At 68.6% G+C, this 55,589-nt stretch carries 55 protein-coding genes (2 of these 55 cut by a window edge); 25 read left to right on the top strand and 30 right to left on the bottom strand.

Annotated features, from left to right (window positions below; translation table 11 throughout):
- The 4 genes from FSB78_RS13495 to hppD form a co-directional block, all read right to left on the bottom strand.
- A protein-coding gene (locus tag FSB78_RS13495; RefSeq protein WP_147083128.1) for a Rieske (2Fe-2S) protein crosses the window boundary here: on the bottom strand, positions 1-33 show its 5' portion. Its footprint begins 324 nt before the window's first position; 33 of the gene's 357 nt are visible here — the first part of the coding sequence; its start codon is at positions 31-33; its stop codon lies off the left edge, out of view.
- A complete protein-coding gene (maiA, locus tag FSB78_RS13490; RefSeq protein ID WP_147083127.1) occupies positions 30-662 on the bottom strand; it encodes a maleylacetoacetate isomerase in 633 nt (210 codons plus the stop codon). The genes FSB78_RS13495 and maiA overlap by 4 nt, the downstream gene beginning before the upstream one ends.
- Complete coding sequence (hmgA, locus tag FSB78_RS13485; protein WP_242008278.1) at positions 662-1,972, bottom strand: homogentisate 1,2-dioxygenase; 1,311 nt, start codon at positions 1,970-1,972, stop codon at positions 662-664. The genes maiA and hmgA overlap by 1 nt, the downstream gene beginning before the upstream one ends.
- Positions 1,973-2,124: 152 nt before the next feature.
- Entirely contained in the window at positions 2,125-3,192 is a 1,068-nt protein-coding gene (hppD, locus tag FSB78_RS13480) for a 4-hydroxyphenylpyruvate dioxygenase (RefSeq protein WP_147083126.1), read from the bottom strand.
- 85 nt (positions 3,193-3,277) lie between these two features.
- Here hppD and FSB78_RS13475 point away from each other — a divergent pair, with 85 nt between their 5' ends.
- Positions 3,278-3,736, top strand: a complete 459-nt coding sequence (locus FSB78_RS13475) for a MarR family winged helix-turn-helix transcriptional regulator (protein ID WP_147083125.1) — start codon at positions 3,278-3,280, stop codon at positions 3,734-3,736.
- 23 nt (positions 3,737-3,759) lie between these two features.
- Here the strand turns inward: FSB78_RS13475 and FSB78_RS13470 are convergent, their stop codons facing one another.
- Together FSB78_RS13470 and FSB78_RS13465 are read right to left on the bottom strand one after the other, a co-directional pair.
- Positions 3,760-5,367, bottom strand: a complete 1,608-nt coding sequence (locus tag FSB78_RS13470) for an MFS transporter (protein WP_147084203.1) — start codon at positions 5,365-5,367, stop codon at positions 3,760-3,762.
- Between the two features lie 116 nt (positions 5,368-5,483).
- Entirely contained in the window at positions 5,484-6,539 is a 1,056-nt protein-coding gene (locus FSB78_RS13465) for a COG1361 family protein (protein WP_147083124.1), read from the bottom strand.
- A gap of 222 nt (positions 6,540-6,761) precedes the next feature.
- Here FSB78_RS13465 and FSB78_RS13460 point away from each other — a divergent pair, with 222 nt between their 5' ends.
- The gene (locus FSB78_RS13460; protein ID WP_147083123.1) at positions 6,762-9,347 is read left to right on the top strand and encodes a porin family protein; all 2,586 of its coding nucleotides are present in this window, start codon (positions 6,762-6,764) and stop codon (positions 9,345-9,347) included.
- A gap of 94 nt (positions 9,348-9,441) precedes the next feature.
- Here the strand turns inward: FSB78_RS13460 and FSB78_RS13455 are convergent, their stop codons facing one another.
- Positions 9,442-10,980: an ABC transporter permease/substrate-binding protein gene (locus FSB78_RS13455; RefSeq protein WP_147083122.1), complete on the bottom strand. Its 1,539-nt coding sequence runs from the start codon at positions 10,978-10,980 to the stop codon at positions 9,442-9,444.
- Positions 10,977-11,738: an ATP-binding cassette domain-containing protein gene (locus FSB78_RS13450; RefSeq protein ID WP_147083121.1), complete on the bottom strand. Its 762-nt coding sequence runs from the start codon at positions 11,736-11,738 to the stop codon at positions 10,977-10,979. The genes FSB78_RS13455 and FSB78_RS13450 overlap by 4 nt, the downstream gene beginning before the upstream one ends.
- A gap of 50 nt (positions 11,739-11,788) precedes the next feature.
- On the opposite strand from FSB78_RS13450, the gene FSB78_RS13445 reads away from it, so the two are divergent.
- Positions 11,789-12,568 carry an SDR family oxidoreductase gene (locus FSB78_RS13445; protein ID WP_147083120.1) on the top strand — a complete coding sequence of 260 codons (780 nt, stop codon included), beginning with the start codon at positions 11,789-11,791 and terminating at the stop codon, positions 12,566-12,568.
- Between the two features lie 94 nt (positions 12,569-12,662).
- Here FSB78_RS13445 and FSB78_RS13440 read toward each other — a convergent pair whose 3' ends face one another.
- Positions 12,663-12,959 (bottom strand): 4a-hydroxytetrahydrobiopterin dehydratase, encoded by a 297-nt coding sequence (locus FSB78_RS13440; RefSeq protein ID WP_147083119.1) that lies wholly within the window; start codon positions 12,957-12,959, stop codon positions 12,663-12,665.
- 46 nt (positions 12,960-13,005) lie between these two features.
- Between FSB78_RS13440 and FSB78_RS13435 the strand changes: the two genes are divergently transcribed.
- From FSB78_RS13435 to FSB78_RS13425, 3 genes are read left to right on the top strand one after another with little or no spacing between them, the layout of a single operon-like run.
- Positions 13,006-13,416, top strand: a complete 411-nt coding sequence (locus FSB78_RS13435; RefSeq protein ID WP_147083118.1) for a metallopeptidase family protein — start codon at positions 13,006-13,008, stop codon at positions 13,414-13,416.
- Entirely contained in the window at positions 13,413-13,985 is a 573-nt protein-coding gene (gene ccmA, locus FSB78_RS13430; protein WP_147083117.1) for a heme ABC exporter ATP-binding protein CcmA, read from the top strand. Before FSB78_RS13435 ends, ccmA begins: the two co-directional genes overlap by 4 nt.
- Before the next feature lie 11 nt (positions 13,986-13,996).
- Complete coding sequence (locus tag FSB78_RS13425) at positions 13,997-14,617, top strand: heme exporter protein CcmB (protein ID WP_147083116.1); 621 nt, start codon at positions 13,997-13,999, stop codon at positions 14,615-14,617.
- Here the strand turns inward: FSB78_RS13425 and FSB78_RS13420 are convergent.
- Entirely contained in the window at positions 14,614-15,975 is a 1,362-nt protein-coding gene (locus FSB78_RS13420; protein WP_147083115.1) for a sensor histidine kinase, read from the bottom strand. The genes FSB78_RS13425 and FSB78_RS13420 overlap by 4 nt on opposite strands.
- Positions 15,972-16,634, bottom strand: coding sequence for a response regulator (locus tag FSB78_RS13415; RefSeq protein ID WP_147083114.1), 663 nt, complete (start codon positions 16,632-16,634; stop codon positions 15,972-15,974). The genes FSB78_RS13420 and FSB78_RS13415 overlap by 4 nt, the downstream gene beginning before the upstream one ends.
- A gap of 110 nt (positions 16,635-16,744) precedes the next feature.
- Between FSB78_RS13415 and FSB78_RS13410 the strand changes: the two genes are divergently transcribed.
- Positions 16,745-17,344 carry a hypothetical protein gene (locus FSB78_RS13410; protein ID WP_147083113.1) on the top strand — a complete coding sequence of 200 codons (600 nt, stop codon included), beginning with the start codon at positions 16,745-16,747 and terminating at the stop codon, positions 17,342-17,344.
- 307 nt (positions 17,345-17,651) lie between these two features.
- Complete coding sequence (locus FSB78_RS13405) at positions 17,652-19,154, top strand: DHA2 family efflux MFS transporter permease subunit (protein WP_147083112.1); 1,503 nt, start codon at positions 17,652-17,654, stop codon at positions 19,152-19,154.
- 1 nt (position 19,155) lies between these two features.
- Here the strand turns inward: FSB78_RS13405 and zwf are convergent, their stop codons facing one another.
- From zwf to FSB78_RS13380, 5 genes are all read right to left on the bottom strand, one after another.
- Entirely contained in the window at positions 19,156-20,658 is a 1,503-nt protein-coding gene (gene zwf, locus FSB78_RS13400) for a glucose-6-phosphate dehydrogenase (RefSeq protein WP_147083111.1), read from the bottom strand.
- A 150-nt stretch (positions 20,659-20,808) separates the two neighbouring features.
- Positions 20,809-21,081, bottom strand: coding sequence for a CsbD family protein (locus FSB78_RS13395; RefSeq protein WP_147083110.1), 273 nt, complete (start codon positions 21,079-21,081; stop codon positions 20,809-20,811).
- Positions 21,082-21,144: 63 nt separating this feature from the next.
- Positions 21,145-21,960, bottom strand: coding sequence for a transglutaminase-like domain-containing protein (locus FSB78_RS13390; protein ID WP_147083109.1), 816 nt, complete (start codon positions 21,958-21,960; stop codon positions 21,145-21,147).
- Positions 21,961-22,023: 63 nt separating this feature from the next.
- Positions 22,024-23,661 carry a Na+/H+ antiporter gene (locus FSB78_RS13385; protein WP_147083108.1) on the bottom strand — a complete coding sequence of 546 codons (1,638 nt, stop codon included), beginning with the start codon at positions 23,659-23,661 and terminating at the stop codon, positions 22,024-22,026.
- 332 nt (positions 23,662-23,993) lie between these two features.
- Positions 23,994-25,202, bottom strand: a complete 1,209-nt coding sequence (locus tag FSB78_RS13380) for an LL-diaminopimelate aminotransferase (protein WP_147083107.1) — start codon at positions 25,200-25,202, stop codon at positions 23,994-23,996.
- A 280-nt stretch (positions 25,203-25,482) separates the two neighbouring features.
- Here FSB78_RS13380 and FSB78_RS13375 point away from each other — a divergent pair, with 280 nt between their 5' ends.
- The 3 genes from FSB78_RS13375 (at position 25,483) to clpS (ending at position 28,408) form a co-directional block, all read left to right on the top strand.
- On the top strand, positions 25,483-27,183 hold the full coding sequence (locus tag FSB78_RS13375; protein WP_147083106.1) for a PHA/PHB synthase family protein: 1,701 nt from the start codon (positions 25,483-25,485) through the stop codon (positions 27,181-27,183).
- A 325-nt stretch (positions 27,184-27,508) separates the two neighbouring features.
- Entirely contained in the window at positions 27,509-27,940 is a 432-nt protein-coding gene (locus tag FSB78_RS13370; RefSeq protein WP_242008276.1) for a phasin family protein, read from the top strand.
- A gap of 126 nt (positions 27,941-28,066) precedes the next feature.
- The gene (gene clpS / locus FSB78_RS13365) at positions 28,067-28,408 is read left to right on the top strand and encodes an ATP-dependent Clp protease adapter ClpS (RefSeq protein ID WP_147084202.1); all 342 of its coding nucleotides are present in this window, start codon (positions 28,067-28,069) and stop codon (positions 28,406-28,408) included.
- A gap of 2 nt (positions 28,409-28,410) precedes the next feature.
- On the opposite strand, the gene FSB78_RS13360 is transcribed toward clpS, so the two are convergent.
- Entirely contained in the window at positions 28,411-29,145 is a 735-nt protein-coding gene (locus FSB78_RS13360; protein ID WP_242008274.1) for a Crp/Fnr family transcriptional regulator, read from the bottom strand.
- A gap of 123 nt (positions 29,146-29,268) precedes the next feature.
- On the opposite strand from FSB78_RS13360, the gene murA reads away from it, so the two are divergent.
- Positions 29,269-30,552, top strand: a complete 1,284-nt coding sequence (gene murA, locus FSB78_RS13355; protein WP_147083104.1) for a UDP-N-acetylglucosamine 1-carboxyvinyltransferase — start codon at positions 29,269-29,271, stop codon at positions 30,550-30,552.
- A gap of 51 nt (positions 30,553-30,603) precedes the next feature.
- Here the strand turns inward: murA and FSB78_RS19665 are convergent, their stop codons facing one another.
- The gene (locus FSB78_RS19665) at positions 30,604-30,732 is read right to left on the bottom strand and encodes a hypothetical protein (RefSeq protein ID WP_277872718.1); all 129 of its coding nucleotides are present in this window, start codon (positions 30,730-30,732) and stop codon (positions 30,604-30,606) included.
- Positions 30,733-30,978: 246 nt separating this feature from the next.
- Between FSB78_RS19665 and FSB78_RS13350 the strand changes: the two genes are divergently transcribed.
- Positions 30,979-31,674 (top strand): PAS domain-containing protein, encoded by a 696-nt coding sequence (locus FSB78_RS13350; RefSeq protein WP_158638010.1) that lies wholly within the window; start codon positions 30,979-30,981, stop codon positions 31,672-31,674.
- On the opposite strand, the gene FSB78_RS13345 is transcribed toward FSB78_RS13350, so the two are convergent.
- The 6 genes from FSB78_RS13345 to lgt all read right to left on the bottom strand — a co-directional run bounded on the left by FSB78_RS13345 (position 31,671) and on the right by lgt (position 37,172).
- Positions 31,671-32,189, bottom strand: a complete 519-nt coding sequence (locus FSB78_RS13345; RefSeq protein ID WP_147083102.1) for a phosphoribosyltransferase — start codon at positions 32,187-32,189, stop codon at positions 31,671-31,673. The two genes, FSB78_RS13350 and FSB78_RS13345, sit on opposite strands and share 4 nt — an antisense overlap.
- 112 nt (positions 32,190-32,301) lie before the next feature.
- Positions 32,302-33,624, bottom strand: coding sequence for a cystathionine gamma-synthase family protein (locus tag FSB78_RS13340; RefSeq protein WP_147083101.1), 1,323 nt, complete (start codon positions 33,622-33,624; stop codon positions 32,302-32,304).
- Positions 33,625-33,795: 171 nt separating this feature from the next.
- Positions 33,796-34,575, bottom strand: a complete 780-nt coding sequence (pgeF, locus tag FSB78_RS13335) for a peptidoglycan editing factor PgeF (RefSeq protein ID WP_242008273.1) — start codon at positions 34,573-34,575, stop codon at positions 33,796-33,798.
- On the bottom strand, positions 34,572-35,087 hold the full coding sequence (locus tag FSB78_RS13330; protein ID WP_147083100.1) for a GNAT family N-acetyltransferase: 516 nt from the start codon (positions 35,085-35,087) through the stop codon (positions 34,572-34,574). The genes pgeF and FSB78_RS13330 overlap by 4 nt, the downstream gene beginning before the upstream one ends.
- Positions 35,084-36,208 (bottom strand): class I SAM-dependent methyltransferase, encoded by a 1,125-nt coding sequence (locus FSB78_RS13325; protein WP_242008272.1) that lies wholly within the window; start codon positions 36,206-36,208, stop codon positions 35,084-35,086. Before FSB78_RS13325 ends, FSB78_RS13330 begins: the two co-directional genes overlap by 4 nt.
- Positions 36,209-36,278: 70 nt before the next feature.
- Positions 36,279-37,172 carry a prolipoprotein diacylglyceryl transferase gene (lgt, locus tag FSB78_RS13320; protein WP_338419977.1) on the bottom strand — a complete coding sequence of 298 codons (894 nt, stop codon included), beginning with the start codon at positions 37,170-37,172 and terminating at the stop codon, positions 36,279-36,281.
- A 66-nt stretch (positions 37,173-37,238) separates the two neighbouring features.
- On the opposite strand from lgt, the gene FSB78_RS13315 reads away from it, so the two are divergent.
- The 4 genes from FSB78_RS13315 to phbB all read left to right on the top strand — a co-directional run bounded on the left by FSB78_RS13315 (position 37,239) and on the right by phbB (position 43,058).
- The gene (locus tag FSB78_RS13315; RefSeq protein ID WP_199743181.1) at positions 37,239-38,942 is read left to right on the top strand and encodes a class I adenylate-forming enzyme family protein; all 1,704 of its coding nucleotides are present in this window, start codon (positions 37,239-37,241) and stop codon (positions 38,940-38,942) included.
- A 176-nt stretch (positions 38,943-39,118) separates the two neighbouring features.
- On the top strand, positions 39,119-41,302 hold the full coding sequence (locus FSB78_RS13310; RefSeq protein WP_147083098.1) for a xanthine dehydrogenase family protein molybdopterin-binding subunit: 2,184 nt from the start codon (positions 39,119-39,121) through the stop codon (positions 41,300-41,302).
- Positions 41,299-42,306: a ferrochelatase gene (hemH, locus tag FSB78_RS13305; RefSeq protein ID WP_147083097.1), complete on the top strand. Its 1,008-nt coding sequence runs from the start codon at positions 41,299-41,301 to the stop codon at positions 42,304-42,306. The genes FSB78_RS13310 and hemH overlap by 4 nt, the downstream gene beginning before the upstream one ends.
- A 29-nt stretch (positions 42,307-42,335) precedes the next feature.
- On the top strand, positions 42,336-43,058 hold the full coding sequence (gene phbB / locus FSB78_RS13300; protein ID WP_147083096.1) for an acetoacetyl-CoA reductase: 723 nt from the start codon (positions 42,336-42,338) through the stop codon (positions 43,056-43,058).
- 60 nt (positions 43,059-43,118) lie between these two features.
- Here the strand turns inward: phbB and FSB78_RS13295 are convergent, their stop codons facing one another.
- Together FSB78_RS13295 and FSB78_RS13290 are read right to left on the bottom strand one after the other, a co-directional pair.
- Entirely contained in the window at positions 43,119-44,123 is a 1,005-nt protein-coding gene (locus FSB78_RS13295) for an acyltransferase family protein (RefSeq protein WP_147083095.1), read from the bottom strand.
- Positions 44,124-44,364: 241 nt separating this feature from the next.
- Positions 44,365-44,742 carry a glycine zipper 2TM domain-containing protein gene (locus FSB78_RS13290; RefSeq protein WP_147083094.1) on the bottom strand — a complete coding sequence of 126 codons (378 nt, stop codon included), beginning with the start codon at positions 44,740-44,742 and terminating at the stop codon, positions 44,365-44,367.
- A gap of 145 nt (positions 44,743-44,887) precedes the next feature.
- On the opposite strand from FSB78_RS13290, the gene FSB78_RS13285 reads away from it, so the two are divergent.
- Positions 44,888-45,904 carry an esterase-like activity of phytase family protein gene (locus tag FSB78_RS13285; RefSeq protein ID WP_147083093.1) on the top strand — a complete coding sequence of 339 codons (1,017 nt, stop codon included), beginning with the start codon at positions 44,888-44,890 and terminating at the stop codon, positions 45,902-45,904.
- Between the two features lie 68 nt (positions 45,905-45,972).
- Here the strand turns inward: FSB78_RS13285 and rpmB are convergent, their stop codons facing one another.
- Positions 45,973-46,263, bottom strand: a complete 291-nt coding sequence (gene rpmB, locus FSB78_RS13280) for a 50S ribosomal protein L28 (RefSeq protein WP_147083092.1) — start codon at positions 46,261-46,263, stop codon at positions 45,973-45,975.
- 191 nt (positions 46,264-46,454) lie between these two features.
- Here rpmB and FSB78_RS13275 point away from each other — a divergent pair, with 191 nt between their 5' ends.
- Complete coding sequence (locus FSB78_RS13275; RefSeq protein ID WP_147083091.1) at positions 46,455-46,685, top strand: hypothetical protein; 231 nt, start codon at positions 46,455-46,457, stop codon at positions 46,683-46,685.
- A gap of 208 nt (positions 46,686-46,893) precedes the next feature.
- Complete coding sequence (locus FSB78_RS13270) at positions 46,894-47,322, top strand: nucleoside deaminase (RefSeq protein ID WP_147084194.1); 429 nt, start codon at positions 46,894-46,896, stop codon at positions 47,320-47,322.
- A gap of 151 nt (positions 47,323-47,473) precedes the next feature.
- On the opposite strand, the gene FSB78_RS13265 is transcribed toward FSB78_RS13270, so the two are convergent.
- Positions 47,474-48,142 carry a YiaD family glycine zipper/OmpA-like lipoprotein gene (locus tag FSB78_RS13265; protein ID WP_147083090.1) on the bottom strand — a complete coding sequence of 223 codons (669 nt, stop codon included), beginning with the start codon at positions 48,140-48,142 and terminating at the stop codon, positions 47,474-47,476.
- Between the two features lie 129 nt (positions 48,143-48,271).
- Here FSB78_RS13265 and FSB78_RS13260 point away from each other — a divergent pair, with 129 nt between their 5' ends.
- Positions 48,272-49,573 (top strand): hemolysin family protein, encoded by a 1,302-nt coding sequence (locus tag FSB78_RS13260; protein WP_147083089.1) that lies wholly within the window; start codon positions 48,272-48,274, stop codon positions 49,571-49,573.
- Positions 49,574-49,749: 176 nt separating this feature from the next.
- Here FSB78_RS13260 and FSB78_RS19660 read toward each other — a convergent pair whose 3' ends face one another.
- Together FSB78_RS19660 and purD are read right to left on the bottom strand one after the other, a co-directional pair.
- Entirely contained in the window at positions 49,750-50,508 is a 759-nt protein-coding gene (locus tag FSB78_RS19660; protein WP_147083088.1) for a hypothetical protein, read from the bottom strand.
- Between the two features lie 38 nt (positions 50,509-50,546).
- Positions 50,547-51,815 (bottom strand): phosphoribosylamine--glycine ligase, encoded by a 1,269-nt coding sequence (purD, locus tag FSB78_RS13250; protein WP_147083087.1) that lies wholly within the window; start codon positions 51,813-51,815, stop codon positions 50,547-50,549.
- On the opposite strand from purD, the gene xseA reads away from it, so the two are divergent.
- The 4 genes from xseA to FSB78_RS13230 all read left to right on the top strand — a co-directional run.
- Positions 51,814-53,187, top strand: coding sequence for an exodeoxyribonuclease VII large subunit (xseA, locus tag FSB78_RS13245; protein WP_147083086.1), 1,374 nt, complete (start codon positions 51,814-51,816; stop codon positions 53,185-53,187). The genes purD and xseA overlap by 2 nt on opposite strands.
- 10 nt (positions 53,188-53,197) lie before the next feature.
- Entirely contained in the window at positions 53,198-53,398 is a 201-nt protein-coding gene (locus FSB78_RS13240) for a DUF2093 domain-containing protein (protein WP_147083085.1), read from the top strand.
- Positions 53,395-54,234, top strand: coding sequence for a M23 family metallopeptidase (locus FSB78_RS13235; protein ID WP_147083084.1), 840 nt, complete (start codon positions 53,395-53,397; stop codon positions 54,232-54,234). The genes FSB78_RS13240 and FSB78_RS13235 overlap by 4 nt, the downstream gene beginning before the upstream one ends.
- Before the next feature lie 262 nt (positions 54,235-54,496).
- Positions 54,497-55,589 carry the beginning of a TonB-dependent receptor domain-containing protein gene (locus FSB78_RS13230; RefSeq protein WP_147083083.1) on the top strand. 1,940 nt of this gene lie beyond the right edge of the window, so only the first 1,093 of its 3,033 coding nucleotides appear in the window; its start codon is at positions 54,497-54,499; its stop codon lies beyond the right edge, outside the window.

The following is a 55,589-nucleotide window of genomic DNA, read 5'->3' as shown; positions in this document are numbered from 1 at the left end:
GCCGGCCGGGGTCGCGAAGACGCGCTCGATCATCCGGCGTCGGGTTGGCGGTCAGGGTGCGCGGCCTGGAAGGCGGGGAGCGCGCGCGCCCGGTCGACCGCCGCCATCAGCTGCGGATAGGGCGTCAGGTCGACCGCGAACCGCTCGGCCGAATAGACCTGCGGCACGAGGCAGCAATCGGCGATCGTCGGCGTGTCGCCGAACGCGAAGCCACGGCCGTGACGCGCGATCATCACCTCAAGCGCAGCGAAGCCGTCGCCCATCCAGCGCGCCATCCACGCCTGCACCGCGGCGGCGTCGAGTCCGAAGTCGCGCTGGAGCGCCTGCACGACGCGCAGATTGTTGAGCGGATGGATGTCGCACGCGACCGTCGCTGCCATCGCGCGCACGACCGTGCGATCGGTCGCGGCCTCGGGGAGCAGGGCCGGCGAGGGGTAGCGCTCCTCCAGCCATTCGAGGATCGCGGGCGACTGGGTCAGCACGTCGCCGTCCGCCTCCAGCGCGGGCACCAGTCCTTGCGGGTTGAGCGCGCGGTACGCGTCGGACGCCTGCGCGTCGGTGCGCAGGTCATGCGTCACCTGCTCGTAGGCGATGCCTTTGAGCGCGAGCGCTATCCGCACGCGATACGCCGCACCCGAGCGCCAATAGCCGTGTAGGATCATCAGGGCAGCTTCGCCTTCGGGAAGTCCGCCCAGACCGCGTCGTAATCGAGCTGCGCATGGTCGAGCGCGTAGGACGTCGGTTTGTACGGCCAGCAGCTCTCGACCATGAACGCCATCGCGCCGTCGATCTTGTGCGGCTTGAGGTCGGCGTTGCTCGCACCCGTCCAGCTGGCGAGATCGGGGCCGTGACCCGCCATCAGATTGTGCAGCGAGATGCCGCCGGGCGCGAACCCTTCGGCCTTGGCGTCGTACGCGCCGGTGATCAGCCCCATCGCCTCGGACATGATGTTGCGGTGGAACCAGGGCGGGCGGAACGTGTCCTCGGCGACCATCCAGCGCGGCGGGAAGATCACGAAATCGGCGTTGGCGCGCCCGGGCACGTCGCTGGGCGAGGTCAGCAGCGTGAAGATCGACGGATCGGGATGGTCGAAGCTGACGCTGCCGATCGTGTTGAAGCGGGCGAGATCGTAGCGCCACGGCGCGAGGTTGCCGTGCCACGCGACGACGTCGAGCGGGGAATGGTCGAGCGTCGTCGTCCACAGGCTGCCCATGAACTTCTGGACGACCTGCGTCGGTTCGTCGTGATCCTCGAACCACGCGACCGGCGTCTCGAAATCGCGCGCGTTGGCGAGGCCGTTGGCGCCGATCGGGCCGAGATCGGGGAGGCGGAACAGGCCGCCGTGATTCTCGACGACATAGCCGCGCGCGGTGCCGTCGGGGAGTGCCACGCGGAACCGCACGCCGCGCGGGACCAGCGCGATCTGCCCCGGCGCGATCACCAGGCGGCCGAGTTCGGTGACGACGTCGAGGCGGCCGGCCTGCGGCACGAACAGCAATTCGCCGTCCGCGTCCATGAACACGCGGTCCATGTCGGTGTCGGCGGCATAGACGTGGAGCGCGACTCCCTCGAGATCGGCGGGGTCGCGGTTGGCGAGCATCGTCGTGATGCCGTCGAGCCAGTCGGTCCCGGGGGCACAGGCCGCGACCGGATCCCAGCGCAACCGGTTGGGCGCGAGCGGCGCGTCGCCAGTGCCGGGGGCGAACCGGGCCGCGCCGGCGTAGCGCGTGTAGGGCGGATGCTCGGCGGTCGGGCGCAAGCGGTAGAGCCAGCTGCGGCGATTCTCGTGACGCGGTGCGGTGAAGGCCGTGCCCGACAGCTGCTCGGTATAGAGCCCGAAGGCAGGGCGCTGCGGCGAATTGCGCCCGATCGGCAGCGCGCCGGGGACGGCTTCGGTCGAGACGTGGTTGCCGAAGCCGGGGAGGTAGGTTCCGGCGGTCGCGCCCGCGTCGCTCGGCTGGTGCATTGTCATGGGCTTCCTCTCCAACACCTGTTCCGATTCTTCGCGGGTGTGACCGCCTCACCTTCCCTCGCCGTTCTCCCGCGAAGGCGGGAGTCCAGGAGCCAAGCAGCGCTGCGTTCCGTAACCCTGGACTCCCGCCTTCGCGGGAGAACGGGTGGGGATTACGCGTCGACGGTGATCACCCCGCGGCGGATCTGGTCGAGTTCGATGCTCTCGTACAGCGCCTGGAAATTGCCGTTGCCGAAGCCTTCATTGCCCTTGCGCTGGATGATCTCGAAGAAGATCGGCCCGAACATCGTCTCGGTGAAGATCTGCAGCAACAACCCTTCCTCGCCGACATTGCCGTCGAGCAGGATGCGGTTCGCCTTGAGGCGCGCGAGGTCTTCGCCGTGGTTCGGCACGCGCTTGTCGACCAGTTCGTAATAGGTCTCGATCGTGTCCTGCAGCTTGACGCCCCGCGCGCGCAGCTTCTCGACGGTGGTGTAGATGTCGTCGGTGGTCAGCGCGAGATGCTGGATGCCCTCGCCGTTATAGTCGCGGATGAACTCCTCGATCTGGCTCTTGTCGTCCTGGCTCTCGTTGAGCGGGATGCGGATCGCGCGGTCGGGCGCGATCATCGCCTGGCTGAACAGTCCGGTCGCCTTGCCCTTGATGTCGAAATATTTCTGCTCCTCGAACCCGAAGATCTGGCCGTAAAAGGCCGACCAGGTCCGCATCTGCCCGCGCTTCACATTGTGCGTGAGGTGGTCGAGAAGGTCGAGCCCGACATTGTTCTCGGCTTCCGCTTCCGCGGCACCCGGGACCGGGGTCCAGTCGTCGTAGAGCGAGCCGGCGGCGCCGTGGCGGTCGACCAGGTACAGCAGCGACCCGCCGATCCCTTCGAGCACATAGCCTGTCCCGAGCGCGCCGGTGCTCGCATCCGCCGCCTTGGCGCCGCGCGCGACGGCCGCGTCGAACGCGGTCTTGGCGTCGGCGACGCGGAACGCCATCCCGCTTGCCGACGGTCCGTGCGCCGCGGCGAAGGCCGACGCGTGCGAGTCCGGTTCGCGGTTGAGCAGCAGGTTGATCCGGCCCTGCTTGTAGCGCGTCACAGCGCGCGTCGGGTGCGTCGACGCCGCCACGAAACCGAGCTGCTCGAACTGCCGCGCCATCGCGTCGGCGTCGGGGGCGGTGAATTCGCAGAACTCGAAACCGTCGAGCCCCATCGGGTTGACGTCCATATGGTCCATGTCGCGTGTCCTTGCCGTCGGCTTAGTATCTGTTGATACCAATTTGTCGGGTTGCGGCGATGGTGTCAACCGTTACCATCTCGCTATGACCGCCCAACCGACCGTCCGCCCCCTCGTCCTCGACGACTTCATCCCGTTCCGCCTGTCCTACACGTCGAACCTGGTCAGCGAGCGTGTCGCGCGCGCGTACGAGGCGCTGTTCGGACTGACGATCCCGCAATGGCGGCTGGTCGCGGTGGTCGCCGAGACGGGCGGGATCAGCCAGGGCGAGATCGGGCAGCGTACGCGGATGGACAAGGTGACGGTCAGCCGCGCGGCGATCGGACTGGTCGAGCGCGGCCTGCTCGACCGGTGCGACAACCCTGGCGACAAGCGCTCGCACCTGCTCGTGCTGACCGGGGCGGGGCGCGCGCTCTATGCCGACGTCGCGCCCAAGGCGCGCGACCTGGAGGCGCGGATCTTCGCCGGGTTCGGGGCGGAGGAGATCGCCGGGTTCGTGGCGATGCTGCGGCGGATCGATGCGGCGACCGCCGCGCTGGACTGACGCTCGAACCGCGTGCGAACGCGCTAGTCGAGCGACCGGCGGAACGTCTCGGGCAGCAGGAACAGTCCGATCGCGACCGTGGCCGCCGCGGCGACGACGGGATACCAGAGCCCGTAATAGATGTTCCCCGTCGCCGCGACCATCGCGAACGCGGTCGTCGGCAGGAACCCGCCGAACCAGCCATTGCCGATATGATAGGGCAGCGACATCGAGGTGTAGCGGATCCGCGTCGGGAACAGCTCGACCAGCAACGCCGCGATCGGGCCGTAGACCATCGTCACGTAGAGGACGAGGATCGTGAGGTAGAACACGACGAGCGGCTTGTTCATCGCCGTGATATCGGCCTTTTCGGGATAGCCGACCGCGGACAGCGCAGCCTTTGCGCGGACCCCGAACGCCTTGATTGCATCGGCGCGTGCGGCGCCCGTCACCTGGCGCGGATCGACCGTTTCGACCACGGTCCCGCCGATCCGGATCGTTGCGAGCGTGCCTGCGGGCGCGGCGACATTCTCGTACGAGACGCCGGCCTTTGCCAGATACGCCTTGGCGATGTCGCATGAGCTCGAATCGAACTTGTTCTTGCCGATCGGATCGAACTGCACCGAGCATTCGCCGGGGTCGGCAACGACGGTCACGGGCGCGTTAGCCTGCGCGGCGTAGAGGGCCGGATTGGCTGCGCGCGACAGGCCGTGGAACAGCGGGAAATAGGTGACGGCAGCCAGCAGGCAGCCGGTGAGGATGATCGGCTTGCGCCCGATCCTGTCGCTGAGCCAGCCGAAGAAGACGAACGCCGGGGTCGCGATCAGCAGCGCGATCGCGATCAGGATGTTGGTCGTCGCACCGTCGACGCGCAGCGTCTTCTCGAGGAAGAACAACGCGTAGAACTGGCCCGTATACCAGACCACGCCCTGACCCATCACCGCGCCGAACAGCGCGATCAGCACGATCTTGAGGTTGCCCCATTTCGCGAACGCTTCGGTCAGCGGCGCCTTCGACACCGTGCCTTCGTCCTTCATCTTCTGGAACACCGGGCTTTCGGCGAGCTGCATGCGGATCCACAGCGACACCGCGAGCAGCAGGATCGAGGCGAGGAACGGCACGCGCCAGCCCCAGGCGGCGAACGCCGGTTCGCCGACCAGCGTGCGCACGCCGATCACCATCAGCAGGGCGGCGAACAGCCCCAGCGTCGCGGTGGTCTGTATGAAGCTGGTGTGCAGCCCGCGCCGGTGCGGTGGCGCATGCTCGGCGACATAGGTGGCGGCTCCGCCATATTCGCCGCCGAGCGCGAGGCCCTGGAGCAAGCGGAGCAGGACGAGCAGCACCGGTGCCGCGACGCCCATCGTCGCATAGCTCGGCAGCAGCCCGACGACGAAGGTCGAGACGCCCATGATCCCCATCGTGACGAGGAAGGTGTTCTTGCGCCCGACCATGTCGCCGATCCGCCCGAACACCAGCGCGCCGAACGGCCGCACCGCGAACCCCGCCGCGAACGCCGCGAGCGCGAAGATGAACCCGGTGGTCTCGTTGACGCCCGAAAAAAACTGCGCGGTGATGATCGTCGCGAGCAGGCCGTAGAGGTAGAAATCATACCATTCGAAGACGGTACCCAGCGACGAGGCTATGATGATCATCCGCTCGCTCTGCCGCGCGGGCGTGCCCTCGTTTACTGCCGCTGCCAATCCTGCTCTCCCGTTCGGTTGTGCGCGCGAGTGTCGAGGGAAAGGGCAGTGATTACAACCCAGGTTGATTATGGGCCGAGCAGCGATACCGAATAGGGCATCGAGACGCTGAAGCTCGACCCCGCCGCCATCGTGCCGCGCGGACGGAAGCGGATCGCGGTGATCGCGGCCTGCGCGGCGGCGTTGCCGGGTGCCGGCTGGTACGTCCAAGGCTCGGTGACCAGGTCGAAATTGACGTTGTTGGAGAATTCGACATCGTCGCTGCTGCTGTTCGACGCCGTATAGGTCAGCGCCAGATTGGACGCCGGGGTGCCGTCGCTCGTCGTGACCACTGCGTTCGCCGGGGTCTTGTCGCCGTCCAGCGCGACCACGCCCTTGGCCGGGGTCGGCAGCACGATCCTCAGCGAGTTCGCGTCGAGCGTCGCGATATCGGGGTTGCTGACCGTCACCGTCGTGCGCTGCCGGCTGCCCGGCGTGGCGCGGGGATTGGCGGTGTTCGACTGCGGGTCCCATACTGTCGTCGTGGCGATGACCATCTGCACCGGGTTGGCCGTCAGCGTCAGCGTGATGGAGATCGTGGCGGTGGTGTTGGACGCGCTGGCGCTCGTGTCGTTCACGAGACAGATCTCGGCGCCGAGCAGGTTCACGCCGAGCAATGAACAGAATTGCCATGCCCAAGTGATCTTGAAGTCGCCCTTGTAGATCCCGGGCGGCACGGGGTCGGTGCTGGTCGGGCGGACATACACCTTCACGTCGCTGGCGTCGCCGAGCAGGCCCAGCAGGTTCACCGACGGCCCCTTGAAGACGAAAGCGGTTCCCGGGCTGATCGGGTTCGCGCCGGCGGAATCGGCCGCCAGCGTATAGGTCACCGACCTGGTCGCATCGGTGGTCGAGGTCAGCTTCAGCGGCGTCGCCGCGGACACCGTCGCGCGCGCATAGTCCGAGCTGAGCAGCGACAGGATCGCGGCCGAACAGCCGAAGCCGCTCGACGCGGGCCTGTACGGCACGACGGTCTGCCGCACCGCCGCGGGGGAATAGGTGCCGAGATCGACTGCGGTCGTCGTCCTGACGCTGCACGCCGCAAAGGCGGGGGTCGCGAGCAGGGACACGAGCAGAGACGCCAACAGGGCCGGGGCAAGTCGCCACCGCATCAAGCCGCTTCTCACCGTGTTCCGAGCCCCTCGCATCCAGGTCTCATCGGCTATCCTGCAATCCTTAACGGCGTTTCAAAAACCGGAAATGGGGTTTTCACAGCCGAACCCCGCCCGATCCGGGCTCGGCCCGGTCGGCATAATCTTGCGACAATTGCCGACTAGGCGGTCCTGATGCGTATCGGGGGAGTTTTCATGCGGCGTTTGGGTTTGTTTCTGGCGGCGAGCATGCCGACGCTTGCGATCGCGCAACAGGCTCCGGCGCCGGCCGCCTCGCCGGCAGCCCCCGCGGCGCAGGACGAGGGCAATTCGGACGAGCCCGACATCATCGTCACCGGCCAGCGCAACCTGCCCGGCGCGGTGATCGGTGACATCCCGCCCGACCAGCAGCTGGGGCCCGCGGACATCCGCTCCTATGGCGTCAGCACGATATCGGACCTGCTCGCCGAACTCAGTCCGCAGACGACCAGCGGACGCGGTAGCGGCGGCGCGCCGGTGGTGCTGCTCAACGGCCGCCGGATATCGAGCTTCGCCGAGATCCGCGACATCCCTACCGAGGCGATCCAGCGCGTCGACATCCTGCCCGAGGAGGTCGCGCTCAAATACGGCTATCGCGCCGACCAGAAGGTCGTGAACTTCGTGCTGCGCCGCCGCTTCCGCGCGGCGACGCTCGAGGCCAACGACCGGTTCGCGACCGAAGGCGGGCGCAACACGCCGCAGGGGACGATCGACCTGCTCGGCATTGCGCGCGACAAGCGGATGAACCTGCATCTGGATCACACGCAGAGCTCGGCGCTGACCGAATCCGAACGCGACATCATCCCGACGCCGACGACCGCGGTGGGGGCGAGCGGCGCGGTGATCGACCCGACGCCGTATCGGACATTGCTCGGGTCGAGCCGCACGACCAGCGCCAACGCGGTCTATGCGCAGAACATCTTCGGCAATGTCGGGGCGACGATCAACGCGCGGCTCGAATCGACCGACAGCAAGAGCCTGAACGGGCTGCCGACCGCCAACCTGACGCTGGCGAACGGGACGAGCGTCAGCCGCGCGCTCGACGATCCCGGCTTCCTCCCGCTCGCGCAGAGCAGTTCCTCGATCGCGGCGCATCTGGGCACGACGATAAACGGCGGGCTGGGGACATGGCGCTGGTCGGTGACCGGCAATTACGACCGCAGCGACACGCAGACGTTCAGCGAGACGGGCGTCGACGCGAGCGCGTTCCAGGCGCGGCTGACCGCAAACGACCCGACCGCGACGCTGGCCCGGCTGACCGCCGCCGACATCGCCGCAGCGCCGGGCAACCGCGCCTATGCCAAGCAGAGTACCGGCGGAGTCGATGCGCTGCTCAACGGGACGCTGTTCGCACTGCCGGCCGGCGCGGTGTCGACGAGCATCAAACTGGGCGCCGAGACCGCCGACTTCAGCAGCCGGTCGTACCGCGCCGGGCTCACCTCGACGGGGCAGGTGTCGCGCGACACCGTCAACGGCCAGGTCAATGTCGACGTGCCGATCGCGAGCCGGTCGAAGGACGTGCTCGGCTTCCTCGGCACCCTGTCCGCCAACTTCAATCTGGCGGAGGATCATCTTTCCGATTTCGGCACGCTGACCACGCTCGGCTACGGCGCCAACTGGTCGCCGATCGAGGGCGTCCGCGTGATCGCGTCGGCGACTGACACCGACCAGGCGCCGTCCGCGCAGCAGCTCGGCAACCCGTCGATCACGCGGCCCAACGTCCGCATCTTCGATTACATCCAGGGCACGACCGCGACCGTCACCGCGATCAGCGGCGGCAACCCCAACCTGATCGCGGACAACAACCATGTGAAGAAGCTGGGCCTCACGCTGAAGCCCTGGACCAAGCGCGACATCAACCTGACCGCCAATTACGTCAGTTCGCGGACCGACAATCCGATCGCGTCGTTCCCGACGCCGACCGCGGCGATCGAGGCGGCGTTTCCCGACCGCTTCACGCGCGACGCGAGCGGCAATCTGCTGCGCGTCGACCAGCGCCCGATCAATTTCGCGCGCAGCGAACGCTCGGAACTGCGCTGGGGGATCAACTTCTCCGCGCCGATCAAGTCGAAGATCCAGAAGGAGCTCGAGGCCTATCGCGCCGGGACCGGGCCCAACCCGTTCGAGGGGCTGGCGCCGCCGGGCGGGTTTCGTGGCCGGCCAGAGGGTGCAGGCGCAGGCGGAACCCGGGAGGGCGTTGCGCGCGGCCCCGGTGGTGGCGGCGGCGGGGGCGGCCGTGGTTTCGGCGGCGGTGGCCGCGGCGGGGGGCAGGGCGGGGGTCGCGTACAGTTCGCGGTCTATCACACCTGGAATTTCACCAACCGTGTGCTGGTCCAGCAGGGCGGCCCGAGCCTCGACCTGCTCAACGGCGATGCGATCGGCGCGAATGGCGGCCAGTCGCGGCACGAGATCGAGGCCCAGGCGGGCTACAGCAACAACGGCGTCGGCGTGCGGTTGTCGGCGAACTACGCGAATGGGACGCGCGTCAACGGCGGTACCATCGCCGCGCCCGAAACGCTCGCCTTCTCGGGACTGGCGACCGCGAGCCTGCGGCTGTTCGGTGACTTAGGCCAGCAGTTGAACCTGGTGAAGGCGCATCCCTGGGTGCGGGGCATGCGCGTGACCTTGTCGGTCGACAACGTGTTCAACAGTCGCCAGCGGGTGCGCGATGCGACGGGGGCGACGCCGATCAGCTTCCAACCGGACTATCTGGATGCGCTGGGCAGGACGGTGCGAATCAGCGTGCGGAAGCTGTTCTTCTAGAACCCCGTCACCCTGAACTCGTTTCAGGGTCTACTTCTCCCCAAGCGCTACCGCTGGGGGAGAAGTGGATGCTGAACCAAGTTCAGCATGACGGTTAGAGGCCCACTTTCCCGGCCAGCCACTTGGCCGCGGCCTCGGGCGTCTGCTTGTCCGTATCGCGATCGACCTGGTAGTTCGCCGTCCGCATCGCCTCGACCGGGATACGCCCGACCAGCGGCTGCAGCGCGGCGACGAACTTCGCATCGGCTGCGCGTTTGGGCGCGACGAGCAGGATCCCGTCATAGCCCGGGATCGCGTGGCGGGGGTCGCTCAGCACGGTGAGCCGGTCCGCCGCGATCCGGCCGTCGGACGAGAAGGCGGAGATGACGTCGACCGCGCGGCTCTCCAGCGCGCGGTACATGAAGGTCGGGCTGTACGGCGTCGCCGCGGCGAAGCGCAGCGGATAGGCGCGCGACACCGCCGCCCATTCGGGCCGCTCGAGAAACTCCAGGTCGCTGCCGAGTTTCAGTCCGGGCGATGCCCGGGCAAGATCGTCGAGATTCGATATCCCCCGCCGCCGCGCGTCGTCGCTGTGCATCGCGAACGCATAGGCGTTCTCGAACCCGAGCGCGCCGACCAGCCGGACGCCGCTGGTCCGCTTCGTCCATGCGCCGATCGCCGCGACCATCGCGGGGCGATCGGGCACGTCGGTGCGCTTCATCGCGTTGGTCCAGATCGTGCCGGCATAATCGACATAGACGTCGATATCGCCACCCGCGACCGCGCCGAGCACCACCGCCGAGCCGAGCCCGTCGCGATACTCGACGGCGTACCCGGCGCGTTCGAGCCGGTCGCCGATCAGCCGCGCGAGGATATATTGTTCGGAGAAGTTCTTGGCGCCGACGACGACGGTGCGGCCCTTGCCGGCGTGCGCCCAGAGCGGGGCGGTCGCCGCCAGCGTGCCGATCGCCAGCAGGGCCGTGCTCGCCATCCACAGCCAGCGGCGGCGCGTCGCAATGCCGCGCTCGATCGCGCCAATCAGCGCGTCGACCGCGAGCGCCAATCCCGCCGCCGACACGCAGCCGGCGAGCACTAGCGCCCAGTTCTGCGTCTGCAGCCCGGCGAAGATCATGTCGCCCAGACTCGGCTGGCCGACCGTGGTCGACAGCGTCGCGGCGCCGATCGTCCAGACCGCCGCGGTGCGGATGCCCGCCACCAGCACCGGTGCGACCAGCGGCGCTTCGACCAAGCGCAGCTTTTGCCCCGGCGTCATGCCGACCGCGTCGGCGGCCTGCAGCACCGCCGGATCGATCCCGTCCAGCCCCGCCACCGCGTTGCGGAGGATCGGGAGCAGCGCATAGAGCGTCAGCGCGATCAGCGACGGCAGGAAGCCGAGCGCCGGAATCCCGCCGCCGACCAGCGCCGACAGGCTGAGCAGTACCGGATAGAAGAGCGCGAGCAGCGCGAGGCTCGGGATGGTCTGCACGAGGCTCGCGAAGCCGAGCGAGACGCGCGCGACGGTCGGGTTGCGCGCCGACCAGATCCCGAGCGGCACGCTGATCGCGATCCCCAGCAGCAGCGCGCACGCCGACAGCACGACATGCGCGGCGAGGAGGGGCGGCACGCGGGTGAGGGCGTCGAGGAAGGCGGTCATGGCGTCAGTGCCGCCAGTCGCTCGGCCTGATCGCGCGGCACCTGGACCAGCGCCTGCGCCTCCGCACCGCCCTGTCCGGCGAGCAGCGCGCCGGGGGTCGCGTCGGCGACGATCCGCCCGGCCTTCATCACCAGCACGCGATCGGCCAGCAGCAGTGCCTCGGCCATGTCGTGCGTGACGAGGATCGTGGTCAGGCCGAGGCGTTCGTGCAGGCTTCGGATCGCGGTGCCGAGCGCATCGCGGGTGACCGGATCGAGCGCGCCGAACGCCTCGTCGAGCAGCAGGATCTTCGCGCCCGGCGCGAGGGCCCGGGCGATGGCGACGCGCTGGCGTTGCCCGCCCGACAGCGCGTCGGGCATCCGAGTTGCCACCGCGCGCGGCAGGTCGACCAGGTCGAGCAGTTCGCCGACCCGGTCGGGCTCGTCGCGGCCTGCGATCCGGAGCGCGATCGCGATGTTCTCGGCGACGGTCATGTGCGGGAACAGCCCGATCGTCTGGAACACATAGCCGATCCGCCGCCGCACTGCGGGCGCAGGGCCGTCGGCGACATCGATGCCGTCTATGGTCACGCGGCCGGCGCTCGGTTCGACGAGCCGGTTGAGCGTCTTGAGCAGGGTCGACTTGCCCGAGCCGGATGTGCCCACGAGCGCGACGAAACTGCCGCCCGCGATTGCCACCGAGACGTCGTCGACCGCGATCGTATTGTCGTAGCGTCGGGTTACACCGTCGAAGGCGAGGGCGGGGGAAAGCGCTGGCATCTGGGGAAGGGATGCGGGATGCAGGGGACAAAATCAAACGGAGAGGGGCCATGACCCAGACTATCTTCATCACCGGCGGCGGCTCGGGCATCGGGCGCGCGACCGCTGTGTTGTTTGCTGGGCGCGGCTGGCGCGTGGGTCTTGCCGATGTCGACCGGGCGGGGCTCGCCGCCACGCAGGCGCTGCTGCCGGCGGGGATGGCCGAGACCTATGTCATGGACGTTTGCGACCGCGACGCCTGGGTCGCGTCGCTCGATGCGTTCACCGGTGGCGGCGGGCTCGACGTGTTGTTCAACAATGCCGGGATCGGATCGGGCGGGCCACTCGCGATGACCAGTTTCGACGAGATCGACCGGGTGGTCGCGATCAACCTGGTCGGCGCGATCAACGGTGCGAAGATCGGCCATGCCTATCTGAAGCGGACACCGGGATCGTGCCTGCTCAACACCGCGTCGGCCTCGGCGATCTACGGCTCGTCGGGGCTCGCGCCTTATTCGGCGACCAAGTTCGGGGTGCGCGCCTTGACCGAGGCGCTGGACGGCGAATGGGCGGCGGAGCGGATCCGGGTGCGTTCGATCATCCCGAGCTTCATCGACACGCCGTTGCTCAACACCGCCACCGCGGCGACCAACCGATCGATCCGCGAGACCGTGACCGCGGCGGGGATGGAGCTGACCGGGGTCGAGGCGGTGGCGCAGGCCGCCTGGGATGCGGTCCACGGCGAGCGGCTTCACACCTATGTCGGCAAGACCGCGCACCGGATGGCGTTCGCCGCGCGGTGGATGCCGGGGAAGCTCAGGAAGATGATGCGCGGGCGGCGGCGGGGCTAGACGAAACCCACACCGTTCGCCCTGAGCGAAGTCGAAGGGTCTGCCCCGAACGATGTGCTTCGACTTCGCTCAGCACGAACGGCTTTTGCGGCCGTCAGTCGTCGTCGACGATCGCGTCGATCGCCTCGGCCAGCTCGATATCGCGCGGCGACAACCCGCCCGCGTCGTGCGTGGTGAGCAGGATCTCGACGCGGTTCCAGATGTTCTTCCATTCGGGATGATGGTTCGCGCGCTCGGCGATCAGCGCGACCTGGGTCATGAACCCGAACGCCTCGACGAAGTCGGCGAACACGATCGTCCGCGTGATCGCGTCGCGCGCCTCGTCATAGTCCCATTCGTCCAGCCCATCGAGCGCCTCGGCGCGTTCGACCTCGTTCAACGCTTCGATCATCGCCGTCCCTTGCCGCTATGAAGCCACTACGCCTATGGCTGGGGACATGAGCGGGCAAGAGCGTTTCGCCGCGGCGCCGGACGCCGCAGCCATCGAGGGCATCGCGCGCGCGACGATCGCGCGGCTGCCGGCGGCATTCGCCGCACATCTGGGCGAGATCGTGCTGCAGGTCGAGGAATTCGCCGACGACGAGACGCTCGCGTCGCTGGGGATCGAGCATCCGCTCGACCTGTCGGGCCTGTATCACGGCCGCCCGATCGGCGAGAAATCGTCGATGGACACCGGCAGCCTGCCCGACCGGATCTTCCTCTATCGCCGCGCGATCCTGGAGGAATGGGTCGAGACCGGGGTCCGGCTCGACGACCTCGTCGCGCATGTGACGATCCATGAGATCGGGCATCATTTCGGGCTTTCCGACGACGACATGCACGCGCTCGAGGATTCGGTCGGCCCGTGAGCCTGGCGTTCCACGACGTGGCGTGCCTGCGCGGCGGGCGCATCGTGTTCGAGGCGCGATCGTTTGTGCTGGCCCCGGGCGAGGCGGCGCTGGTCACCGGGCCGAACGGCGTCGGCAAGTCCAGCCTGCTGCGCATCGCCGCCGGACTGCTGGCGCCGACGTCCGGCTCGGTCGAGACGAGCGGGACGCGCGCGCTGCTGACCGAACAGGCGGCGCTCGATGGCGATCGCACGTTGGGGGAGGCGCTAGGCTTCTGGGCGGCGCTCGATCCTGAACCCGCCCCTGAGGCGCGAGTGCGGTCGGCGCTCGCTGCCCTGGATCTGTCGACTCTTGCGACTGTGCCCGTCCGGCTGCTGTCGACCGGCCAGCGTCGTCGCGCCGCGATCGCGCGCGTGGCGGCGAGCGGGGCAACTCTGTGGTTGCTCGACGAACCCGCGAACGGACTCGACGACGGATCGGTGGCGCGGCTCGAAGCGCGGATCGCCGGCCACCGCGCCGCAGGCGGGATCGCGCTGATCGCGACGCACCAGCCGCTGGCGGTCCCCGGTGCGCAGGAGATCGCGCTGTGATCGGCATCGTGATGCGCGATCTGAGACGGAATGTTGCCGGCGGAGGCGCGACGTTGGTGGTCGGCTTCTTCCTGCTGGTCGCCACGCTGTTCCCGTTCGCGATCGGCCCGGATGCGGCGCTGCTCGCGCGGGTCGGCGGCGGGGTGATCTGGACCGCGGCGTTGCTCGCGGGGCTGTTGCCGGTCGAACGGCTCGTCGCGCCCGACCTGGAGTCAGGGGTGTTCGACCAGTTCGCGGTGCGCGGAATCTCGATCGCGGCGGTTGCGGGAGCGAAGATGCTCGCGCACTGGCTGAGCTTTGGTCCGCCGCTGATGCTCGCCGCCGTGGTCGCGGCGGGGTTGCTCGACCTGTCGGGCGAGACGTTGGTGCGCGTCGAGATCGGGCTGGCGATCGGGACGCCGGGGCTGGCCGCGCTGGCGGTCGCGACGAGTGCGCTGGTCGCGGGCGTGCGCGGCGGCGGTGCGGTCGCGGGGCTGGTAATGCTGCCGCTCGCGGTACCGTTGCTGATTTTTGGCGCAGGGTCGCTCGACGGCGCCGCGGGCGCCGTGAAGCTGCTCGCCGCGGTCAGCCTGATACTGGTCGCAGGCGCACCGCTGGTGGCAGGCGCGGCGATCCGCGCGGCGATGGACTAGAGCGGCAGCGTCAGCGTCGCGCGCAGCCCGCCGAGCGTCGGCGACGATCCGAGCACCAGCCCGCCGCCATTGAGCTCGGCGAGTTCCTGCGTGATCGGCAGCCCGAAGCCGTGGCCCGGTCCCGCCTCGTCGAGCCGCCGGCCGGGGACCAGCGCCTCGGCGCGCTGGTTCGCGTCGAGCCCCGGGCCGTCGTCGTCGATCGTGATGACGGCCTTGCCCGCGTCGACCACGGCCGCGATGCCGATCGCGGTGGCGGCATAGCGCCACGCATTGTCGAGCAGATTGCCGAGCATCTCGTCGAGGTCCTGCGCATCGACGCCGACGGTGACCCCGTCGACCGCGACGTCGACCGCGATCGGACGATCGGCATGGACGCGGCGGAGGACGTCGACCAGATCCCCGATTGCCGGCGCGAGCGGAATTGCCCCGCGGCCCGGGGCGCCGGGCATCGCCGCACGTGCGCGGCGCAGGTGATGGCTGACGCGCCGGTCGATGTCGGCGAGCATCGCCGCGAGGCGGCCGTCCGGATCACGGTCCGCCAGTTCGAGGCCGAGCCCTGCGAGCGGCGTCTTCAGTCCGTGTGCGAGGTTTGCGACGTGGCGGCGGGCATGCGCCAGACCCTCGGCATTCTGGTCGATCAGCGTGTTCAGTTCGTGCGCGAGCGGCGCGAGTTCGACGGGGAGGTCGGTCGGCACGTGGTGCTGCCTGCCGGCGATGACGTTGCCGAGCGCCGCCTGCAGCGTGCGCAGGGGGCGCAGGCCGATGCGTAGCTGGACGAGCGTTGCGGCAGCGAGACCGATCCCGAGCAGCGCCAGCGAGCCGAGCAGGGGTAGCATCGCCTCGCGCAGCGGGGCTTCGACGACGCGGCGGGGTCCGCTTGCGGTGATGGCGACGGGCCCGCCGACGCGCATCAGCGTCAGCGTGCGGAAATGTTGCCGTTGACCGGTTCGGTCGCGGCCTTCGCCCGGATGCGACCGATCGCGGTCGCGCGCGCGTTCGGATGCCATCCCCGGTGGCGGGGGTGGGGGAGCGTCTGCCCTTGATGCCGGCACCGGCAGCGCTTCGGCGCCGTTGCGCCACACCTGTCCGTCGGCGCTGCGGACCTGCCAGATCCAGCCCGACCCGGCCTCGTCGAATCCAGGCAGGTCGATCGCGCGGGTCGTGTCGAACCGCCCCCGTGCGTCGACGGCGCGCGCAAGGACCATGGTCTGCGCGTCGAGCCGGTCGTCGAACCCGCGCATGACGAAGCGTTCGAGGACATGGCCGATCGCGACGCTCGCCAGCAGCAACGCGGCCAGCGTCGCGAGCGTCGCTACCGCGAGCAGCCGCCCGAACAGCGAGCGCGGCATCAATCTCATGCGCCGGCCGTCAGGCGATAGCCGCGGCCGCGCACCGTCTCGATCAGCGTCGCGCCGATCTTCCGCCGCAACCGGCCGATAATCACCTCGATCGAGTTGGAATCGACGTCGGCGTCGCCTTCGTAGACGCGTTCGATCAGGTCGGCGCGCTCGACGACGACTTCGCGGCGCAGCATCAGCGCGGACAGCACGCGCCATTCGAATGCGGTCAGCTTGACCGGCAGGCCGTCGAGCTCGAACGTGCCGAGCTGCGCGTCGAAGACCAGCGGGCCGCACGCGACTAGCGCACCGGCATGGCCCGCGGCGCGGCGGACGAGGGCGCGCAGCCGCATGATCACTTCCTCGACGCGGAACGGCTTGACCAGATAGTCGTCGGCGCCGGCCTTGAAGCCCGCGACCTTCTCCGACCAGCCGTCGCGCGCGGTCAGGATCAGCACCGGCAGGTCGCGGCCCGCCGCGCGCCAGTCGCGCAGCACCGACAGTCCGTCGCGCAGGGGCAAGCCGAGATCGAGCACTGCTGCATCGTAAAGCTCGGTGCTGCCGAGATGGCCGCCATCCTCGCCATTGCCGGCGATGTCGACCGCGAAATTCTCGGCGCGCAGCGCACGCGCGATGCCGGCGGCCAGCGTCTCATCATCCTCGACCAGCAATACCCGCATCGCGTCTTCCTATCCGTCCCGACCAAACCGAATCTGAACGGCGCGGTTCAGCGGGATGGTGGGGCGACAACGCTAGAGAAGGTGCATCGCAACCAACCGGAGACGATTTCATGTCCAGACTGTCCCATTTCCGCGGCCGCCCCGCCATTCTCGCCGGCGCGCTCGGCCTGCTCGTCGTCGGCGGCGGTGCCGGCGCGCTGGCGGTCGAGGCGAGCCGCCCCACCGTCACGATGGCGCCCGCGACCCCCGTCGCGATCCGCACGCTGACCAACGACGACGATTCGATCGTGACGATCCGCGGCCGCGTCGCCGAAATTTATGGCGACAAGTTCGTGATGGCGGACGGCAGTGGCCGCGCGCTGGTCGAGACCGGCCGCGAGGGCGAGGACGGCACGCTGGTCGGCGTCGGCCAGCCGGTCACCGTGCAGGGGCGCTTCGACCGGGGAACCCTCCACGCCGCGTTCCTGGTCGGCGCCGATGGCAAGGTGAAGGCGATTGGCCCGATCGGCCGTCCGCCGCATGATCGCGGCGGGCCGGGGGGTCCCGGCGGTCCCGGCGGTCCGGGTCGGGGGCCAGATCGGGGGCCGGGTGCCGGCCCCGATCGCGCCCCGCCGCCGCCGCCCGCAGGTGGTGCGGCCCCGGTCGCGACGTCTGCTCCTGCGGCGGCGCCCACCCAGGCTCCGGCCAACGCGGCGGCGCCGGCGGCTTAATACAGCCACCCGGTCCACCCCGGCCTGCGCCGGGGTGGCAACCGTTCCGCATACCGTTCCCCCGCGAAGGCGGGGGCCCAGGAGTCACGAGCGCAGCGCTGCTTGGCGCTGGACTCCCGCCTTCGCGGGAGAACAGTAAATCGGGTTGGGGGGCGTACGTGCGTCCGGAGCGCTCGATCCCCGATCCGGGCTTGCACCCTCGACCCGCGCAACTACTTAGGACAGCAATGACGTCCTACCGGTATCGCTTCGACCAGGCGCGCGTGTTCGTGCCGCCTGACCCCGCCCCGCGTGCATGGGCTGAAGCGTGAGATTCGGGCGGCGCGGGCTGGCTTCGATCTATGCCGAGATCCGCGACGGCATCCTGCCGGCGGCGAACCGCATCTCGACCGCCACCAGGACCGATGCGATCGCCGCGACGCCGCGCAGCTACCGCGTCACCGCGCTGATCATCGCCTGCGCGCTGTTCATGGAACAGATGGACGCCACCGTGCTCGCGACCGCGCTGCCGACGATGGCGCGCGATTTCGGCGTGCCGGCGACGAGCATGAGCTCGGCGCTTACCTCCTATCTTCTCGCGCTCGCGATCTTCATCCCGGCGAGCGGGGTTCTCGCCGACAAGTTCGGCTCGCGCGCGATCTTCCGCGCGGCGATCCTGATCTTCGTCGGCGGATCGTTGCTGTGCGGGCAGGCGACCAGCCTGCCGTTCATGATGGTCGCGCGGTTCGTGCAAGGGCTGGGCGGCGCGATGATGATCCCGATCGGGCGTCTCGTGCTGCTGCGCAGCGTCGCCAAGGAGGACATGGTCTCGGCGATGTCGTGGCTGATCATGCCCGCGCTGATCGGGCCGATCATGGGGCCGCCCGTCGGGGGGCTGATCGTGACCTATCTCGACTGGCGCTGGATCTTCTGGCTCAACCTGCCGGTCGGGCTGCTCGGGGTCGTGCTCGTCACGCGTTATATCGGCGAGGTGCGCGGCGAACGGCCGGTGCGGTTCGATTTCGCCGGGTTCGTGCTGTCGGGCGTGTCGCTCGGCTGCCTGTTGTTCGGGTTCGAGATGAGCAGCCGGCCGGGCGAGTTCGTCGATGCGCTGGTGCTGATCGCGATCGGGCTGGTCGCGGGGATCGGCTATATCGCGCATGCCAGGCGGCGCAGCGACCCCATCCTCGACCTGTCGCTGCTGCGCTACACTTCGTTCCGGCTCTCGCTGATCGGCGGGTCGCTGACGCGCGTGACGCAAGGGGCGCAGCCGTTCCTGTTGCCGATGATGTTGCAATTGGGGTTCGGAATGACCGCGGCGGCGAGCGGCGCGATCACGGTCGCGGGCGCGATCGGGTCGCTGGCGATGAAGGGGCTGGCGCCGCGCATCCTGCGGCGGTTCGGCTTTCGCCGCAGCCTGATCGTCGGCGGGCTGGGGGCAAGCCTCGGCTATGCGATCTGCGGCGCATTCCGCCCCGACTGGCCGATCCCGGCGATCTTCGCAGTGCTGATGAGCGCGGGCTTCTTCATGTCGTTCCAGTTCTCGGCGTACAACACGATCGCCTATGACGAGGTGCCGAAGACGCGGATGAGCGCGGCGACCAGCTTCTACGCGACGTTCCAGCAGCTGATGCTGTCGCTCGGCATCTGCGTCGGTGCGGCGGCGTTGCACATGGGAATGCTCGGCACCGGACGGACGCGGCCCGAACTCGGCGACTTCACGCTGGCGTTCCTCGTCGTGACCGCGGTGTCGATGTCGGCGACGATATGGAACATGCGCTTCGCCGCCGATGCGGGCGCGGACATGAGCGGGCACCGCGCCCGCGCATGACCTAGGGTTTGGCGGCCTCGATCATGTGCCATACATGGCCGTCGCGTTCGAGCAGCGCGTCGGCCGCGTCGGGACCCACGCTGCCGGCAGGATACGGATCGGGCGCGCCCTCTGCGGCCCAGATGTCGAGGAACGGCTGCACCGCGGCCCAGCCCGCCTCGATCGCGTCGGCGCGCTGGAACAGCGTCTGGTCGCCCATGAACATGTCGTAGAGCAGCGATTCATAGCCGGTCAGGTGGCCTATGTCGAAGCGGTCGGCGTAGCGGAAATCGAGCGCGATTGGCACCGTGTCGACGCCGAGCCCGGGTTGCTTGATCAGCAGGTCGAGGCTCAGGCCCTCGTCCGGCTGGACCTGGATGACCAGCCGGTTGGGGGGCAGGCGTTCGGCATTCGACGGGTGGAACGAGGCGAACGGGACGGGCTTGAAGGTGATCACGACCTCGGTGTCGCGGCACTTCATCGCCTTGCCGGTGCGCAGGTAGAAGGGCACGCCGGCCCAGCGCCAGGTGTCGACCATCAGCTTCAGCGCGACATAGGTCTCGGTCCGGCTGTCGGGGGCGATGTCGGGCGAGGCGGTGTAGTCGGGGATGTCGCGGTCGCCGATCTGGCCGGCGGTATAGACGCCGCGCACGCCGTTGCGCTTGGCCTTGGCGGGCGACCAGGCGCGCACGGCCTTGAGGACCTTGCCCTTCTCGTTGCGGATCGCCTCCGCGTCGAAGCTCGCGGGCGGCTCCATGGCGACCATCGCGAGCAATTGGAACAGGTGGTTGGGGACCATGTCGCGCAGAGCGCCGGTCGAGTCGTAGAACTTGCCGCGCGTGCCGACATCGACCGTCTCGGCGGCGGTGATCTGGACGTTGGCGATGCAGTCGGCGTTCCAGACGCGCTCGATCATCATGTTCGCGAACCGCGCGGTCATGATGTTCTGGACGGTTTCCTTGCCGAGGAAATGGTCGAGCCGGTAGATCTGCGCCTCGCCGACCTGTGCGAGGATGCGGGCGTTGAGCGCGCGCGCCGAGGCGAGGTCGTGGCCGAACGGCTTTTCGATCGCGATGCGGCGGAAGGCGGTCGGCGTCTCGGTGGTCAGGCCGTGTTCGCCGAGCTTGTCGACGATATCGCCGAAGAAGCGCGGCGGGACTGCGAGGTAGAAGGCGGCGTTGCCAGTCAGCCGCGCCTTGAGCGCCTCGTAGACCGCGTCCTGCGTGAAATCGCCCTCGAGATATGCGACGCGGTCGCGGAGACGGGTCCAGGCGGCGTCCTTTTCCGCCGCGCCCTCGCCGCCGGGTTCGGGCGCGAACGAATCGAGCGCCTCGCGGAGCGTCGCGTCGTCGCCGTGATCGATGCCGACGCCGAGGACCTCGAGACCGTCACCGGCAAGGCCGAGCCGCGTCATGTTGACGAGGGCGGGGACCAGCAGGCGGCGGGTCAGATCGCCCATCGCACCGAAGATGACGAGCATCGCGGGGGGCGCCGGCGGCACCGGCGGCACGGGCGGTTTGCTCATGCGAGAGCGGCGGCGCGGGTTTGGTGCAAGGTCATCACGAGAAAACCGGAGGGAAACCGCAATGTTCCCGGTCGCGTCACGCGAGGACGCGCGGTGGCCGGATGAGGCCTGCGAAGGGCGCCCGTCACCGCCGGTGACGGGCGCAAGCGCTTACTTGCCGCGCAACGTGTTCAGCACGGCCAGGCCGACGACGCCGAGCAGTGCGGCGGTAGCGTAGGGACGGCTCTTGGCGAAGGTGGTCGCCTTCTCGGTCAGCGGGCCGACCGCGTCGCGTGCCGCGCCGACAGCCTTGTTCGCGTTGCCGGTGATCTGGTCGACCACGCCTTCGCCCTGCAGCGAGGTGTTGCCGGTGACGTCGCCGACGGTTTCCTTGATCTGGCCGCCGATGGCCTGGCCGTCGCCCTTGAGAGTCGTCGTGTTCATGGGGTGTCCTTTCGAATTGCTACGCGAGCGTAACGGACGACGGCCGTGTTGGTGCCAATAGCGTCAGAACGGCACGCGATTTTCGTCGGTGTAGACGTCGAACCGCGTCAGCACGACCGGACCGAAGGTGTTGGTCAGCGCCGCATCGGTGGCGTCGCGACCGCGTGCCATCAGGATGCGCCCGGCGCGGGGATAATTGTGGCGGGCATCGAACGTGTACCAGGTGCCGTCGAGATACGCGTCGAACCAGGCCGAGAAATCCATCTCGCCGACGATCGCGGGCAGATCCATGTCGCCCATATAGCCGGTGCAGTAGCGTGCCGGGATGTTCATGCAGCGGCACAAGGTGATCGCGAGATGCGCGAAGTCGCGGCAGACGCCCTGGCGTTCCTCGTGCGCGTCCCACGCGGTCTTGGTCGGGCGCGCGGTCTGGTAGTCGAAGCGGATGCGTTCATGTGCATAGGTGACGATCGCCTGCACCAGTTCCCAGCCGGGCGTGTAACGGCCGAACAGCGCCCAGGCGGTGTCCGACAGCCGGTCGGTCTCGCAATAGCGGCTGCCGAGCAGGTACATCATGACGTCGTCGGGGAGTGCCTCGACCGGGGTCGCCCGTGCGTCCGGGTTGACGATGTCGGGGGTGAACGGGTCCTCGATCACGAACCCGCACGAGATGGTGATGCCGCCCGCCGGAATCGTCAGGCGGGTACAGACGTTGCCGAACGAATCGACATAATCGTAGATCGGCACGTCGGGCGTGGTCATGATCCGCTGCGCGGTGCGCAGATCCTTGTTGCGCGACGAATGGATGCTGAGATTGGCGAGCATCGGCACCGCCTGGGTCGTCTCGAACGCGATGTCGTAGCCGGCGCGGATCAGCATCAAGGACCTTTCTGTGTAACGGAAGAGACGGGTAGACACTGCGCGGGCGATTTCGCCAAGCGATCAGACGCGGTGGCGTGCCTCTGCCAGGTCGATCTCGCGGATCAGCTTCTTGGCGGTTTCGCTGCCGATCTCGCGGTCGCGGGCGATGCGGAAGATCTCGTCGCGCTCGGCGCCCAGTGCGGCGAGCCGCAGGTCGCGCTCGATCCGGCCGTCGCGGCGTGCCTGAGCGGCGGCCTCGCCGCGCTTGGTGCGCCGCTCGATCCGCTCGCGATAGGTGTCCATGATCCGCGTGCCGGCGCTGGCATAGACATCGGCATCGCCGCGGCCGTCGGCGAGCGCATGCTGGACCCGCTCGACCTCGCGGATCGCGGCCTTGGCAGCGGCGACGCGGGCGCGATCCTCCTCGACCTGCTTCGACGGTTCGCTCGGCATCGTCAGCCCGTGGAGCAGCAGCGGGAGCGCGATGCTGGCCGCGAGCAGCGACACGATGATGACCCCGGCCGCCAGGAAGATCGCGAGGTCGCGCGCGGGAAAGGGCGTGCCGTCGTTCAACGTGAGCGGCAGCGTCAGCACGCCCGCCAGCGTGATCGCGCCGCGGACGCCGGCGAACGACATCGCCGCGAGCAGCCGCTTGGCGATCTTGCGTGGCGGCGTGCCGTCGTTGCGGCGGCGGAACAGCGTCAGCCTGAACGATGCCCATACCCACAGGAAGCGCAGCAGCGCGAGACTGAGCGTGATCGCGAGGACGTAGACGATCAGCCACCATGGCTCGACATGGCCCGAGAGGCGGACGGTCTCGCCGGCATGTGCGATGATGTCGGGCAGTTGCTCGCCGAGCAGAACGAAGATGATGCCGTTGGCGGCGAACTGGATCGTGTCCCACACCGAGTTGCGGCGCATGCGGGTGGTGGCGAGCGCCTGGCGCGAAATCTCGGCGAAGCTCATCGTCACGCCGGCGGCGACCGCGGCGAGGATGCCCGAGCAATGGAGATGTTCGGCGAGCAAATACGAGCCGAACGGGATCAGCAGGCTGATCAGGATCTGCGACCCGGTCTCCTCGCCGAAGCGGTTCGAGACCCAAGCTTTCGCACGCGTCACCGCGAGCGTGACCACGACGCCGACCACGATGCCGCCCGCGGCGACCCACAGGAAGCTCAGAGCGGCGGCGGAGGGCGAGAAGGTGCCGGTGAGCGCGGCGGCGATCGCGAAGCGCAGGCAGACGAGGCCCGACGCGTCGTTGAGCAGCGATTCGCCTTCGAGGATGTGCATCATCCGCTTCGGGATCGAGACGCGCGACGCGATCGCCGACACCGCGATCGGATCGGTCGGCGACACCACGGCAGCGAGCGCGAAGGCGACGGCGAGCGGCATCGCCGGGATCATCCAGTGGATGAAGAACCCGACGCCGACGACGGTCAGCAGAACGAGGCCAAGCGCGAGCTCGGCGACGGTCGACAGATCCTTGAGCAGTTCGTCCTTGGGGATGCGCCACCCGTCGAGGAAGAGGAGCGGGGGCAGGAACAGCAGCAGGAACAGTTCGGGATCGAGCTCGACCTTCAGCTTGACGCCGAGGCCGATGACCGCGCCGAGCGCGATCTGCACGAGCGGCGCAGGGACGGCGACGGGCAGCATGCGCGCGATCGCGGCGCTGACGACGACTGCTAGCAGCAGGACGAGGACGATCGAGACGGTTTCCAGGGACTTGGCTCCGGTTTGCGGGGGGAGGGGGCGGACTGCTCCCGAGCCGTTCGTGCTAGGCGTCGTCGAAGCACCTGCGTTCGGGGCATGCCCTTCGACTTCGATCAGGGCGAACGGAAGGGGGTGAGCCGAACCGCTGGCGTTGCTCTAGCCGGCAACGGGTGTTTTGGGCAAATCGCGAGGGGCTGCTCCACGACTGCGAAGGCCAGGATCGTGCGTGACGACCATGTCCTGTCCAACCGTCATGCCAGCGCAGGCTGGCATCTCCCTGGGGCGGGTGTTGCGGGCCCCACGGGAGACCCCAGCCTTCGCTGGGGTGACGAGACGGTGGCTCAGCCCGCGCCCTGCACCGGGATGTTGACGCCCATGCTCTGCAGGTACCGCTTCACGTTGCGCGCGGCCTGGCGAAGCCTCTGCTCGTTTTCGACCAGCGCGATGCGGACATAGCCTTCGCCGTTCTCGCCGTAGCCGACGCCCGGTGCGACCGCGACCTTGGCGTGCTGGAGCAGCTGCTTGGAGAATTCGAGGCTGCCGAGATGCGCGAGCGCGGGCGGGAGCGGCGCCCAGGCGAACATCGACGCGCGCGGGCTCGGGATCTCCCAGCCGGCGCGGCCGAAGCTGTCGACCAGCACGTCGCGGCGCTTGTGATAGAGTTCGCGGTTGCGCTCGACGATGTCCTGCGGGCCGTTGAGCGCGGCACAGGCGGCGGCCTGGATCGGGGTGAACGCGCCGTAATCGAGATACGACTTCACGCGGCTCATCGCCGCGATCAGCGTTGTGTTGCCGACCGCGAAGCCGATCCGCCAGCCGGCCATCGAATAGGTCTTGCTGAGTGAGGTGAACTCGATCGCGACGTCCTTGGCACCCGGCACCTGGAGAATCGAGGGCGTCGGGTTGCCGTCGTAATAGAGCTCCGAATAGGCGAGGTCGGAGATGATCCAGACCTTGTTCTCTTTCGCCCAAGCGACGAGGCGTTCGTAGAAGGCGAGGTCGACGGCCTCGGCGGTCGGGTTGGACGGATAGTTGACCACGAGGATCGACGGGCGCGGGACGGTGAACGCCATCGCACGCTCGAGGCTCTCGAAATAAGCGTCGTCGGGCGTCGTCGGCACCGCGCGGATCGTGGCGCCGGCGATGATGAAGCCGAAGGTGTGGATCGGGTAGGACGGGTTGGGCGCGAGCACGACATCGCCGGGCGCGGTGATCGCGGTGGCGAGGCTGGCGAGCCCTTCCTTCGACCCCATCGTGACGACGACCTCGGTCTCCGGATCGACGTCGACGCCGAAGCGGCGTCCGTAATAGTTCGCCTGTGCCTTGCGGAGGCCGGGAATGCCCTTCGATTGCGAATAGCCGTGCGCGTCGGGCTTGCGCGCGACCTCGACGAGCTTCTCAATGACGTGCGGGGGCGGGGGCAGGTCGGGATTGCCCATGCCGAGATCGATGATGTCCTCGCCACCGCCACGCGCCGCCGCCCGCATCGCGTTGACTTCCGCGATGATGTAGGGCGGCAGGCGTTTGATGCGGTAGAAGTCTTCGGACATGGCGGGCCTCGTTGTTCGCCGACGAGTGTACCGCAGGTGCGGCGTCGGTGGAACCGGTTCGTCGGCAATCTATCCTTTAGCGCTGCCTGTCCGTCACCCCAGCGTTCATCCGTCACCCCAGCGCAGGCTGGGGTCTTCCTGTTGGCGCGTGCTGCGACCCGAACCGGGAGATCCAAGCCTGCGCTGGGATGACGGGAGGGCTGGGGTGCGAGCCGGTGGCGAACGCGCTTTCGTTGTGCGGATGGATAGGCTTATGATCGTCGCAACTAGCGAGGATGCCATGGCCGATACGCCCAGCCTGACCGATCTGCAGCACTGGACCTGGGTGATGGGTCGCGCGCAGCAGATGATGATGGAGCAGGGGCTCGGCGTGCTGAAGACGAAGCCCGACGCGGTGCCGGTGATCCCCGGGGTCACCGATCCTGCGACGATCGAGCGGGCGACCGAATTCTGGACCGAGAGCATGGCGCTGTGGCAGCGCTTCCTCGATCCCGCACGGCCCGAGCCCGCCCCCGTCGCCGACAAGCGGTTCAAGGCGCCGCAGTGGCGCGAGCCGGTGTTCGACCTGATCCGGCAGAGCTACGAACTGATCGGCGATCACATGCTGCGCGGCGTCGATGCGCTGGAGGGGGTGCCGGCCAAGCAGAAGGAGCAGCTGCGCTTCGCCACGCGCGGGTTCGTCGATGCGATGAGCCCGACGAACTTTCCGATCACCAATCCGCAGGTGATCGACAAGACGATCGAGACCAACGGCGCCAACCTGTTGAAGGGCCTGCAGCACATGCTCGCCGACCTGTCGCGCGGGCAGATGACGCACACGCCCGAGGGCGCGTTCGAGGTCGGGCGCGACCTGGCGACGACACCGGGGCAGGTGATCAAGCGCACGCCGCTCTACGAGCTGATCCACTATGCGCCAACGACCGAGACGGTTCTCGCGACCCCGCTGGTGATCTTCCCGCCCTGGATCAACCGCTTCTACATCCTCGACCTGACCCCGGAGAAGAGCTTCATCCGCTGGGCGGTGGGGCAGGGGCTGAGCGTGTTCATGGTCTCGTGGAAGTCCGCCGATGCGACGATGAAGGACGTCGTCTGGGACGATTACGTCGCGGCGCAGGTCGACGCGATCGAGACGGTTCGCGCGCTTCTCGACGTGCCCGCGGTGCACAGCGTCGGCTATTGCGTCGCGGGGACGACGCTTGCGGCGACGCTCGCGCTGCTCGCCGCGCGGGGACAGGCGGAGACGGTCGCGAGTGCGACGTTCTTCACAGCGCAGGTCGATTTCACCGCGGCGGGCGAGCTGCAACATTTCATCGACGACGAGCAGCTGGCGATGCTCGCGCAACTGTCGCCCGACGGGTTTCTCGACGGGCGCTACATGGCGACGACGTTCAACCTGCTGCGCGGGCGCGACCTGATCTGGAACTATGTCACGCAGAACTATCTGCTGGGGCAGGACCATGTGCCGTTCGACCTGCTGCACTGGAACGGCGACACGACGAACCTGCCGGCCAAATGGCACATGCGCTATCTGACCGACCTGTACCGCGACAACCTGCTGGTGACGCCGGGCGCGATCACGATCGACGGTACGCCGATCGACCTGACCAAGGTCATCACGCCGACCTATGTCCAGGCGGGACGCGAGGATCATATCGCCCCGGCGGAATCCGTCTGGAAGCTGACGCAGTTGTTCGCGGGGGCGGTCAAGTTCGTCCTGGCAGGGTCGGGGCACATCGCCGGAGTCGTCAATCCGCCGGCCGCGGGCAAATATCAGTTTTGGACCAATCCCTCGGTGCATACGACGCTCGAGGACTTTATCGCGGGTGCGACCGAGACGAAGGGCAGCTGGTGGCCTGACTGGATCGACTGGATCCGGACGGTCAACAGCGATGTCGTGGCGGCGGATGGAGCGAGGCAACCGGGCGAAGGGAGCCTGCCTGCGCTGGAGCCTGCGCCAGGCACCTATGTGCGAGCCCGCTAGGCCTTTGAAAAGTCGCGAATGCTGCACCCATGACTGAATATGGTGCAGTGCACAATAATCGTTGCGACTCGTGAGAAATCTGCTATATTGCGTCGCAGCATAACGGTGCGAGGAGGTATGGATGGCGAGGACAAGAACGCGTGCTGCGGCAGTGCCGAAGCTCGAGCCCATGAAGCCCCAGCCTATCGAGCCCGACGCGATCCAGCCGGCTGCACCGGCAATCGAACCGGCCGTCGAGCCGGTACCCGCGAGCGACCCGGTCGCCGCGACCCCAACCTTAGCCGCCCAGGTTCGGACGGCTCCTTCTCCAGAAAAGGACGTCATCATGGACATCAATACCGCCGCCGAAAAGACCCAGGCCTTTTTCTCGGGCTTCACCGATCGCTCCAAGGGCGCGGTCGAGAAGAGCACGCAGATGTTCGAGGAAATGAACGCATTCGGTAAGGGCAATGTCGAGGCGATCGTCGAGTCGTCGAAGATCGCCGCCAAGGCGTTCGAGACGGTCGGCCAGGACGTTGCCGACTATGCCAAGACCTCGTTCGAGAGCTCGGCTGCCGCGTTCAGGACGCTGGCATCGGCGACCTCGCCGACCGAGTTCTTCAAGCTGCAGAGCGACTATGCCCGCGCGGCATTCGACACGATGATCGCGCAGAGCTCGCGCTCGACCGAGAAGATGCTGAAGCTGGCCGGCGAGATCGCACAGCCGATCTCGAACCGCGTCGCCATCGCGACCGACAAGGTCAAGACGGCCGCGTAAGACCGGCCCTTCTGGGCGGCGAAAGGGCGGCTGTCGAAAGACGGTCGCCCTTTTGCGTATCGGCCCCCTTGCCCTTGCCCCCCGCCATGCCATATTTTGTCATCAATGCTGACGACACCCCCAAAGATGGCCGAACGCCGCGACTCCGGTAACGACGAGGGCAACGATCGTGGTACCGGTGCCGGTGTCGCGACCAAGACCCGGACGCGGACCAAGCAGCCGACGCCGTATCGCGTCCTGATGCTGAACGACGACTACACGCCGATGGAGTTCGTCGTGCTGTGCCTGCAGCGCTTCTTCCGCATGGACATGGAGGCCGCGACTCGCGTGATGCTCCACGTCCACCAGAAGGGCGTCGGGGTGTGCGGGACGTTCAGCTACGAAGTCGCGGAAACCAAGGTCGGCCAGGTCATGGACTTCGCGCGGCAGAACCAGCATCCGCTGCAGTGCACGCTGGAAAAGGCCTGACCCTACCGGGCGGGCGGTAGCCAGCTGAGGTCCAGGCCGCTCCAGCGATCGACATAGTTGGCGATGCGCGTCAGCATGGGCTCGTTGAGCAACGTCATTCGACCCCCGTCGCGCTGCAGCAGTCCTTCCTCTTCCAGCTGCCGCAGCATCCGGTTGACGTGCACCGAGGTCAGGCCGGTCGCGTCGCCGATTTCTTCCTGCGTCAGCACCAGGGCGAACGTCTCGCCGATGCTCTTGTCCGCGCGGCGCAGCCGGTTGCGGATGTCGAGCAGCAACGCGCCGATCCGCGCCTTTGCCGAGGTGCGGCCGAGCGCCGCCAGCCGGTCGGTCAGCGCGACCTTGGCCATCTGGGTCACGACCATCAGCAACGCTGCCAGCCGCGGGTGGTCGGTGACGACGTCGACGAGGAGCGAGCGGTCGAACGGACTGACGGTGCAGTCGGTCAACGTGACGATGGTCTCGGGCGAATTGCGATAGACCAGCGCCGACACGGCGATCAGGTCGCCCGGGAACAGGAAGCGCAGGATCTGGCGGCTGCCGTCGTCGAGCAGCACATAGGTCATCGCCATGCCGCGCTGGAGGACGAAGAGTTCCCCGTGCGGATCGTCCTCGCGGATCAGGATGGTGTCGCGGCGCAGCTCGCGCGAGCGGTCTTCGAGTCGTGCCACCGCTGCCCGCTCGCTTGCCGTCAGGTCGATCAGATCACCGAGACGATCGGCAAAGCAGCTGTGCGGCACGATGTCGGCTCCCCTTGGCGCGGCCTAGTAGATCAAACACCCGAGACTAGTACATTGAAATCGATCAGGCGCGCGATGCAGCGACGGCCTTGCGCGAATTACAGGCGCGGGTAGATACCGGCGATGGATCGTATTCTCATTCGTGGCGGCAACCGCCTGTCCGGGCGCCTGCCTATCTCCGGCGCGAAGAACGCGGCGCTGACGCTGATGCCCTGCGCGCTGCTGACCGACGAGCCGCTGACGCTGCGCAACCTGCCGCGGCTGGCCGATGTCGATGGCTTCGGCCATCTGCTCAATCAGCTCGGCGCGTCGACCAGCATCGAGGGCACGAACCCGCAGGACTTCGGCCGCGTGATGACGATCCGCGCGGGCAAGCTCACCTCGACCGAAGCGCCGTACGACATCGTCCGGAAAATGCGCGCGTCGATCCTGGTGCTGGGTCCCTTGCTCGGGCGCGGGGGCGAGGCGACGGTGTCGTTGCCCGGCGGCTGCGCGATCGGCAACCGCCCGATCGACCTGCACCTGCGCGCGCTGGAAGCGATCGGTGCCGAGCTCGAGATGGCGGCGGGTTACGTCAAGGCGATCGCGCCGGGCGGGCGGCTGTCGGGCGGGCGCTATCGCTTTCCGATCGTCTCGGTCGGCGCGACCGAGAACGTCGTGATGGCCGCCGTGCTCGCACGCGGCACCAGCGTGATCGAGAACGCCGCGCGCGAGCCCGAGATCGTCGACCTGTGCAACTGCCTGGTGGCGATGGGTGCGTCGATCGACGGGATCGGTACCGAGACGCTGACGATCGAGGGCCGAGACCGGCTGCACGGCGCGACCTATGCGGTGATGCCCGACCGGATCGAGGCGGGCAGCTATGCCTGTGCGGCGGCGATCACCGGCGGGTCGCTCGACCTGATCGGCATTTCGTCGGAGAGCATGGGAGCGACGTTCGACGCGCTGGTCGAGGCAGGTGTCACGCTGACGCCGATCAAGGACGGGGTGCGCGTCGAGGCCGGCGACACGCTGAAGCCGCTGACGCTGTCGACCGCGCCCTATCCGGGCTTCGCGACCGACATGCAGGCGCAGTTCATGGCGATGCTGTGCAAGGCGGACGGCGCCAGCGTGCTGACCGAGACGATCTTCGAGAACCGCTACATGCACGTGCCCGAGCTGGCCCGGATGGGCGCGGACATCCAAGTGCGCGGGCGGACCGCAGTGGTGCGCGGCGTCGACAAGCTGGTCGGCGCGCCGGTGATGGCGACCGATCTGCGCGCGTCGATGAGCCTGATCCTGGCGGGGCTGGCGGCCGACGGCGAGACCTCGGTCGGCCGGGTCTATCATCTCGACCGCGGCTATGAGCGGCTCGAGGAGAAACTGAGCGCCGTCGGCGCGGATATCGAGCGCGCCAGCGACGGGTGACGGTTACCGGTAATGCCGACGGATGACGGCGTCGCCTGAGTCAGGCGTGGCTCAGGCGACGATGTCCGAAGAGGTTGCCGGCGGCTGACAGTGCGAGATGCTGGTCGCCAGCGTGTCGACCGCGGTGGAGAGAATCGCCGCGACGTGATGTTCCTCGCAGTCGTCGAGTACCGTCAGCATGGGGACCAGCTGATCATATATCGCGCTAAGCCTTGCGCGTCGTGCGGCGATGGACATGACCTGTGTTCCCCGAGAGTTGTTCCATCTAACCTGAATAGACTGCGGTGCAAAGCGGATCGCGCCGTCGTTCGCCACTATTCATCGATATTGATTTCGGTCAAGCTGGTGGAAACATACACGACGTCGATACGTTCCAGACCGTATCGAAGTACGCGTAGCGAACACTCGGGCAAGGACGCCGTGTTAATGCCGCAGACGGGACATGTTCTCATCGGTGCCGACAACGAGCTGATCGATGTCGATGCGGCGTTCTGCGACATCATGCGGTCAGACCCCGACGACCTGCGCGGGCAAAGCGTGGCTGACCTGACCGCGCCTGCGGACCGGCAGGAATGCGTCCGCGCGATCCTGACGCTCCGCCAGACTCAGCGGCCGTTCACGCTGGTCAAGCGGCTGATCCGCCATGACGGATCGCTGGTGTGGGTGCGCAACACGGTATCGATCACGACCAGCGACGGGCGTGCGCGGACCGTGGTGGGGACGATCGAGGAAGTCGCGGCGCCGGAGGAGAACGACACCCCGGCGGTCCTGCTTGACGTTGCGCAGTTCCTGATCGCTGAACGCCGCGACCGCGAGGCGGTATGCGACCGGACGCTGTTCTCCGAACCGGGCTGGGACGCGGTGCTCGCCGCCTATGTCGCGGAGGCCGAGGGGCGCGCGGTCGATGTCGCCACGCTGGCGGCGATGATCGATCACACGCCCTCGACGACCGGACGCTGGATCAACGCGCTGGTCCAGCACGGGGTGCTCGAGATCGAGTATCGCAACCCCAAGGCCGAGGCGCCCAAGGCGTTCCGCCTGACCGCGGGCACGCACCGCAAGCTCGAAACCTATCTGAGCACGCTCCGGCAGCGGCACCGCGAAACCGTGATGAACGACTAGGCGATCCGGTCGGGGACGGCCGTCGCGTCGAGTTCGATGGCGGCGGCGGGCGCGACGGCTTCCCAGGGGAAGACGAACCAGTCCTTGGTGACATGCCGGTCGATCTGGCGGGCGGTATAGTCGATGCGTTCGGCGGAGCTGATATTGTCGATCAGCATCGCGAAGCGGACCGCGCCGTCGACCGCGCCGGCGTCCGCCAGTGCACGGCGCAGGTGCGTGATCGTCCGGCCCGAATCGTTGATGTCATCGACGAACAGCAGGCGCTCGCCGGCCTGCGTACGCGCGGCCAGCTTGACCAGCGGCGCATCGGCGAAATCCTTCACCTGGCTGGAGAAGTCGACCGAGAGCGTCGACAGACCGGTCGCGTGGCTGAGGAACACCGCGGGGACGAGGCCGCCGCGGCCGATGCCGATGATGAAGTCGGGCTTCCAGTCGGTGTCCGCGGCGAGTTTCGCCGCGAGCGTGTGGACCGCGGCGACGAACTCGTCCTGGGGGATCGGGGTGAAGATCGGCATGGGGGCGAAACTACCGTCGTGGAGGGGGGTGGGAGATAGCTGCGTCCGTCATGTCCCCCGCATCCGTCATCCCGGCGAAGGCTGGGGCGACGGACGCGGGGGTCGCGACCGATCAGATCGCGTCGAGCGCCTGGGTGAAGTCGGCGATGAGATCGTCGGGATCCTCGACGCCGATCGAGATGCGCACCAGGCTGTCGGTGATGCCGAGCGCCTGTTTCCGCGCATCGGGGACCGAGAGGTGGGTCATCGACGCCGGGTGGCTCGCCAGTGTCTCGGTGCCGCCCAGGCTGACCGCGAGCTTGGCGATCTTGAGCGCGTCGAGGAATGCGAAGCTCTCCGTCTCGCCGCCCTTCAGGAACAGCGAGAAGGTCGAGCCCGCACCGATGCAGTGGCGCTTGTAGATGTCGGCCTGGCGTTCCATCCCCGGCTCGTCGGCAAGGAAGCCGAGATAGCCGACGCGCTCGACCTTGGGATGGCCGCGCAGGAAGCCGCAGACCTTCACCGCGTTCTCGCCCGCGCGGTTCATGCGTAGTTCGAGCGTCTCGAGACTGCGCAGCAGCATCCAGGCGGTGTTCGGATCGGTGATCGTGCCGATGGTGTTGCGCATCGAGCGGATCGTGTCGATGTGCGCCTTCGACCCCAGCAGGCCGCCGGCGACGAGATCGCTGTGGCCGCCGGCGTACTTGGTCAGCGAATAGACGACGATGTCGGCGCCGTGCTTGAGCGGCTGCAGCCAGACGGGACCCAGGAAGGTGTTGTCGATCGCGATCGGCGGCTTGTTCTCACCGAAGATCGCGTCGCGGCTGGCGGCGACGGCCTGAATGTCGACCAGCGCGTTCGTCGGGTTTGCCGGGCTTTCGAGATAGATCAGTGCGACGTTGCCGGTCGCGGCCTCGGTCATCACCGCGTCGATTTCCTCGCGCGTGGCGCCGGCGGGGAAGTCGAGCCACTTGACCCCGAACTTGCCGAGCACGCGGCCGATCAGAGTCTCGGTCGCCGCGTAGAGCGGGCCCGAATGGACGATGGTGTCGCCGGGCTTGACCATCGCGAGGAAAAGGGTGGCGATCGCCGACATGCCCGACGAGAAGGCGAGCGCATCCTCGGCTTCTTCCCAGATACCGAGGCGATCCTCGAGGATCTCCTGGTTGGGGCCGTTGAAGCGCGAGTAGACGAGGCCCTCGGCGCCGCCGGGGCGCTTGCCGGTGACGCCCTCGAAGTGGCGCTTGCCCGCGGCCGCGTTGGGGAAGACGAAGGTCGAGGTGAGGAAGATCGGGGGCTTCAGCGAGCCTTCGGACAATGCCGGGTCGTAGCCATGGCCCATCATCAGCGTCGACGGCTTGAGCTTGCGGCCGTTGATCTCGCCGACCGGCGGCTTGGGGGCGACACGCGCGGCGACGCCGGTCAGGTCGGCTTCGGTCTCGGTGGGTTCGGTCATGGGATACTCCTTGATCTTGGTGTATGAACGACGAAGCGGGCATTAAGGTCGCAAACCTCGCTCCGTCATGCCGGACTCGTTCCGGCATCCACCGGTTCGCATCACCCAGAGCCGTTGGTTTGCGGCACGGTGGACCCCGGAACAAGTCCGGGGTGACGAAGATGAGTTCTGTTACAGCCCGATCAGGCTGATCTGGCGACCATAGGCCGCTTCCCCGCGATGAGTCGCGCGGCGGTAGCTGAAGAAGCGGCCCTCTTGCGGATAGGTGTCGAGTCCCAGCGCCTCGATCCGGCCGATGCCGGCGCCTGCCAGACGCGCGACGACGTAGGATTCGAGGTCGAACTGGTGGCGACCGTCGCGGCCGTCGGCAAAGAACCGCTCGTTCTCGGGATCGTCCTCGCAGAAGCGGCGCAGGAAGCCGGCATCGACCTCGTAGCTGGCGCGCGCGATGCACGGGCCGACCGCGGCGACGATGCGCGAACGGTCGGCACCGATCGCTTCCATCGCGAGGATCGTCGCGTCGGTGACGCCGCCGAGCGCGCCCTTCCACCCGGCATGCGCGGCGCCGACGATGCCGGCCGAGACGTCCGCGAACAGTACCGGCGCGCAGTCCGCGGTGAGGATGCCGAGCAGGAGCCCCGGCAAATTGGTGACGAGCGCGTCGGCGCGGGGGCGGACGCCGTCTTCGAGGGGGGCGAGGATGGTGACCGCCTCGGCCGAATGGATCTGGTAGACGGTCTGCAGCGCCGCGCCCGGCAACACCGCCTCGGCGGCGAGCAGCCGGTTGCGCGTGACCGTGGCGACGTCGTCGTCCGAGCCGATCCCGACGTTCAGCCCGGCGAACATGCCCGTCGACAGGCCGCCGCGGCGGCCGAGAAAGCCGTGCGCGACGCCGTCCAGCGCCCTGGCACGGATGACCTCGACGGGAATCGATGGGGTTTCGGGAGTCACAGCATCAACCTCATCACTTCGTCGCGGTCGATCTGCGTGCCGGTGTGGAACGCATAGTCGCCGACATGGACGAAGCCATAGCGTTCGTAGAAACGGCGCGCGCGCGGATTGTGTTCGAAGACCGTCAGGAACAGCGCCGGCGCACCGCGGGCGCGGGCGGTGGCGATCGTCCAGTCCATCAACCCTTGCGCGACGCCTTGGCCGTGGCGGTCGGCGACGACGTAGAGCTGGCTGAGCTGGAGCGCGCCCGGCTGGGTGGCGGCCTCGACGACCCAGGGCTGGGTGAGCTTGGCATAGCCGACGATCCGCCCGTCCTCGACCGCGAGACGGAAATGGATCGCGGGGTCGGCAAGGTCGCGGAGCAGCGCGCCGTCGGGACCATAGGCGGTGGCGACATAGGCGGCGATGTCGGCGGCGGGGGCGGTGTGGGCAAAAGTCGCGATCCAGATTGCGCGCGCCATCGCGTCGAGCGCGGGGCCGTCGGCGGACGTCGCATCGCGATAGGCGGTCATGCGCCTGCTCCCGTGAATGCGGCCGGCATGGGCCAGGTGGGCGCGGTGAGCGCGAGCGCCTTGAACAGCGTGCCCATGTCTTCCATCAGCCGGCGGCGATCGGCCATCAGCTGCTCGCCGCGATCGGGCGTGGCGCGTGCGAGCGCCGAGGTGCGCGTATCGATGCCGAGCCCGCCGAGCAGGTCGCGCTGCGTGACCGGGCCCCAGGCGACCGCACCCTGCGCCTGCGCGGCGGCGGCGAGCGTGGTGAAGTCGACATGCGCGGTGAGGTCGTGCTCGCCGGGCGCCTCGAACGGGTTGGCGAAGGCGTGGCTGCGGACCGCCTGCAGTGTGTCGCCGAGGGCGGGGCCTTCATAGCCATAGTCGATGGCGAGGAACCCGCCGCCCTGCGCGACGAGGCGGTCGGCGAGGGCGCGGATGACGGCGACCGCAGCGGGGGCGGATTCGAGGATCGATCCGGCGGGCGCGTCGCGCAAGGGTTCGGGGATGACCGAGTCGGGGAGCGCCTTGCCCGCGATCGGGAGGAACAGCGTGTCCTGCGCGGCGACGAGGCGTTCGTGCCAGGCCTCACGCTTCACGAGCTGGCGGATCGGCAGCGCGTCGAAGAATTCGTTGGCGACGACGATCAGCGGGCGATCGGCGGGGAGCGTGGCGATCGTGTCGTGGAAGGTCGCGGCGGGGACCGCGCGTTCCTGCGCGGTACTCAGCGTCGGGCTGGTCTCGACGAAATGGACCTCGGGGACGAGGCCGGCCTTCGCCATCGCGCGAAGCGCGTCGGCGGCGAGCGTGCCGCGGCCGGGGCCGAGCTCGACCCAGGCGATGTCGGGACGACCGGCTCGGTCCCACAGGTCGGCGCACCACAGGCCGATCAGTTCGCCGAACATCTGGCTGATCTCGGGCGCGGTGGTGAAGTCGCCGGCGGCGCCGAGCGGGTCGCGAGTGGCGTAATAGTGCGCGTTGGCGGCGGCCATGTACTGCGCGATCGAGACGGGGCCCGCGAGCGCGATCGCGCGGGCGAGGCGTTCGGGGAGGGCGGTGTCGAGGGGGGTAGGGTCTGTTCCCCTCCCGCTTGCGGGAGGGGCTAGGGGAGGGCTTGTTTCGGGCATGATGCGCGAGGACATGCCCTCCCCCGACCCCTCCCGCAAGCGGGAGGGGAGTTTTGGGCAGCCCTCCCGCAAGCGGGAGGGGAGTTTAGGCGACGCTCTGCGAGCCGGCGATCGGTTCGACGCGGACGCGGCGGCGTGCGGCGGTGAGGATCAGGTACAGGCCGCCGAGGATCATCGGGACGCAGAGCCACTGGCCCATGTGCAGCCCGGTCTTCTCGGCGAATTCGCGCAGCTGCGAATCGGGTTCGCGGAAGAATTCGACCGTGAAGCGCGCAAGGCCGTAGCCGAGCACGAACAGACCGACGAGCTTGCCCGGGTCGTAGCGCGCCTTGGTCTTCCAGAAGGCGAACCACAGGAGTGCGAACAGCGCGATGCCTTCGAGCCCGGCCTCGTAGAGCTGGCTCGGATGGCGGGCGGGTTCGGTCAGGCCGAAGGCGACGGTGCGTTCGAACACGATGCCCCAGGCGACGTCGGTCGGCTTGCCCCAGAGCTCGCCGTTCACGAAATTGGCGAGGCGCCCGAAGAACAGCCCGAAGGGTACGCAGCACGCGATATAGTCATGCACGCGCAGCCAGTTGAGCTGGTGCTTGCGCGCGAACAGGATCAGCCCGAGCGAGGTGCCGATGACGCCGCCGTGGAACGACATGCCACCGTCCCACAACCGCAGGATCCGCAAGGGGTGCAGGAACATCTCGGGCGCGTAGAACACGACATAGCCGAGCCGCCCGCCGAGGATGATGCCGAGCGTCGCGTAGAAGACGAGGTCGTCGGCATGGCGCCGGGCCATCGGCGCGCCCGGCTGGGCCAGCAGCTTCAGCAGATACCACCAGCCGATCAGGATGCCCGCGATATAGGCGATCGAATACCAGCGCAGCGTGAAGAAGCCGAGCGTGAACACCTCGGGCCGGAGCGGCAGATCCGCGAAGTGGACATGCGTGTCGGCGGTGGCGACGGCCGCAGCGAGGATGGTCGGTATCAAAGGCTTTTCCCCAAGGGTTCGCGCCTGCATAAAGGCGGGCAACAAGAAGACCAAGCGGAGAGAGATATGCGGACCGAACTGGACCAGGCGATGGAATCGACCATGGCTGCGCTCACGGCGGCCGACGGACCGCTCGCGCTGGGCCGGGTCGAACGATACGGGATCACGCTGCCGACGATCGGCACCGCGCCGCCGGCACTTCCCTATTATTTCGCGCATTACGCGAACGAGCACCGCGATCTCGTCTTCCTGGTGGCAGGCCAGGAGCGGCTGACGTTCGGCGAGGTCCATGCCGCCGCGACGCGGGTGGCGCGCGCGCTGGTATCGGCGCACGGCGTGACGAAGGGCGAGCGGATCGGCATCGCGATGCGCAATTCGCCGTCCTGGATCATCCTCTACATGGGGATCGTGATGGCTGGCGGCATCGCGACCCTGCTCAACGGCTGGTGGCAGACCGAGGAGCTGGAGGCGGCGATCGCGGAGGTCGATTGCCGGATGGTCTTCGCCGATCCGCCGCGGGTGAAGCGCATCGCCGCGATCGCTGGCCTGAGCGCGGAGGTGATCGAGATCTGCGACATGGAGCCGATCGCGGTGGCGCTGGCGCCGCTGTTCGACGCCGACGACGATGCCGCCGAACTGCCGATCCTCGGCCCCGACCATGCCGCGACGATCCTGTTCACGAGCGGTTCGACCGGGTTGTCGAAGGGCGCGCTGTCGGATCACCGCGCGATCACGCAGGGCGTGTTCAACTATCTGGCGCAGACGCTGATGATGGTCGGGATCGCGACCGCGCAGGGGAACCCGCCGACGGGACAGCCCTCGACGCTGCTGACGATCCCGCTGTTCCACGTGACCGCGGAGGTCACCGTGTTCCTGCAGAGCATCGCGATGGGGCGGAAGGTCGTGATGATGCCAAAATGGGATGCGCGCGAGGCGATGCGGCTGATCGAGGCGGAGGGAATCACCTATTTCGTCGGCGTGCCGCTGATGAGCTTCGAGATCCTGACGCATCCCGACCGCGCGAACTACGACCTGTCGACGGTCACCGATTTCGGCTGTGGCGGCGCACCGCGCCCGGTCGATCACGTCCGGCGGCTCGATGCGGAGATGGGCGGGAGCTCGCCGCTGATCGGCTATGGCCTGACCGAGACCAATGCGGTCGGCACGGGCAACTGGCGCAGCAACTATATCGCCAAGCCCAATTCGGCGGGGCGACCGTCGGCACCCTTGAGCGACCTCGCGATCCTCGACGATGCCGGGCGTCCGGTGCCGCAGGGCGAGCGCGGCGAGGTTGGGATCCGGTCGGTCGTCAACTTCCGCGAATATTGGAACCGGCCCGAGGCGACCGCGGCGGCGTTCACCGCCGACGGCTATTTCCTGACCGGCGACGTCGGCTATCTCGACGAGGAGGGCTATCTGTTCATCGTCGACCGCAAGAAGGACATCATCATCCGCGGCGGCGAGAATATCAGCTGCCAGGAGGTCGAGGCGGCGCTGTACGAGCATCCCGGCGTCGCCGAGGCGGCGGTGTTCGGGCTGGCCGACGAGAAGTTCGGCGAGGTGCCGGGCGCGGTCGTCCACCTGCGCGAGGGCGAGCAGGCGGGGCAGGACGAGCTGCGCGTGTTCCTTGCCGAGCATATCGCGGCGTTCAAGGTGCCGCAGCGGATCTGGATCTCCGATGCCGCGCTGCCGCGGTTGGGGACGGAGAAGATCGACAAGGTGTCGCTGCGCGCGACGTACCGCGCGCTGGCGGCGGCGAACGCCGCGTGATCGTCTGAGATGGCCCCTCCCCGGCGAAGGCCGGGGTCCAATTGGGGGACCTCCGTGATGGCCGGCGGCGCTCCGTTAAAGCCACCTCTCCAATTGGGCCCCGGCCTTCGCCGGGGAGGCAGGGGAGGCTGGTGTCTCTACTTTCCACGCTTCGCCGCCAAGGATAGAGCCCTGCCATGGCGAACGGGATCAACAGGCGCAGGCTTCTCGTCGGGGGCGGTGCGGGCGTCGGGTTGCTCGTCGCGTGGGGCCTGTGGCCGCGCAGCTATGCGCCCAACCTCGTGGCGAATCCCGGGGAGGCGCTGTTCGGGGCGTGGCTGAAGATCGGGACCGACGGGCATGTCACGGTCGCGGTGCCGCAGGCCGAGCATGGCCAGGGCGTCTATACCGCGCTGGCGCAGATCGTCGCGGACGAGCTGGGGGCGGACTGGCGGACGGTCGGGGTCGAGCCGGCGCCGCTCAATCCGCTCTATGCCAATCCGCTGGGCGTGAACGACCTGTTCGAGGGGCTGTTCTCCGCGTTGCCGGCGGACGCGCCGATTTTGACCGGTGGGTCCAGTTCGATCCGGATGTTCGAGACCGCGTGCCGCGAGGCGGGGGCGGCGGCGCGGGCGCTGTTGTGCAGGGCGGCGGCGGAGCGCTGGGACGTCGACTGGACGCAGACCCGGGTCGAGGCGGGGTTCGTCGTGCACGGCGCCAAGCGGCTGCGCTTCGCCGAACTCGCCGAGGTGGCGGCGGGGGGCACGATCCCCGATCCGCTGCCGCTGGGCATGCATGGCGCGGGCAAGCTGGTCGGCACGTCCGTCCCGCGGATCGACGCGCCGTCCAAGGTCGACGGGTCGGCGAATTTTGCGGGCGACGTCCGGCTGGCCGACATGGTGCACGCTGCGATCCGGCAGGGACCGGCAGGCAGCCGGCTGACCCGGGTCGACCGCGCGGCGGCGGACCGCATCCGCGGCGTGCTGTCGGTGGTCGAGAACCCGCGCTGGGTCGCGGCGGTCGCGACGACCTGGTGGGCCGCGCAGCAGGCGCTCGATGCGCTCGCGCCGCGGTTCGAAGGCGGCCGCGCGGTCGACAGCGCGTCGATCGACACGGCATTGACGACCGCGCTCGGCCAGCCCGGCACGCGGATGGCGAAGGTCGGCGATGTCGACGGCGTGTTCGAGGGCGCCCGCCTGGTGACCGCGGAATACCGCGTGGGGCTGGGGCTGCACGCCGGACTCGAGACGCCGAGCGCGACGGCGGCGTTCCGCGACGGCCGGCTCGAACTCTGGCTGGCGACGCAGGCGCCCGGGCTCGCGCGCGCCGCCGCCGCGCGGGCGGCGGGGCTGTCGGACAGCGCGGTGACGGTACACCCGATGCTGGTCGGCGGATCCTTCGGGGCCGCGCTGGAGCATCACGTCGCCGAACAGGCGGCGGTGCTCGCGATGACACTGAAGCGCCCGGTCGCGCTGGTCTGGTCGCGCGGCGAGGACAGCCTGCACGATCGCTATCGCCCCGCGGCACGGGCACGGATGGCGGCGCGGCTGGCGCCGAACGGCGCGATCCTCGGGTGGAGCGCGAAGATCGCGGCGCCGTCGACGGGTGCCGAGCTGGCGCGGCGGCTGATGCCCGGGCTGGCGACCGAGGCCGCGGTCCGCGTTGCGCGCGGCGATCGTCATGCGGTCGCGGGCGCGATGCCCGCCTATCGCATGCCTGCCGTTGCGATCGACCATCACGCCGCCGATATTGGCGTCGCGACCGGGCATGTCCGCGGTGGTGCACACGTATCGAGCGCGTTCTTCACCGAGTGCTTCCTCGACGAACTGGCCAAGCTCGGCCATTCGGAGCCGATGTCGTTCCGGATCGGCATGCTCGGCGGCAACCCGCGGCTCGCGCGCTGCCTGTCGACCGCGGCGTCGCTCGGCGGCTGGGACGGCGGGGTGCCGGGCAGCGGGCAGGGGATCGCGTGCCACGCGTTTCGCGGCAGCTATATCGCGGTGCTGGCCGAGGCACACATGGGCGACGACCGGCGGCCGGTGGTCGACCGGCTGGTCGCGGCGGTCGATTGCGGCGCGCAGATCAACCCCGACCTGGTCCGCCAGCAGATCGAGGGCGGTTTGATCTTCGGGATGGCGAACGCACTCGGCGCGGCGACCGGGTTCACGCGCGGGCTGGCCGATGTCCGCGGGTTCGACACGATGCGGATCCCGCGGCTGGCCGACACGCCCGACATCACGGTCGAGCTGATCCGCAGCGACGAGGCGCCGGGCGGAGTCGGCGAACTCGGCGTTCCCGCGGTCGCGCCGGCGATCGCGAACGCACTGCAATCCGCAACGGGCTATCGCATCCGCGATTTGCCCCTAAATACGATGGCATGACGCCCCCCGCCGACCACCCGCCGATTCCGCGCCCGAAGATCGGCGTGCTGCTGATGAACCTCGGCACCCCCGATGGCCCCGACGTGAAGTCGGTGAAGCGCTATCTCGGCGAATTCCTGTCGGACCGGCGCGTCGTCGAACTGCCGCCGATCGCGTGGCAGCCGATCCTGCGCGGGATCATCCTCAATACGCGGCCCAAGAAGTCTGCGCATGCCTATGGCCTGGTGTGGCGCGAGGACGGATCGCCGCTCGCCGCGATCACGCGGTTGCAAGCGGCGGCGCTGAAGGATTCGTTCGGGCCCGACGTGCTGGTCGACTGGGCGATGCGCTACGGCAATCCGGGGATCGCGGTGCGGTTGCAGGCGATGAAGGATGCCGGGTGCGAGCGCATCCTGCTCGCACCGCTGTATCCGCAATATTGCTCGGCGACGACCGCGACCGCCAACGACAAGGCGTTCGCGCATCTGGCCGGCATGCGCTGGCAGCCCGCGATTCGCACGCTGCCGCCCTATCATGACGATCCCGCCTATATCGACGCGCTGAAGCAGTCGCTCGAGGCGGGGCTGGCCGGGCTCGATTTCGAGCCCGACGCGATCGTCGCGAGCTTCCACGGCATGCCGAAGCGGACGCTGGAACTGGGCGATCCCTATCATTGCCACTGCCAGAAGACCGCGCGGATGCTGAGCGAAGCGATGAACCGCGAGCTGACCGTCGCGTTCCAGTCGCGGTTCGGGCCGGCGAAATGGCTCGAGCCGCCGACCGACGACACGCTGGTCGCGCTCGCGCAGGCGGGTAAGAAGAAGTTGGTGATCTTCGCACCCGGCTTCTCGGCGGATTGCCTGGAGACGCTGGAGGAACTGTCGATCCGCGGACGCGAGAGTTTCGAGGAGGCGGGCGGGACGCACTTCGCCTATCTGCCATGCCTCAACGACAGCGCGGTCGGCATCGCTATGCTGCGCACGCTTCTCGTGCGTGAGCTTGAAGGATGGCTAAAGCGCGGTTAGCTTTACGCAAAATAGACTAGGAGAGAGATATGGCACGCGTCGCAATCGTCACCGGCGGTACGCGCGGGATCGGTGAGGCGATCAGCCTGGCCCTGAAGGACATGGGCATCTCGGTCGCCGCCAACTATGCGGGCAACGACGAGCGGGCACGCGAGTTCACCGAACGCACGGGGATCCCCGCCTATCGCTGGGACGTCGGCGACTATGAAGCGTGCCAGACCGGGTGTGCGCGGGTCGCGGCCGAACTGGGCGATATCGACATCGTCGTGAACAATGCGGGCATCACGCGCGACGGCACGATCCTCAACATGAGCTACGAGGACTGGAAGGCGGTCATCGACACCAATCTGGGTGGCTGCTTCAATATGGCCAAGGCGGTGTTCCCGGGCATGCGTGCGCGCAAATGGGGGCGGATCGTCAATATCGGGTCGATCAACGGGCAGGCCGGGCAGTACGGCCAGGTCAACTACGCCGCGGCGAAATCGGGCATTCACGGCTTCACCAAGGCGCTGGCGCAGGAAGGCGCGCGTGCCGGCGTGACGGTCAATGCGATCGCACCGGGGTATATCGATACCGACATGGTCGCCGCCGTGCCCGCCGACGTGCTGGAGAAGATCGTCGCGCGGATCCCCGCGGGGCGGCTGGGCCAGGCGAGCGAGATCGCGCGCGGGGTCGCGTTCCTGTGCGCCGAAGAGGGCGGGTTCGTGACCGGATCGACGCTGAGCATCAACGGCGGGCAGCATATGTACTGACGGGCGATGCGCGCTGCCAACGGCAGTCGCGCAGCGCCCGGCACGGCCGGCGGGTCGGGCCTACCCGACCCGTCCGACGAGAGACGACGGCTTTGCCGGCGTCCGGCCCGGACGACCGGGGTGCACAGTTAAGCCGCCGCCCCGCGTAAACCAACGCTCGACCAGCGCTGCGGACATCCATCCCGCGACAAGCGTCGCGACGAAGAACGCTGCAGCCTGCGGCGGAGTCCGCGTCGGCATGATCCACAGCAGCGGGACATGCCACAGGTACATCCCGTACGAGACCCGCCCGACGACCTGCAGCGGGGGCCAGGCGAGCAGACGCGGCGGATCGGCGACGACCAGCACGGTCGCGACCTCGGCGAGCGGCAGGACGTACAGCCACCAGTCGAACGTTCTCACGCCGACCATGATCGCGACCAGCAGGGCCAGTGCGACGGGCCCGCGGCGGGCCGAAATCGGCTGGAGCGCCAGCGCGCTGCCCAGCAGCAGGCCGGTTGCGTGCAGCGGGGTGAAATAATAGGTGCCAGCGCCGCCGACCATCGCAGGCCATGCGAATCGCAGCGCGGTGAGGCAGACCCACGCCACGCACAATAGCCGCGCGGCGCGGTGCCGGCCGAGTCGCAGCAGCGCGGGCACGACGAACGGCCAGGCCAGGTAGAATTGCGCTTCGACCGCCAGCGACCAGGTGTGGGACAAGGGCGTATCCGCGGGCCAGACCGTCTCGCGCAGATTGGTGAGATACAGGAACGCCGTCGCCGCATCGAACCAGCGACGGTCCGCGGACTGCGGGTAGAGCCAGGGCGCGACCAGCAGGTAGGCCAGCAGCAGGCAGGACAGCGCGGGCAACAGCCGCCGCAGCCGCCGTGCGAGGAAGGCGGGGCGATCGACCGTGCCGGTGCGCTCGGTCTCGTCGGCCAGCAGGCCCGTGATCAGCCAGCCCGACAGCACGAAGAAGATGTCGACGCCGAGCGACCCGCCCCCCGCGAACCAGAGATTGGCGTGGAAGGACATCACCGACAGGATGGCGACCGCGCGCAGGCCGTCGAGTGCGGGGATCCTCATGGCACGCGTGTACCGGGAAGGCGCGAAGGGAGCGTTAATGCGGTTGGTCCGAGCGGACCGGGACGAACAAGAGGCCGGTCTCCTTCTCGGAAACCGGCCTCCGCCCTCGATACGCTACGCGAGGGAACTGGGGAAACTGGGGTGCGGGGCGGGACGACGGCAAAGCCGCCGTCTTTCGTCGGACGGGTCGGCCTAGGGCCGACCCGCCGGCCGTGCCGCCGCCAAGGCGGGCCTTCCCGCCTTAGCGGCGGCAGTACCTGGGGTTGTCCGACTTATCGATCGCGCGGCCAGCGAGGGCGCCACCCGCTGCGCCGAGGACCGCGCCGAGCGTCCGGTCGCCGCGGCCAGCGACGGTGTGACCCAGCAGGCCGCCGGCGAGCGCACCGACGATCGTGCCGCCGCTGTTGTCGCAGCCGCCGCCGCGACGACGGTTGTAATAGCCGCGGTCGCCACCGCGATAATCGCGATACCCACGGTCGTAGCCGCCGCGATCGTAGCCACCACGATCGTAGCCGCGCTCGTAACCGCCGCGATAGCGCTGCGCATCGGCAGCGACCGGAACCAGGGCGGTGGCGGACATCGCGAGGGCGCTCGCGGCGAGGGTAAAAGTCTTGAACATTGCGCGTCTCCCGTTGGGGATGTCCGGAACCGCGTCGGCGGCCCTTCGATCTTCGATGACGTCCTTCTGGGCGATTCGCATTGAGCGAACCCTGAATGCGCTCGTTATCCATTGTTCATGCACGCCGGGTCTCTAAGAGGCCGGGATGCGCCGCCCGCTCACCCTGTTGCTCGTCGCCGGAACCGTGCTGGCGATCGCGCCGGGCTGGACCGGTGAGGTGCGCCTGCCGCTGCTCGGCCGGGCCGCGAATCTGTCCGTCGCACCTGTCGCGCTGGACGAGGGCGACTCGGCGCGGACCACAGTGGGGGCGCTGACGTTTCTCGGCGGGGTCCACCTGACCAGTCGCGACCCGGCGTTCGGCGGCTATTCGTCGCTGGCGGTGGCGGGCGACCGGTTCATCCTGCTGAGCGACGGCGGCAATGCGGTGAGCTTTCGCATGGGGGCGGACTGGCGCCCGGCCGATATCGGCTTCCGCAACCTGCCGGGCGGGCCGGGCGAGGGGTGGCAGAAGGCCGACCGCGACAGCGAATCGATGGCGATCGACCCGCGCACCGGCACGATCTGGGCAGGGTTCGAGGGCGCCAACGCGATCTGGCGCTATGCGTCCGGCTTCGCGCGGGTCGAGGGGCATGTCGCGCCCACCGCGATGGCGAAATGGGACGTCAATGGTGGCGCCGAATCGCTGGCGCGGCTGCACGACGGCCGGTTCCTGACGATTTCTGAGACGACCCGCGGGCCGCGCGTCGCGGTGCCGCGGCGGCGAGGGCGGCAGGCGCTGATCTTCGCGGGCGATCCGCTGAAGGACAGCCGACCCGCGGTGCGCTTCACCTACATGCCGCCCAACGGCTATGATCCCTCGGATGCCACCGAGCTGCCCGACGGGCGGTTGCTGGTGCTCAACCGCGCGTTCAGCCTGCCGTTCGTGTTCACCAGCATCCTGGTGCTGATCGACCCGCGCGAGGTTCGCGAGGGCGCGACCGTAACCGGACGCGCGATCGCGACGCTGGCCCCGCCGCTGATCCACGACAATTTCGAGGGGGTCGCAGCGACCCGGGGCACCGGGCGCGATGCGGGCGCGACGATGTTGTGGCTGGTGTCCGACGACAACCAGGCCGCGCCGCTCGAGCGCACGTTGCTGTTGAAGTTCCGCCTGAACGGCTGACCCAAACGACGACGGCTCGCCCCGCATGGGTGCGGGACGAGCCGGCCGTTCAGCAACCGCAGACCGCGTTAGGCGGCGACGGCGAGCTTCTTGACGATTTCGCGCTTCAAGCGGCGCACGCGCAGCGAGAGCTTGTCGTCCGAGGTCTTGACCAGCCAGTTGTCCAGGCCGCCATTATGCTCGACCGAACGCAGGCCGTGCGTCGAGACGCGCAGGCGAACGCCCTTTTCGAGCGAATCGGAGATCAGCGTCACGTTCTGCAGGTTGGGCAGGAACGTACGCTTGGTCTTGTTGTTGGCGTGGGACACGTTGTTCCCGACCATCCGGCCCTTGCCGGTCAGTTCGCAAATGCGCGACATCTGTCTACCTATAAGTTTCGGGATGACCCCCGGAAAGGCGCGCCGATACCCCGCGAGGGGGAGCGCGTCAACCGATTCACGGGTTTGGGCGTTCGAGGTCATCCGGTTGAAGGGGCGCCATGCAACTCGTGGTGCAACTCGCGCGGCGGTGTCGACGTTGTTACGCTATCGAACCGGTAAAGGGGAAATTTATGCGTACGATTCTGAGTCTGCTCGCGATCGCGGTGCTGGTTGTCGCCGGACTGATGTATTTCGGGATCATCAACATCGACCAGACGCAGTCCGCCGTCGTGCAGGCGCCGAAGTTCCAGGCGGACGTCGCCAAGGTGACTCTGGGTACCGAGAACAAGACGGTCGCGGTGCCGACGATCTCGGTCGAGAAGCCGGCGAACGCACAGGCCAACGCGCAGGCGCCGAACTGAGTTTACGCGCGCCGTTTCCCTGCCACTCCGTCCTCGCGGGCTTGACCCGGGATCCAGGGTAACAGCGCGCGGCGATTGTGGCCCTGGATCCTGACGTTCGTCAGGATGACGGGGGGGCGGGGGTGACGGTGGTCGTGGTCCGAGGCTGTCCCTTTACGGATGTCGTGATGCGGGGCAGGGCAGCGGGATGTTCCCGGTCCCCGACCCCATGCGGCGCGCGCTCGATGCGGCCCGCAACGCGGCGCTGGCCGGCGAAGTGCCGGTCGGCGCCGTCGTCGTGTTGAAGGGGGAAGTGATCGCGGTCGCGGCGAATGCGCCGCGGGCGCTGAGCGATCCGACCGCGCATGCCGAGATGCTCGCGATTCGCGCCGCCGCGGCGCGGTTGGGGCGCGACCGGCTGGAAGACTGCGACCTGTGGGTGACGCTGGAGCCGTGCGCGATGTGCGCGGGGGCGATCGCGCATGCGCGGATCGCTCGGCTCTATTATGCCGCGCCCGATGCAAAGGGCGGGGCGGTCGAGCATGGGCCGCGGTTCTTCGGGCAGCCGACGTGCCACCATCGCCCCGAGGTTTATGCGGGGATTGCCGAGGGTGAGGCGGCCGGGTTGCTGCGGGCGTTTTTCGCGGGGCGGCGGTAAGGGGCACTCGCACTGCGCCCCCTTCCGTCATGCCAGCGTAGGCTGGCATCTCCTGTGGTGCGCGCCGCACCCATCCCAGGGAGATCCCAGCCTTCGCTGGGATGACGGATTGTTGGGGGAGGGGAGCAAGCAGACCTGCCCCTTCACGCAATTACCGCAGGTCGTTCTGCGTGATCGGGACGATCTTCACCTCGACGCGGCGGTTGGCGGCGCGGCCGGCGTCGGTGTCGTTCGAGGCGATCGGCTGCGTCTTGCCGTAGCCGCGGGTGCCGATGCGCGCGCTCTGGACGCCGTGGCCGGCCAGATAGTCGGCGACCGCGGTCGCGCGGCGCTCCGACAGCGCCTGGTTATACTGGTCGCTGCCGGTCGCGTCGGTATGGCCGTACACGTCGATATAGGTCTGGTTGTACTGGCCGAGCGTGCTGGCGACCTGGTCGAGCGTGCGCTGGAACTGCGGCTGCACGGTCGAGCTGTCATAGGCGAAGGTGATTCCCGACGGGATGTTGAGCACCAGGTCGTCGCCCTGGCGGATCACCTGCACGTCGGTGCCCGCGGTGCGCGCGCGCAGGTCGCGCTCCTGCTTGTCCATGTACGCGCCGACGCCCGCGCCGGCGAGACCGCCGATGCCGGCGCCGAGCAGCTTTTCGGTGCGGTCGTTGCGCCCGCCGACGATGTCGCCGAGCAGATACCCGCCCAGCGCGCCACCGATACCGCCGAGCGCGGTCTTCGAAATCGTCTGCCGCCCGGTCTCGGGATCGGTGACGCACCCGCTGGTCAGTACGAGTGCTGACAATGCGGCGGTGGCGAGAATCGTCTTCATCTGGGCATCCCTCTTGATCGTGGCATGGAAAACTTCGCTTTGTGGACGATTGTTCCGCCTGCGGATTGAATGCGCGCTGTCCCGGCGGTTGTGAAGTGCGGCGTTGTACGCCAAAGAGGGGCCGAGCCGATGGCACCGCTTCCCCCCTTCCCCTGGATCGACGTCCTGATCATCCTCGCGCTGGTCGCGTTGAACGGCGTGTTCGCGATGAGCGAGCTCGCGATCGTCTCCGCGCGGAAAGCGCGGCTGGAGGCGATGGCGCGCGCGGGCAAGCGCGGTGCGCGCGCGGCGCTGCTGCTGGCGTCCGATCCGGGCAAGTTCCTGTCGACGGTACAGATCGGCATCACGCTGATCGGCATCCTGGCCGGCGCCTATTCGGGTGCGAGCCTGGGCACGCCGACCGCCGCGCGGCTCGAGATGCTGGGGCTGGCGCACGAGAGTGCGGAGACGATCGGGTTCGCGATCGTGATCGGGCTTACGACCTATGCGTCGCTGATCATCGGCGAGCTGGTACCCAAGCAGTTCGCGCTGCGATCGCCCGAACCGATCGCGGCGTTCATGGCGCCGGTGATGCGCTGGATCGCGGTCGCGACCGCGCCGCTCGGCTGGGTGCTCAACGCGACCAGCGCGCTGATCTTCAAGCTGCTGCGGCTCGATCGCGAATCGGAGGAGCATGTGACGGCCGAAGAGCTGCACATGATCGTCGCGGAGGCGAGCAAGTCGGGCGTGATCGAGGAGCATGAGCGCTCGATCATCTCGGGCGTGGTGCGGCTGGCGGATCGTCCGGTGCGCGAGGTGATGACGCCCAGGACCGACGTCGACTGGCTCGACTGCAACGCGAGCGCGGACGTCATTCGCGACACGTTGCTGGCGAGCGCGCATACCCGCCTGCCGGTAGGCGACGGGTCGATCGACAAGGTCGCCGGCGTGGTGCAGGCGCGCGACATCGCCGCCGCTCTGTTCCGCGGCGAACCGCTCGACCTGCGCCAGCTGATGCGCAAGGCGCCGGTGGTGATCGACCAGATCGACGCGATGGACGCGCTGATGGCGCTGCGCGAGGCCGAGGTGCCGATGGCGCTGATCCACGACGAGTACGGGCATTTCGAGGGCATCGTGACCCCCGCCGACCTGCTCGCGGCGATCGCGGGCGAGTTCAAGTCGGACGCCGACCCGCTCGATGCACCGTCGGTGGTGGTGCGCGACGACGGTTCGCTGCTGGTCGCGGGGACGATGGCGGCGGATGCGCTGGCCGACCGGCTGGGCATCGACCTGCCCGAGGATCGCGATTACGCGACGGTGGCCGGGCTGGCGCTGGCGGTGTTCCGCCATCTGCCGGGCGAGGGCGAGAGCTTCGTCGAGCAGGGCTGGCGGTTCGAGGTGGTCGATCTCGACGGGCGACGGATCGACAAGATGCTGGTGAGTGCGGTCTGAGGCGTACGTCGTCCCGGGCCTGTCCCGGGATGGCGGATGTGGTTAGGCCTGTCGCGTCCACCATGGTCCGTCACCCCAGCGCAGGCTGGGGTCTCTCGCGGCTTACGCTTCGCGCCTGCTTTGGGAGAGCCCCGCCTGCGCTGGGATGACGGGCTTTGCGAGCGTTCCCGCCAGCGTCAGAGTTTCCCAAACACCGCCTCGAAGCCCGCCCGGTCGCCAGCCGCGAGGAGTCGTGCCTGTTCGATCCAGCGGTCGCGGCCCATGCGGCCGGTGAAGGCGCCGAGCTGGGCGTCGATCGATTCGGCCTGGTCGCTCGACAAAGCCGACATGTCGCCGATCGTCGTCACGCCGAGTTCGGCGAGGCGGCCGGCGACCTTGGGGCCGAGGCCCTTGAGCTGGGTGACGGGCTCGCTGGCGTAGTCGGTGGCGGGCGCCGGGGCCGGGGTCGCGGGTGCAGGAGGCGCGGGGGGCGCGAGTTCGGTGGCGGGGCCGGCGTCGAAGCTGGCGGCGATGGGTTCGTCGGCGATCGGCTCGGCCGCGGCGAGATCCGTGGCTTCGGGGGCCGGCGGGACCGGAGCGGGGGTCGGTTCGATTGGGGGTGCGATTGGCGCCGCGATCGGCGGGGGGGCAGGGGCGACGGGGGGCGTCGCGACCTGGCCTTGCGATTGCGACTGTGTTGGCGCCGGTGCCGCGTCGCGCGGGGTGGCTTCGCGCGGTGTAGCTTCGGGAGTCGCGGGTGGGACGCCCGCTTCCTCCGCGTGCTCGACCAGTTCGCGGGCCGCGGCGGTGCGGGCGCGCTTCTTGCGCATGCCCCACAGGATGCCGAGGATCGCGAGCACCGCCAGCACCGCGATGATCGCGAGGTGGACGGTCGTGATCGCGGCGGTGCCCTCGGGCAGCAGGCTGAGGCCCGAAGCGGATGTCGTGTTGGTCATGGGGGCATCGTAGCGGCGCTGCGGGCCCCTTTCGAGACCTAATCGGCGCGCGCGACCTCTCGCCAGCCGATGTCGCGACGATGAAAGCCGGTCGGGAAGTCGATGGCGTCGACCGCGCGATAGGCGTTGGCCTGCGCTTCGCGGATGCCATCGCCGGTCGCGGAGACCGCCAGTACCCGGCCGCCGGCCGCGACGAGTCCGCCATCGACGTAGCGCGTGCCGGCCTGGAAGACCGTGCCGCCCGCCTCGCGTGCGGCGTCGAGCCCGGCGATCGATCCGCCGGCTTCGGGCGTACCGGGGTAGCCGTTCGCGGCCATAACCACGGTCAGCGCGGTGTCGTCCGAGAAGGCGGCGGGGGGCATCGTCGCCAGCCGCCCTTCGGCGACCGCGAGCATCGTCGCGAGCAGGTCGCCCCTGAACCGCAGCATGAGCACCTGAGTCTCGGGATCGCCGAAGCGGGCATTGTATTCGATCAGCTTCGGCCCCGTGCGCGTCAGCATCAGCCCGGCATAGAGCACGCCGCTGAACGGCATGCCCTCGGCTGCCATCGTCGCGACGGTCGGCTCGATGATCTCGGCGATCGCGCGCGCTTCGAGGTCCGGGGTGAGGACCAAAGCGGGGCTGTAGGCGCCCATGCCACCGGTGTTGGGACCGGTATCGCCGTCGCCGACGCGCTTGTGGTCCTGGGCAGAGCCGAACGGCATGATCGACTTGCCGTCGGTGAGGACGAACAGGCTGGCTTCCTCGCCGTCGAGGAATTCCTCGATCACGACCTCGGCGGCGGGGTCGTCGCCGTACAGGGCGTCGAGCGCGGCGGCGATCTCGGCTGTGCTGGTCGCGATGACCACTCCCTTGCCGGCGGCGAGCCCGTCGGCCTTGATCACCACCGGCAGCGCGAAGATGTTGGCGATCGTCGTTTCCGCGGCGGCGCGGCTGCGGACGCGCGCATAGCCTGCGGTCGGAATGCCGGCGCGCGTGCACAGCTCCTTGGTGAAGCCCTTCGAGCCTTCGAGCTGCGCGGCGGCTCGGGTGGGACCGAAGACGGGGATGTCGGCGGCGACGAGCGTGTCGGCGAGGCCGTCGACCAGCGGCGCCTCCGGACCGATCACGACGAGCCCGATCGCATGCTCGCGTACGAACGCCACCACCGCGGCGTGATCCGTCGCATCGAGCGGGACGCACGTCGCATGGCGCGCGATCCCGGGGTTGCCCGGCGCGGCATAGAGCGTATCGAGACCGCTCGATTGCACCAGTTTCCACGCGAGCGCATGTTCGCGCCCTCCCGAGCCCAGCAGCAGGACGTTCATGCCCGATCCCTTTTTCGATGACGCGCGGCTGGTAGCCGAGGACGTGCCGGGCGACAACGCCCTGACGGTCTCGGTCGGCGAACTCGCGTTCAAGCTGAAGCGCATGGTCGAGGGCGAATTCGGTCATGTCCGCCTGCGCGGCGAGATATCGGGATGGAAGCGCGTCGCCTCGGGCCATTGCTACATGTCGTTGAAGGACGACCAGGCGGTGATCGACGGCGTGATCTGGAAGGGCAATGCGAACGCGCTCGCCTTCGCGCCGCAGGACGGCATCGAGGTGATCGCGACGGGCAAGCTGACGACCTATCCGGGGCGGTCGAAATACCAGATCGTGATCGAGCGGATGGAGCTGGCAGGCGCGGGCGCGCTGATGGCGCTGCTCGAGAAGCTGAAGGCGAAATTGGCAGGCGAGGGGCTGTTCGACCCTTCGCGCAAGAAGGCGTTGCCGTTCATGCCGCAGGTGATCGGCGTGGTGACGTCGGGGACGGGCGCGGTGATCCGCGACATCCTTCACCGGCTCGAGGATCGCTGCCCGACTCACGTCATCGTCTGGCCTGTGAAGGTGCAGGGCGACGGCTCGGCGAACGAGATCGCCGCCGCGGTGCGCGGGTTCGACGCGATCGAGGCCGGCGGACCCGTGCCGCGCCCGGACCTGGTGATCGTCGCGCGGGGCGGGGGGTCGGTCGAGGACCTGTGGTCGTTCAACGAGGAAATCGTGGTGCGCGCGGTCGCCGGCTGTTCGATCCCGATCATCTCCGCGGTCGGGCACGAGACCGACACGACGCTGTGCGACTATGCCGCCGACCTGCGCGCGCCGACGCCGACCGCGGCGGCGGAGATCGCGGTGCCGGTGCTCGCCGACCTGCGGCTGACGATCGACAGCCATCGCAACCGCACCGAACGCTGCGCGCGGCGCTATGTCGAGCGCGGGCGCGAGCAGCTGGCGGCGCTGGCGCGGCATCTGCCCAAGCGCGACCAGCTGCTAGGCCCGCAACGCCAGCGCGCCGACGATCTGGGGCAGAGGCTCGATCGCGGGCTGGAACGGCGGCTGACGCTGGCGCGCGGCAGTCTCGATCGGTCGGCGGGGGCGTTGCGCCCGGCGACGCTGGAGCGCAAGCTGGAGGCCAAGCGCGCGCAGCTGGAGGCGACCTGGCGGCTGGCCCAGTCGCTGAACCCGGACAACATCCTCGACCGCGGCTATGCGCGGATCACCGCGCGGCCGGGCGGCGAGACGCTCGCCTCGGCCAAGGGCGTCCGCGCGGCGGGGGCGATCACGCTGCTGTTCCGCGACGGCGAGGTCGATGCCCGGGTTGAGCGGACCCAGGGCAAAACCTATGATAAGGGGGCGCCCGAACAGCCCTCGCTGCTTTGAGAGATCCGAAATGCTGATGTCCAATACCGATCGCCTGGCGCGGCTTCATTACATGGCCAACGGGTTCCGCGTGCTGAGCCCCGGCGACCATGTCGTGTGCGAAACATCGGGCGTTCGCATCGCGCTCGAGGACCTGCGCTACTGGAGCGTCACGCGGCAGGCCGCCTATGCCACCGCGACCCTCGCCAGCGAGGCGCTGGCACCGCGATGAAGGCGCTGGCCGCAGCGATGCTCGTCGGAATGGCGGGTATCGCCTGCGCCGCGCCGCAAGCGGTCGCGCCGTCGGTACCCGCGATCCGCTGGACCGGGACGGCGAGCCAGGGCGGACTGATCCTGGGCACTGCGCCTGCGGGCACGCGGATGCTGTCGGTGGACGGAGTCCCGGTGACAGTCGCGCCGGACGGCCGGTTCGTCGCCGGGTTCGACCGCGACGCCAGGCCGCAGGCGACCCTGTCGGCGACACTGGGCGACGGCCGTGTGGTCACCGAGACGCTGGCGGTCGCGCCGCGTGGATGGTCGATCTCGCGGTTGCCGACGCTGCCCAAGATCCCGGTGCCCGATGCCGAGTTCGCTCGGCTGCGTCCGCCCGAGCTGGCCCGGATCGTCGCCGCGCGTGCGGTGAACGCCGCGTCGGACGGCTGGCGCCAGCGGTTCGCCTGGCCGGTCACGGGGCGCATCTCGACGCTGTTCGGTTCGCAGCGGATCTACGCGAACGGCGAGGCGGGGTCGTATCATTCGGGCGTCGACGTCGCGCGCGCGACCGGCACGATCGTGACCGCGCCGGCGGACGGCGTGGTGATTCTGGCAGCCGACCATCCGTTCACGCTGGAGGGCAATCTGCTGATGATCGACCACGGCATGGGGTTGAACAGCGCGTTCCTGCATCTGTCGCGGATCGACGTCAGGGTCGGCGAGCGGGTCCGCCAGGGCCAGCCGATCGGCGCGGTCGGCCGCACCGGCCGCGCGACCGGCCCGCACCTCCACTGGTCGCTGCGCTGGCGCGACGCGAAGCTCGATCCGATGCTGGCAGCAGGTGAGATGCGGTAGGCGCTCTGCCACATTATCGTGCGTCGAATGCTGCAATGCCGCAATTTGACGCACCGGTTCGGGCAATTAGGCGTCGCTTGTGTCATTTTCGCTACAGGCGGGAACGAAAGCGAAATCGCTTCCTGAATGCAATCTTTACAGAATGCGACAGCTTCTCCATCCCATCGTCATGTCCTTCGGGGTCGCGTTTCGGCGCGATGAAAGGGGGCGAAGCATCACCCGGCGTATCGCGATGCGGACGACCGGGTTCTAGCGAGGGATCATGATGACCAGCATTTCGTTGACCAAGAAGGCGCTCCTGCTCGCGGCTGCGACGCCGTTCGCATTCGCCATGGCGACGCCGGCGTTCGCGCAGCAGGCTACTCCGCCGGAGCAGAACGGCGTCCGCTCGGGCGACGTCGCCGAGCAGAACCAGACCACCGGCGAAGAGATCGTCGTCACGGGTTCGATCATCCGCGGCACCGACGTCGGCATCTCGCCGACGACCACGCTGACCACCGAGAACCTCGATTCGCGCGGCATCAACACCGTGCAGGCCGGCATCCAGGCGCTGTCGTCGAACAACGGTCCGGCGCTGACCAACTCGTTCACCGCGAACGGCGCATTCGCCGCCGGTGCATCGTCGGTGTCGCTGCGCGGCCTGTCGACCAACTCGACCCTGGTGCTGTTCGACGGCCTGCGCGCCGCTTACTATCCGCTGTCGGATGACGGTTCGCGCAACTTCGTCGATCTGAACACCATCCCCGACGACATCGTCGAGCGCGTCGACGTGCTGCGCGACGGCGCATCGTCGAGCTACGGCGCCGACGCCATCGCCGGCGTGGTCAACGTGATCACCAAGCGCAAGTTCAACGGCATCTCGGGTCGCGCCGAAGCCGGTATCTCGGAAGACGGCGTCAACGCCAACCAGCGCCTGACGCTGACCGCGGGCACCGGCGATCTCGACGAGAAGGGCTACAACGCCTATATCAGCGGCTTCTACTATCGCAGCGAAGCGGTGTACCAGCGCGACCTGCCGGCACCGTTCAACTCGGACAACGAGACGGGCATCTGCTCGAACCGTACCGGCACGACGCAGTGCGGCCCGAACAACATCGCGAACGGCCTGGACTCGGCCGGCAACCTCAACGGCTTCGCCATCGGCACGGGCAACTATTATGTCCGTCCGGCCAACGCCGCGAACACGGTCGCGACGGGTCGCTACCAGCTGCTCAACCAGGCTGCAGGCTGCCTCAACGGCACCCCGTACAACCCGACTGCAGCCCAGCTCGCGCAGGCGGTCAACGCGACGACCCCGACCACGGTCTGCCAGGTCGACAACACCAACAAGTATGACGCAGTGACGCCGAACCTCG

This window comes from Sphingomonas ginsenosidivorax, from assembly GCF_007995065.1.
GTDB lineage: Bacteria > Pseudomonadota > Alphaproteobacteria > Sphingomonadales > Sphingomonadaceae > Sphingomonas > Sphingomonas ginsenosidivorax.
Note: the sequence above shows the minus strand (reverse complement) of the source record. Positions and strands in the feature narration are given on the sequence as shown.

Coding starts and splice junctions, on each gene's coding strand:
- maiA (WP_147083127.1), bottom strand. CDS start 662: ATGATCCTACACGGCTATTGGCGCTCGGGTGCGGCGTATCGCGTGCGG.
- hmgA (WP_242008278.1), bottom strand. CDS start 1,972: ATGACAATGCACCAGCCGAGCGACGCGGGCGCGACCGCCGGAACCTAC.
- hppD (WP_147083126.1), bottom strand. CDS start 3,192: ATGGACCATATGGACGTCAACCCGATGGGGCTCGACGGTTTCGAGTTC.
- FSB78_RS13475 (WP_147083125.1), top strand. CDS start 3,278: ATGACCGCCCAACCGACCGTCCGCCCCCTCGTCCTCGACGACTTCATC.
- FSB78_RS13470 (WP_147084203.1), bottom strand. CDS start 5,367: ATGATCATCATAGCCTCGTCGCTGGGTACCGTCTTCGAATGGTATGAT.
- FSB78_RS13460 (WP_147083123.1), top strand. CDS start 6,762: ATGCGGCGTTTGGGTTTGTTTCTGGCGGCGAGCATGCCGACGCTTGCG.
- FSB78_RS13455 (WP_147083122.1), bottom strand. CDS start 10,980: ATGACCGCCTTCCTCGACGCCCTCACCCGCGTGCCGCCCCTCCTCGCC.
- FSB78_RS13450 (WP_147083121.1), bottom strand. CDS start 11,738: ATGCCAGCGCTTTCCCCCGCCCTCGCCTTCGACGGTGTAACCCGACGC.
- FSB78_RS13445 (WP_147083120.1), top strand. CDS start 11,789: ATGACCCAGACTATCTTCATCACCGGCGGCGGCTCGGGCATCGGGCGC.
- FSB78_RS13440 (WP_147083119.1), bottom strand. CDS start 12,959: ATGATCGAAGCGTTGAACGAGGTCGAACGCGCCGAGGCGCTCGATGGG.
- FSB78_RS13435 (WP_147083118.1), top strand. CDS start 13,006: ATGAGCGGGCAAGAGCGTTTCGCCGCGGCGCCGGACGCCGCAGCCATC.
- FSB78_RS13425 (WP_147083116.1), top strand. CDS start 13,997: ATGCGCGATCTGAGACGGAATGTTGCCGGCGGAGGCGCGACGTTGGTG.
- FSB78_RS13420 (WP_147083115.1), bottom strand. CDS start 15,975: ATGAGATTGATGCCGCGCTCGCTGTTCGGGCGGCTGCTCGCGGTAGCG.
- FSB78_RS13415 (WP_147083114.1), bottom strand. CDS start 16,634: ATGCGGGTATTGCTGGTCGAGGATGATGAGACGCTGGCCGCCGGCATC.
- FSB78_RS13410 (WP_147083113.1), top strand. CDS start 16,745: ATGTCCAGACTGTCCCATTTCCGCGGCCGCCCCGCCATTCTCGCCGGC.
- zwf (WP_147083111.1), bottom strand. CDS start 20,658: ATGAGCAAACCGCCCGTGCCGCCGGTGCCGCCGGCGCCCCCCGCGATG.
- FSB78_RS13395 (WP_147083110.1), bottom strand. CDS start 21,081: ATGAACACGACGACTCTCAAGGGCGACGGCCAGGCCATCGGCGGCCAG.
- FSB78_RS13390 (WP_147083109.1), bottom strand. CDS start 21,960: ATGCTGATCCGCGCCGGCTACGACATCGCGTTCGAGACGACCCAGGCG.
- FSB78_RS13380 (WP_147083107.1), bottom strand. CDS start 25,202: ATGTCCGAAGACTTCTACCGCATCAAACGCCTGCCGCCCTACATCATC.
- FSB78_RS13375 (WP_147083106.1), top strand. CDS start 25,483: ATGGCCGATACGCCCAGCCTGACCGATCTGCAGCACTGGACCTGGGTG.
- FSB78_RS13370 (WP_242008276.1), top strand. CDS start 27,509: ATGGACATCAATACCGCCGCCGAAAAGACCCAGGCCTTTTTCTCGGGC.
- clpS (WP_147084202.1), top strand. CDS start 28,067: ATGGCCGAACGCCGCGACTCCGGTAACGACGAGGGCAACGATCGTGGT.
- murA (WP_147083104.1), top strand. CDS start 29,269: ATGGATCGTATTCTCATTCGTGGCGGCAACCGCCTGTCCGGGCGCCTG.
- FSB78_RS19665 (WP_277872718.1), bottom strand. CDS start 30,732: ATGCTGACGGTACTCGACGACTGCGAGGAACATCACGTCGCGGCGATT.
- FSB78_RS13350 (WP_158638010.1), top strand. CDS start 30,979: ATGCCGCAGACGGGACATGTTCTCATCGGTGCCGACAACGAGCTGATC.
- FSB78_RS13345 (WP_147083102.1), bottom strand. CDS start 32,189: ATGCCGATCTTCACCCCGATCCCCCAGGACGAGTTCGTCGCCGCGGTC.
- FSB78_RS13340 (WP_147083101.1), bottom strand. CDS start 33,624: ATGACCGAACCCACCGAGACCGAAGCCGACCTGACCGGCGTCGCCGCG.
- FSB78_RS13330 (WP_147083100.1), bottom strand. CDS start 35,087: ATGACCGCCTATCGCGATGCGACGTCCGCCGACGGCCCCGCGCTCGAC.
- FSB78_RS13325 (WP_242008272.1), bottom strand. CDS start 36,208: ATGTCCTCGCGCATCATGCCCGAAACAAGCCCTCCCCTAGCCCCTCCC.
- FSB78_RS13315 (WP_199743181.1), top strand. CDS start 37,239: ATGCGGACCGAACTGGACCAGGCGATGGAATCGACCATGGCTGCGCTC.
- FSB78_RS13310 (WP_147083098.1), top strand. CDS start 39,119: ATGGCGAACGGGATCAACAGGCGCAGGCTTCTCGTCGGGGGCGGTGCG.
- hemH (WP_147083097.1), top strand. CDS start 41,299: ATGACGCCCCCCGCCGACCACCCGCCGATTCCGCGCCCGAAGATCGGC.
- phbB (WP_147083096.1), top strand. CDS start 42,336: ATGGCACGCGTCGCAATCGTCACCGGCGGTACGCGCGGGATCGGTGAG.
- FSB78_RS13295 (WP_147083095.1), bottom strand. CDS start 44,123: ATGAGGATCCCCGCACTCGACGGCCTGCGCGCGGTCGCCATCCTGTCG.
- FSB78_RS13290 (WP_147083094.1), bottom strand. CDS start 44,742: ATGTTCAAGACTTTTACCCTCGCCGCGAGCGCCCTCGCGATGTCCGCC.
- FSB78_RS13285 (WP_147083093.1), top strand. CDS start 44,888: ATGCGCCGCCCGCTCACCCTGTTGCTCGTCGCCGGAACCGTGCTGGCG.
- rpmB (WP_147083092.1), bottom strand. CDS start 46,263: ATGTCGCGCATTTGCGAACTGACCGGCAAGGGCCGGATGGTCGGGAAC.
- FSB78_RS13275 (WP_147083091.1), top strand. CDS start 46,455: ATGCGTACGATTCTGAGTCTGCTCGCGATCGCGGTGCTGGTTGTCGCC.
- FSB78_RS13270 (WP_147084194.1), top strand. CDS start 46,894: ATGCGGCGCGCGCTCGATGCGGCCCGCAACGCGGCGCTGGCCGGCGAA.
- FSB78_RS13265 (WP_147083090.1), bottom strand. CDS start 48,142: ATGAAGACGATTCTCGCCACCGCCGCATTGTCAGCACTCGTACTGACC.
- FSB78_RS13260 (WP_147083089.1), top strand. CDS start 48,272: ATGGCACCGCTTCCCCCCTTCCCCTGGATCGACGTCCTGATCATCCTC.
- FSB78_RS19660 (WP_147083088.1), bottom strand. CDS start 50,508: ATGACCAACACGACATCCGCTTCGGGCCTCAGCCTGCTGCCCGAGGGC.
- xseA (WP_147083086.1), top strand. CDS start 51,814: ATGCCCGATCCCTTTTTCGATGACGCGCGGCTGGTAGCCGAGGACGTG.
- purD (WP_147083087.1), bottom strand. CDS start 51,815: ATGAACGTCCTGCTGCTGGGCTCGGGAGGGCGCGAACATGCGCTCGCG.
- FSB78_RS13240 (WP_147083085.1), top strand. CDS start 53,198: ATGCTGATGTCCAATACCGATCGCCTGGCGCGGCTTCATTACATGGCC.
- FSB78_RS13235 (WP_147083084.1), top strand. CDS start 53,395: ATGAAGGCGCTGGCCGCAGCGATGCTCGTCGGAATGGCGGGTATCGCC.